The 57,671-nt window shown below is 60.3% G+C and carries 25 protein-coding genes (2 of these 25 running past the window's edge); 18 read left to right on the plus strand and 7 right to left on the minus strand.

The annotated features are described in order from the left end of the window. Positions 1 to 437 carry the 5' portion of a DUF6159 family protein gene (locus FYK55_RS16405; RefSeq protein ID WP_150077519.1) on the minus strand. The gene continues 421 nt to the left of window position 1, outside the view, so 437 of the gene's 858 nt are visible here — the first part of the coding sequence; the start codon lies at positions 435 to 437; its stop codon lies off the left edge, out of view. A gap of 499 nt (positions 438 to 936) precedes the next feature. Here FYK55_RS16405 and FYK55_RS16410 point away from each other — a divergent pair, with 499 nt between their 5' ends. The 4 genes from FYK55_RS16410 to FYK55_RS16425 all read left to right on the plus strand — a co-directional run bounded on the left by FYK55_RS16410 (position 937) and on the right by FYK55_RS16425 (position 8,794). Beyond that, entirely contained in the window at positions 937 to 2,334 is a 1,398-nt protein-coding gene (locus FYK55_RS16410; protein ID WP_150077520.1) for a sulfatase family protein, read from the plus strand. Positions 2,335 to 3,578: 1,244 nt separating this feature from the next. Next, positions 3,579 to 5,834, plus strand: a complete 2,256-nt coding sequence (locus tag FYK55_RS16415; RefSeq protein ID WP_235908744.1) for a DUF1549 and DUF1553 domain-containing protein — start codon at positions 3,579 to 3,581, stop codon at positions 5,832 to 5,834. Between the two features lie 12 nt (positions 5,835 to 5,846). After that, positions 5,847 to 7,178 carry a DUF1501 domain-containing protein gene (locus FYK55_RS16420; RefSeq protein WP_150077521.1) on the plus strand — a complete coding sequence of 444 codons (1,332 nt, stop codon included), beginning with the start codon at positions 5,847 to 5,849 and terminating at the stop codon, positions 7,176 to 7,178. Between the two features lie 5 nt (positions 7,179 to 7,183). Further along, a complete protein-coding gene (locus FYK55_RS16425; protein WP_150077522.1) occupies positions 7,184 to 8,794 on the plus strand; it encodes a PPC domain-containing protein in 1,611 nt (536 codons plus the stop codon). Between the two features lie 30 nt (positions 8,795 to 8,824). Here FYK55_RS16425 and FYK55_RS16430 read toward each other — a convergent pair whose 3' ends face one another. The 3 genes from FYK55_RS16430 to FYK55_RS16440 form a co-directional block, all read right to left on the minus strand. Continuing rightward, positions 8,825 to 9,475, minus strand: coding sequence for a hypothetical protein (locus FYK55_RS16430; RefSeq protein WP_150077523.1), 651 nt, complete (start codon positions 9,473 to 9,475; stop codon positions 8,825 to 8,827). Positions 9,476 to 9,809: 334 nt separating this feature from the next. After that, positions 9,810 to 10,517, minus strand: a complete 708-nt coding sequence (locus FYK55_RS16435) for a phosphatase PAP2 family protein (protein WP_150077524.1) — start codon at positions 10,515 to 10,517, stop codon at positions 9,810 to 9,812. Between the two features lie 323 nt (positions 10,518 to 10,840). Further along, positions 10,841 to 32,995 (minus strand): dockerin type I domain-containing protein, encoded by a 22,155-nt coding sequence (locus FYK55_RS16440; protein WP_150077525.1) that lies wholly within the window; start codon positions 32,993 to 32,995, stop codon positions 10,841 to 10,843. 222 nt (positions 32,996 to 33,217) lie between these two features. Here FYK55_RS16440 and FYK55_RS16445 point away from each other — a divergent pair, with 222 nt between their 5' ends. The 4 genes from FYK55_RS16445 to FYK55_RS16460 all read left to right on the plus strand — a co-directional run bounded on the left by FYK55_RS16445 (position 33,218) and on the right by FYK55_RS16460 (position 40,613). Then, positions 33,218 to 33,865, plus strand: coding sequence for an RNA polymerase sigma factor (locus tag FYK55_RS16445; protein ID WP_150077526.1), 648 nt, complete (start codon positions 33,218 to 33,220; stop codon positions 33,863 to 33,865). After that, the gene (locus FYK55_RS16450; RefSeq protein ID WP_161604559.1) at positions 33,862 to 37,503 is read left to right on the plus strand and encodes a WD40 repeat domain-containing serine/threonine protein kinase; all 3,642 of its coding nucleotides are present in this window, start codon (positions 33,862 to 33,864) and stop codon (positions 37,501 to 37,503) included. The genes FYK55_RS16445 and FYK55_RS16450 overlap by 4 nt, the downstream gene beginning before the upstream one ends. A 295-nt stretch (positions 37,504 to 37,798) precedes the next feature. Continuing rightward, positions 37,799 to 39,262, plus strand: a complete 1,464-nt coding sequence (locus FYK55_RS16455; RefSeq protein ID WP_161604560.1) for a two-component system sensor histidine kinase NtrB — start codon at positions 37,799 to 37,801, stop codon at positions 39,260 to 39,262. After that, complete coding sequence (locus FYK55_RS16460; RefSeq protein ID WP_150077529.1) at positions 39,255 to 40,613, plus strand: sigma-54-dependent transcriptional regulator; 1,359 nt, start codon at positions 39,255 to 39,257, stop codon at positions 40,611 to 40,613. Before FYK55_RS16455 ends, FYK55_RS16460 begins: the two co-directional genes overlap by 8 nt. Positions 40,614 to 40,677: 64 nt before the next feature. Here FYK55_RS16460 and FYK55_RS16465 read toward each other — a convergent pair whose 3' ends face one another. Both FYK55_RS16465 and FYK55_RS16470 read right to left on the minus strand, forming a co-directional pair. Further along, positions 40,678 to 41,166, minus strand: coding sequence for a PTS sugar transporter subunit IIA (locus FYK55_RS16465; RefSeq protein ID WP_150077530.1), 489 nt, complete (start codon positions 41,164 to 41,166; stop codon positions 40,678 to 40,680). Between the two features lie 286 nt (positions 41,167 to 41,452). After that, positions 41,453 to 45,175, minus strand: a complete 3,723-nt coding sequence (locus tag FYK55_RS16470) for a PDZ domain-containing protein (protein WP_150077531.1) — start codon at positions 45,173 to 45,175, stop codon at positions 41,453 to 41,455. A gap of 174 nt (positions 45,176 to 45,349) precedes the next feature. Between FYK55_RS16470 and FYK55_RS16475 the strand changes: the two genes are divergently transcribed. Beyond that, positions 45,350 to 45,958, plus strand: a complete 609-nt coding sequence (locus FYK55_RS16475) for a sigma-70 family RNA polymerase sigma factor (protein WP_161604561.1) — start codon at positions 45,350 to 45,352, stop codon at positions 45,956 to 45,958. Positions 45,959 to 46,184: 226 nt separating this feature from the next. Here FYK55_RS16475 and FYK55_RS16480 read toward each other — a convergent pair whose 3' ends face one another. Continuing rightward, entirely contained in the window at positions 46,185 to 46,964 is a 780-nt protein-coding gene (locus tag FYK55_RS16480; protein WP_150077533.1) for an SDR family NAD(P)-dependent oxidoreductase, read from the minus strand. Between the two features lie 503 nt (positions 46,965 to 47,467). Here FYK55_RS16480 and FYK55_RS16485 point away from each other — a divergent pair. From FYK55_RS16485 to ctaD, 9 genes are all read left to right on the plus strand, one after another. Further along, on the plus strand, positions 47,468 to 48,136 hold the full coding sequence (locus tag FYK55_RS16485) for a cytochrome c3 family protein (RefSeq protein WP_150077534.1): 669 nt from the start codon (positions 47,468 to 47,470) through the stop codon (positions 48,134 to 48,136). A gap of 63 nt (positions 48,137 to 48,199) precedes the next feature. Further along, a complete protein-coding gene (locus tag FYK55_RS16490) occupies positions 48,200 to 51,259 on the plus strand; it encodes a TAT-variant-translocated molybdopterin oxidoreductase (protein WP_150077535.1) in 3,060 nt (1,019 codons plus the stop codon). Continuing rightward, the gene (gene nrfD / locus FYK55_RS16495; protein ID WP_150077536.1) at positions 51,252 to 52,610 is read left to right on the plus strand and encodes an NrfD/PsrC family molybdoenzyme membrane anchor subunit; all 1,359 of its coding nucleotides are present in this window, start codon (positions 51,252 to 51,254) and stop codon (positions 52,608 to 52,610) included. The genes FYK55_RS16490 and nrfD overlap by 8 nt, the downstream gene beginning before the upstream one ends. Continuing rightward, entirely contained in the window at positions 52,607 to 53,155 is a 549-nt protein-coding gene (locus FYK55_RS16500; RefSeq protein WP_150077537.1) for a DUF3341 domain-containing protein, read from the plus strand. Before nrfD ends, FYK55_RS16500 begins: the two co-directional genes overlap by 4 nt. Beyond that, complete coding sequence (locus FYK55_RS16505) at positions 53,148 to 53,783, plus strand: c-type cytochrome (protein WP_161604562.1); 636 nt, start codon at positions 53,148 to 53,150, stop codon at positions 53,781 to 53,783. The genes FYK55_RS16500 and FYK55_RS16505 overlap by 8 nt, the downstream gene beginning before the upstream one ends. After that, complete coding sequence (locus tag FYK55_RS16510; protein ID WP_150077539.1) at positions 53,776 to 54,924, plus strand: hypothetical protein; 1,149 nt, start codon at positions 53,776 to 53,778, stop codon at positions 54,922 to 54,924. Before FYK55_RS16505 ends, FYK55_RS16510 begins: the two co-directional genes overlap by 8 nt. Then, positions 54,921 to 55,325, plus strand: a complete 405-nt coding sequence (locus FYK55_RS16515; protein WP_150077540.1) for a hypothetical protein — start codon at positions 54,921 to 54,923, stop codon at positions 55,323 to 55,325. Before FYK55_RS16510 ends, FYK55_RS16515 begins: the two co-directional genes overlap by 4 nt. Next, entirely contained in the window at positions 55,318 to 56,451 is a 1,134-nt protein-coding gene (gene coxB, locus FYK55_RS16520) for a cytochrome c oxidase subunit II (protein WP_150077541.1), read from the plus strand. The genes FYK55_RS16515 and coxB overlap by 8 nt, the downstream gene beginning before the upstream one ends. After that, positions 56,448 to 57,671, plus strand: partial view of a cytochrome c oxidase subunit I gene (gene ctaD / locus FYK55_RS16525; RefSeq protein WP_150077542.1) — the 5' portion only. It continues 393 nt past the right edge of the window; only the first 1,224 of its 1,617 coding nucleotides appear in the window; it begins with the start codon at positions 56,448 to 56,450; its stop codon lies beyond the right edge, outside the window. Before coxB ends, ctaD begins: the two co-directional genes overlap by 4 nt.

The raw sequence follows: 57,671 nt of genomic DNA on the forward strand, positions 1-57,671 counted from the left end.
TTTTCGCTCTGATTCTCAATCACCCGCAGCACCAAACCGACCGTCGCACTGACCAGCGCCCATCCGGCAATTTGTGGCAACCGTGCCATCGATGCCGAGATGCCTTCTCCGATCGTCGGTCGCTCCCCGTAAAAGCTCTTCACCGCGCACGCGATCAAGGCACTGTTAAAGAACACGATGACAAAGTAGTTGACGAAGTAGAACGTGAACAGCACCGCCAGATAGAGAGGGTTCTCCATCGGATCCTGGGCCCGTTCCAGATCGTCCATCCCGAGATCCGCTCCGCCGGCCAGAAACAGGGGAATGGCAAACGACGCCATCACCAGCAAACAGCAGATGCCGCTCAACAGCGGGAACACCAATAAGTGTTTGTCGGCCTTGAGCACATGCCAACTCTGACGTGCGAGCTCAAAGCCGTTGCTGAATCTTTCAAACATTCCAGACGCTCCCGATCGGAGAAGAGAAGTGGTCCGGGCACACGTGGGCCCCCGCCGGGTGACGATTGTAGACCGCCCCGACGCCCGATGCGAGGATTCGAGGCCCCCCTGACGAACCGCCGATTCAAAACCGCTGCCGCAACCTGGCAGGGATCGTCCGCATGGAAAAATGAGCTGGCGAACGAGTCCAACCGTTCGATCCACACGATTTGCCTGCTCGCGGGTTAGAATGCTGGTCCGACTGGATTGCACCGCCGGGCCGGATCGCTCGAGTCTTGGAGGATGTTGCCCGTCCACCGTTGGTCCCGCGAGCGGCGTCTGATTGGTCGCGTTAGCGACGCCTGACTCCGCGATCGTCGGTTGCTCTCTGCGGCCAACGTGGCGTTGCCCGCTGGCCTTGTCCGGTGGCCATGTCTAGCGACTGGCCTTGTCTAGCGGGCTTTGTCTAGCGACTGGCGCTGTCCAGCTACTCCGTCCCTTCCCTGAAACGTGTTGACCGATGAAACGCCTGCTCCCCATCGTGCTTGGTCTGGCCGCAATGGCGGCGTCCCACGCGTGCGCCGCTGATGCGGCAAAACCAAATTTCTTGTTCATCATTGCCGACGACTGCACCTTCCGCGACATCGGTTGCTACGGCGGCCAGGCGCACACCCCCAACATCGACAAACTGGCCGGGGAAGGCATGCGGATGACGCATTGCTTCCAGGCGGCTCCGATGTGCTCGCCAACACGTCACAACATTTATACCGGTCAGTATCCGGTCAAAACCGGGGCCTACCCGAACCACACCGAAACCTACCCAGACGTCAAGAACATCACCCACTACCTGAAACCGTTGGGCTATCGCGTTGCCCTCTCGGGCAAAACGCACATCGGTCCACGTGAGGTGTTTGATTTCGAGTACAGCGGCAACCGAAACCCGGACATGCAGGCGGTGGACCAATTGATGTCGCAGTGCGCATCGGAGAACACACCAATGTGCTTGTTCGCTTGCAGCAACGAACCCCACACACCGTGGAATCAGGGCGATCCCTCGCGCTACCCTCCCGAATCGATCAAGCTGCCTCCGTACATCCCTGACACTCCGGTCGTTCGCGACGGCTACAGTCGGTACCTGGCCGAAATCACCTACTTTGATGACCAGGTGGGTCAGCTGCTGCAGATGCTGGACAAACACCAGTTGTCTGACAACACGCTGGTGATGGTCGTCTCCGAGCAAGGCAATTCGATGCCGTTTGCCAAGTGGACCTGTTACGACAACGGCCTGCAGTCGGCGATGGTCGTCCGCTGGCCGGGAAAGGTGAAACCGGGCTCGGTCACCGACGCCATGGTGGAGTACGTGGACGTCACGCCGACGTTCGTGGATGCCGCCGGTGGAACACCCGCTCCAGCCTTGGACGGAAAGAGCATGATGGGCGTTTTGACCGGGGCGACTGATGAGCACAAGCAGTACGTGTACGGAATCATGACGACCAAGGGCATCATCAACGGCAACGATTCGTACCCGATCCGATCCGTTCGATCACGAACGCACAAACTGATTCTGAATCTGCAGCCGGACCAGACATTTACCAACGCTTGCACGAAGTCGCCCGAGTTTCTCTCGATGGTCGAAGCAGCCAAGGACGGCGACGAGCCGTCGGAGCGAGCGGTGTTGCGCTACCAACATCGACCCGCGGTCGAATTCTACGACGTGATCAACGACCCCCTGGAAATGCACAACTTGGCCGATCATCCGGAGTTCGCCGATGAGATCGCTGTGTTGCGAAAGGAACTGGAAAGCTGGATGAAATCCCAGGGCGATCAGGGGGTTGAAACCGAACGCGTCGCGAACGCGCACAAGAAGAAGCGGACCCAGGCAAAGAACGCCGGCAAAAGAAAGAAACGCCGGCAATGATTTCGCCCCGGTCGGTCAGCCGGTCGGCCGGTCGGGAGTGAAAGCAAGACCCGCCCGATCGCAAGCCCGAGTTAAACCGCGATAGCAAAGCAAGCAGACAGATTTGCCACCGAGGTCACAGAGACCACGGAGAACGAATTCGTCGGCTCGGAGTATTCCTTTCGGGGGACTATTCCTTTCGTATTCCTTTCGGGGGACAGAGCACCAACAGAGACAACGGGTGCTGTGTCCCCGCACGGTCCACTGTTGGGGGACAGAGCACCAACGGGACAAAAGGAACTTTCGGGGGACAGAGCACGAGGTGCTGCGTCCCCGCACGGAGCCCAACGCGCCCAATCACAGGCCAGTTGATGCCGCGATAGCAAAGCAAGCAGACAGATTTGCCACCGAGGTCGCCGAGACCACGGAGTCCTTTCGGAGTCCTTTCGGGGGACAGAGCACCAACGGGACAAATGGTGCTGTGTCCCCGTACGGAATCGGATGCTGCGATAGCAAAGCAATCAGACAGACTTGCCACCGAGGTCACCGAGACCACGGAGGACGAATATGTCGGCTCGGTGCTCTGGGCGTGCTGTGTGGCTATTCCTTTCGGGGGACAGACACTTTCGGGGGGAAAGCACTTTCGTATCTCTTTCGAGTATTCCTATCAGGGGACAGAGCACCAACAGAGACAACGTCCTATCAGGGGACAGAGCACCAACAGAGACAACGGGTGCTGTGTCCCCGCACGGACCACTGGTATTCTTTTCGGGGGACAGAGCACCAACGGGACAAATGGTGCTGTGTCCCCGTACGGAATCGGATGCTGCGATAGCAAAGCAATCAGACGGGCTCCTTTCGGGGGACAGAGCACCAACGGGACAAATGGTGCTGTGTCCCCATACGGAATCGGATGCTGCGCTAGCAAAGCAAAGCAGACAGATATGCCACCGAGGTCGCCGAGACCACGGAGGACGAATATGTCGGCTCGGTGCTCTCGGCGTGCTCTGTGGCTATTCCTTTCGGGGGACAGAGCACCAACGGAGACAACTGGTGCTGTGTCCCCCTGCGGAATGCAGTGCCCCCGTGCGGCATGGTGGGTGCTGTGCCCCCCTGCGGAATGCAGTGTCCCCGCGCGGAATGCACGTGCGGCATGGTGTCCCCGTGCGGCATGCAAAATCTGTTCACCGGGGCTATTTTGTGCGGCGGGTGTCCCGATTCACTACAATGGGGATCCCTCCTTCCGCCCACCCCTCCCACCTGCCATGCGTTCCCGCAACGTTCCCCGTTGGTCCATTCGGCCATCCATGGTTGCCGCCGGCGCGCTGCCGATGTTGTTGCTGCTGTGGCCGCAATTCAGCGGCGTCGCTGCCGCCGATGCGCCACTGGGATCTCCTCCGAACCAATCCGACCCGGTCAGCTTCGAGCTGGACGTCCAGCCAATCCTCGCTGCGGCGGGCTGCAACGCCGGGGCCTGCCACGGCAAGCAGGGTGGGCAAAACGGATTCCAACTCTCCCTGCTGGGATTCGACTCCGAGTTTGATTTCGATTCGGTGGTCCGTCAGGCCCGCGGACGCCGATTGTCGATTTCGGCCCCCGCATCCAGCCTGCTGATCCGCAAAGCCACGGCCGAGATCCCTCACGGAGGCGGCGAACGGATCCAACCAGGCAGTGACCGCTACCAAACGTTGCTCACTTGGATCCGCCAGGGTGCCAACCGACGCACCGTCGATGAGCCGGTGCTGGAATCCGTCGAACTCGTCCGGGACGATTTCCTGCTGCAACCCGATGAGCACGCGGGACTGCAGGTCCTTGCCCATTACAGCGATGGGACCCAACGAGATGTCACCGCCGAAACGACTTACTTGTCCAATGATGCAGCCATCGTCTCGGTCGCTGCCGACGGCCAGATGAAGGCCGGACCGATTCCGGGCGAGACGGCCGTGATGGCGCGCTACATGAATCGCATTCGTGTCGCCAACGTCAACATTCCCCAGGCCAATCCGCTGCCGCCGGATTTCTACCCGCAGGCGCAACGAAACAACTTTATCGATGAACTGGTTTACGAAAAGTTGAAGCGGACTGGGGTGAAGATTTCGGACCCGGCCAGCGATTCCACCTTCCTGCGTCGTGTCTACACGGACGTCATCGGACGCTTGCCGACTCCGGAGCAGGCCCGATCCTTCCTGGACTCCAAATCGCCCGACAAACGCCTTCACTTGGTCGATGAACTGCTGCAGCGTCGCGAGTATGTCGATCACTGGGCCAACCAGTGGGCCGACCTGCTGCGTCCCAATCCGTACCGTGTCGGCATCAAAGCCGTCTTGAACTACGACAATTGGATTCGCGAGCAGTTCAGGGACGACGTCCCCTACGACCAGTTTGTGCGTCGGTTGGTGACCGCCAAGGGAAGCACGTGGCACAACGGCGCCGCAACGCTGTACCGTGACCGCCGCAGCCCCGAAGAGGTGGCAACGTTAATCAGCCAGCTCTTTTTGGGCGTGCGACTGGAGTGCGCCAAGTGCCACCATCACCCGTTCGAGAAATGGAGCCAGCGCGACTTCTATTCCTTCGCAGCGTTCTTCGGAAAGGTCGGTCGCAAGGGCACGGGCTTGTCACCTCCGATCTCCGGCGGCGAAGAGGTGATTTACGCATCGGACAAGGGAGAGGTCCGGCATCCAGTCACCGGCAACGTTTTGCCGCCCGAACCGTTGTTCGGTACCGCCGGCGGCGAGGCGCAGGAGGATCCCCGTGAAGCACTCGCTGATTGGATGACGTCCACAAACAACGACTACTTTGCCCAGGTCCATGCCAACCGGATTTGGGCGCACTTCATGGGGCGCGGCATCGTGGAACCGGTCGACGACCTGCGCAGCACCAACCCGCCCAGCAACCCTGCCCTCTTGGACGCACTCGCGCGCGAGTTCAGGGAGTCGGGCTACGACCAAAAGCACTTGATCAAATCCATCGTTCTGTCGCATGCCTACTCACTCAGTTCCATCCCGAATGAAACGAATCGCGGCGATCGTTTGAATCACTCCCGTCACTACCGTCATCGTCTGCGTGGCGAAGTGATCGCCGACGCGATTTCCGATGTCACGGAAACCGCCACGGATTATTCCGCTCTGGCTCCCCAATCGCGTGCCAACCAGGTCTGGACGCATCGCATCGATTCGATGTTGCTGGACACCTTCGGTCGCCCCAACGAAAACCAGGATCCTCCGTGCGAGCGGGTGTCCGATTCGTCGGTCACACAAACGCTGCACCTGATGAACTCTGTGGAGTTGGACCGCCGGGTACGATCTGACACCGGCCGAGCGGCACGGCTTGCCGACAGTGATCTTTCCAACGCGGCGGTTGTCGAGGAATTGTACTTGGCTTGTTTTTCTCGCCGCCCCACCCCGGAGGAACGGTCTTACGCCGAACCACTGCTGGGGATGACGAAAGGCGAACGTCGTCCGATCATTGAAGACCTGTTATGGGCGATGATCAATTCCCCCGAATTCATCATTCAAAACTGAAGGACAGCGCAGATGATTCAATCCTGGCGGAACCGCGATGGAACCACGCGGCGTGACTGTTTGCGTCTCGGGTTGGGCGGATTGATCGGCGGTGGTCTTTCCGGGGCATTGCGGGCGGCGGCTCGGGGCGCCGAACCGAGTGCGAACCCGCAACGACAGGCCGATGCCTGCATCCTGGTGTGGCAAGACGGCGGCCCCAGCCATTACGAGACCTTTGACCCCAAGCCGGATGCGCCGCTGGAGATTCGCGGTTCCTACGCACCGATCGCCACGCGGACGCCCGGAATCTTCTTCGCCGAACCGATGAAGAAGTTGGCGGCCCTCTCGGACTCCTTGGCGATCGTCCGTTCGATCCGGCACGATCAGGGCAATCACGGTGCCGGAAACCACTACATGATGACCGGCGCGCCGCCTCGGATTCCGGTCGGATGCGGCGCTTTCGTTAGCTTCCACCCCAGCTTGGGCAGCGTCGTCAGCAAGGAAGTCGGTGCCCCGCACGGCATTCCGGCGTACTTTTCGATTCCCAACATTTCCCGCTCCGGCGGCCCCAACTTCCTGGGCAGCAAGTACGCGCCCTTCGTGGTGCCGGACGATCCGAATCGCAGTTCCTTCCGCGTCCGTGACGTGACCATTCCGTCCGGTCTGACCGACCAGCGATTTCAATCGCGTCAACAGATTCGCAAACACGTCGACAATTTGCTGCGGCTGAACGATCCCGCGACCGGTGACCCCACATTGGCGGTCGATGAGTTCTATCAGCAGAGCATGCAGATCATCAGCAGTCCGGAAGCGCAGGCGGCATTTGACATTCACCGGGAACCTGATTCCGTCCGCGATGCGTATGGACGCGACCCGTTCGGCCAGCGTGCGTTGTTGGCTCGACGTTTGGTCAGCGCCGGTGTTCCCTTCGTCACGCTCTACCACGGCGGCTGGGATCATCACACCGACATCTTTCAATCCTTGGACAAGAAACTTCCGCCGTTCGAGTCAACGGTGGCTGCACTCATCGAGGACTTGAAACAGCAAGGCATGCTGCAGCGCACCCTGGTTGTCGTGTTGGGCGAATTTGGTCGAACGCCCAAGATCAATGAGCGTGGCGGCCGAGACCATTGGTCAAACGCCATGAGCGTTCTGTTTGCCGGCGGTGGGACAGCCGGAGGACAAGTCGTCGGCGCGACCGATCGCCAAGGATACGCTGCTGTCGAACGAATTTTGGCGCCGGAGAACTTTGTCAGCACGATCTACCGCAAACTCGGAATCGATCCGGGTCAGATCCTGTACACGCCCGAGGGTCGTCCGGTGCATTTGGTCAGCGACGCGACCCCCATCACCGAGTTGATGTGATCGTGATGCCGCAGTCTCGAATGCTCTGGCTGGCGACAATGGTGTTCGCCTGCCCGTGGCCGGCTTCGGTGCAAGCCCAAGTCAAACTGGACCGGATCTTTCCGCCGGTGGTGGCCGTGGGCGCCGCAGGCGACTTGACCGCCGAAGGAGAATTCCCGAGCTGGCCGGCAGAGATCATCTGCGACCGCACCGACTTGGAGTGGAGCGTCGGCGACAAACCTGGCCAACTGCACGTCCGCGTCCCGGCGGAGTCCGCGCCGGGCGTTGCCTGGATTCGCTTGCACGATGCAACTGCGGCGACCTCGCTCGTCCCGCTCTTGGTTTCCACTGCTCCGGTGACTGTGGAGCACGAGCCGAACGATCGCCGCAGCGAAGCGAACGCGCTGACGCTGCCCTGCACCGTCGCCGGACGTCTCGCCAAGCGAGGCGATAGCGACGCGTTTCGAGTTCCGCTGAAACAAGGAGACCGGTTGGTCGTTTCGGCGACGGCCCATCAAGTCCTGCGGTCGCCGATGGATGCGGTGTTGCAGCTAACTGACCCGCAAGGCAATGTGCTGGCGCAATCGGACGACGTCCGCGGCTTGGATCCCCAACTTGTCTACGAAGCGCCGGAGACGGGTGACGTCCTGATTCGGATCTTTGCGTTCCCCGAGACCCCAAACAGCACGATCGACTTTTCCGGATCCCCGTCGTTCGTTTATGTCCTGGACGTTACCACGGGCGCGTTTCTGGACCACGCCGTCCCTGGACAAGACGCCGTCCTCGGCTTTGGCTACGGGCTGCCATCGCCGGCGAAGGTGGTTGTCCAACCGGCGACGGATGTTTCTCCGCCGGTTGGTTTTGTTCATGACGCACTGGGCTGGTGCTGGTTGCCTGTTACCGACGAGCAAACGTCCACAATTGTCAGCCAAGATGCCAAGTTCACGACGCTTCCGGCGATTGGACTGGGACACCTGAGCGGCCCCGACGACCTGGCTCGCTTCCGTTTTGAGGTGCGCAAAGGACAAACCTATCGGGCTGCCGTCGATTCGAGAGCGATGGGTTATCCGATCGATTCCAACCTCAGTCTCTACGAAACTTCTCCGCGACGCCTGATCGTCAGCAATGATGACGCATCGCGCAGCAACTTCGACGCCGAACTCAAGTTCACTGCTGAGAAGGATTCGGAGGTCGAAGTTGTTTTGTCGGATCGAGTGGCGGGGTTCGGCCCCCGGCATCTGTATCGGTTGCACATCGCCGAGTTCGAACCGGATTTTCGACTCTCCGTCGCCGAAGACCATTTCAACCTTTCCGCGGACGGCCCCGCTGCTGTCACCGTTTCGGTCGACCGCGACCGGGGGTTTGATGCCATGATCCGTGTGTCGGCAATGGGGCTGCCCGACGGGGTGACCTGCGAATCGGTGATTTCGGAAGCGAAAGGTGACACGGCAAAGAAGGTGACGTTGAAGCTGATGTCGACCGGCAAAAAACCTCGCCGCGGATCGTTCCAGATCGTCGGTGCCGCGCTCAATGGTGAAAAGCAGCCTGGGGGATTGGAGCGAAAGGCTGCGCTTGCGTTGCGTCCTGCCGTGCCCGTCAAAACGTTCTCATTGACGGGCCCGGCGGTACCTGAGTGATCTCCGTCGAGCGGTGTCCGGGCGCCGCGTCTACCGGAGAATCTCGTTCCAGAAAGGCACGGGATTGACCAGCTCGGGATCGGCGGGGTAGATGTTGATTTCGTAGTCTCCGGCTGGATCGTCGCTGCGCGACTCGTCGTCATCTTCGGACTCATCTTCTTCGTCAGGTGTTCCCTGCAGGATCTGATCTTCGATGGGTCCACCGTTGGGATCGAAACCAGCGATGCTGTCATACCCGTCGTAGTCGGTTCCGAGGGTTGAGTCCCACGGATCGACGATCGGAATCGGACCGTCACCTTGTTGGATCAGCATCTTGCCGACGGGCGAATCCCACAGATTGGGAATCATTGCCTCGCCGCCCATGTCGGCAAATTCGCGGGCCAGTTGTTCGGCAATGTCTTTGGGCTTGGCCGTTTCTCCGTTGGCAGAATCGTCCGGGTTTGGATCACCCGCATCGGGGATTGGCCACTCCATGTAGACGCTGCCGAATTCGGTCTCCCATTTGACCCAGTAAGACCACTCCGAATGTCCGTCTCCGTACACGTGTTCAACAACCGCGTGCGTCGTCCCCGTGGATCCGTCGTGCATCTGCCACCAGACGATCGGTGTGGGATCCGCCCAGGCGGCACCGGCGGACAGAAACAGTGAGAACAACATCGCGGCAATGGATTGGCGAAACATGTCGGGTCTCCTGAGAAAAGCATCTTTGGAAAAGAGTGGAATGGGAGGCGATGGATCGGCTTTGGCCTCGCCTGACCGCCGATCGGATGCCCACCCACGTCGCCAAGCGGTCAGACGTCACCCGAGTTACAAACTTTTCCAGGATTCTTTTCGACCCGATAGGTTGTCGCTGCAGCCAACATCCCCTGCGTCCCCGTTGCGAATCGATCCTCAACGAGGCGATTGGAAGTCCACTCCACGCTGACGCCCGCCCTCCTTCAGCGTTGGAGGGACTTTAGCGTTAAAAGGACTTGAGCGTTGGGGTGAAGTCGGTGCCCCAAGGCAGCCTGACGCGTCAGCTGTCCACTTCTGGATTCTGATGAAAACGCTGGCCCAGCCATCGAAAGACCAGCCAGGACGCGGCCGCCCAGGTCACGCCAAACATCCACCCCCCCAAAACGTCGGTCGGCCAGTGCACGCCCAAGTACACCCGGCTGCAGCCGACCAGAATGGCCAAGAAAACAGCCACCGCCAGAAAGTAAACCTTCAGTTTTCGACGTGGCTGCACGCGTGCGACCAGGGCCCCCAGCGTCAGGTACACGAGGGCCGACATGGCGGAGTGACCGCTGGGAAAACTTTTGGTGTAGACCTCCGTCTCGTGCTGGACCAGATCGGGCCGCGCCCGATTGAATGCGGACTTCATTCCCGTGCTGACAAGCGTCCCGCCCACGATCGCGACAATCACAAACAGCGACACCCAGTTCTGCTTGGCCAGAAAGAGGTAGCCCACGACGATGGTGGTCACGAACATCAACACGACCACGCTTCCCAGGGCCGTGACGTCTCGAGCCATCTCTTCAAACCAGCTTGGTCCCAGCGGGTCGCTGGCGTCATTGGGCTGCCGGAGCGAAAGCAAAATCTGGCGATCCAACGTCATGCTGTCACCCTCGGTGACTTCATCAGCCAGTTCGACAAAGCCCCAGATGCCGGCCCCCACAATTCCCACCAACACCGCTGTCGCCAATTCATGTCCGCGGATCCAGCGTAGAAAACGACCCAGCATGCGTTAATCCTCTCGAAAATAGGGTGCAATCCGCGGTCGAGAATGGCTTGCGTCCGGCAGGACCTCTCGCCACTTTCCGGTCGCGCAGCTCGTCAGAGCATTCCAAAAAGCGGTCGATTCAGCGCCAGTCGATCCACCGCCAGTCAACGACAGCGTCCTTGACGAGCGATAGTCGGGCTCTCCGCTTCAAAGTGGCGCTGTCCAACGAAACGGACCCGCGCGAAGCTCGATGTCACTCAAGCGGTCCGCCGGAGCCGGGACACCATCCCGGCTCCGGCGGTACCACGGAACATCTTCGGGGAAATCAGAGCCGCTGTCGATCCTCAACCCCAACGAACCTGATCATCAGCCAGCAATGTGATCAAATCGTCGTCCTGCTTGTCCAGCTCAGCGGCTTGCAGGGCCATCGACAGAGGAGTTTGCGGCGACGCATCGGGGACGGCGGAGTCATCCGTTGCCTGAACTCCCAATCGATTGATGATCATCAGGGCATCCGACGCAGAAATGAACTGGTCCCGATTGACGTCAAATCTGCCCGACGCGAAACGGGTGGATTCGCCTTCCAACGACGGATCGATGGTTGCCAATTGGTTGATCACGAGCAATGCATCGATCGGCGAAACCTCTCCGTCGGCGTTCACATCCAACGGATCCGTCGAGATCGATGCATCCCACTGCAACAGCCTGGAATCGTCGGTTCGAATCCTGAAATCATCAAACGTGGTTTGTCCCGACTGCGAGAAAACTCCCAGAGAGCCGTCTGTCAGAGCACTGTTGTAAACGTGGCTGGTGACCAGCTGGTCGTTGACAAGCACACTGACCGTGGTGCCTTTGATGACCAGTTTGATGTCCGACGGCTGGCCCGGTGCCAGGGAGACCGGGACGACTTGATCGGCAACGATTCCACGCCGTGGGGTGACGTGTCCCAGGAACAGTTGTTGCGTCGAAGGATCCAGGGAGGCGTACTTGAAATCGTCCTCGGCGTACTGGTCGAACAACAGTCCACCAACAGCTTCCGTCGCAACGCTTGCCGACACCTCGACGTACGCATCGCTTTGTATTCCCTGCTGCAGTCCGAAGTCGACGGTCCGGATCGCGGTCGCATCGTTGTCGGCGGTGCCGGTGAGCGCCCCGCCGATCAGCAACCAGTTTCCAGTCGACGGTCCGACCAACAGCCGAGCTGATCCGTCATCAAAACCGTCGGCCTGATCCCAGACAATGGATGGCGGAAGCACTTGGACGGCAAGGTTGTCGAAGGTGCCTTGCGACTGATCGGAACCGACGCCGATGAGCCCCCAGTTCAATCCGAACGAATAACCGTCTTGAACGGAGGGCTCGAACGCATGCGTGAACAGCGTTTGATTGTCCAGCAGCAAGGAGGCAGTGAGGCCGTTGACGGCCAACAACAGGTTGTAGGTTTTTCCGTGTTTGATTCCGCCTTGGACCGATGCCTGGCGGTCGACGTGCCACCCCTGCGAATCACGGTGCCCCATCACCAGTTTGTTGTTGGAAACATCGATGCCCGCGAATTTGAACTGATCGGCGCTTTGGTAGTCAAAAATGATGTACCCGTTCGCCTTCCATCCGGCCGTCGGTTTTTCCGCGGTCACCGAAGCCAGGACTTCAAAATAGGTGGGTAACGCATCCGATAAAGCAAGCACACTGACCGCGTCGGACTGGTTGGATTGAGCGCTGACCTGCAATCTCCCGTCGACCACTTCCCACGTGCCACTGTCGGCCGCCATCCCATGCATCTGCCCGTCATTGAACCCGGCACTTCGCAGGACGTCGCGTTTGCCTCCGGGGATGTTTCCGGCCTGGGGATCGGTCGGCGCGCCAGTCTGGTCTTGCCAGGCAGGATCCTGTTGGCGAATGAGCCCGAGCTCGCCTTCTGGTTCGCCGTTGCGTTCCGGATTCCCCACATCGGTCGCGCGTGTCGAATCGGCACCGTCGCCGAAGGACAACGCGTACAGGAACTCGGCCAATTGGGGCTGCATGGTCCGGCTGACGCTGGCCATTCCAAAGGGGGCGTAGGGAACCAGGTACGAGTTGAATTCACCCACCCAATCGATCAGCCGGTCTCCGCCCGTGTTACCGATCAGGACGTCCCGTCCGGCACCCCCGAAGGCACGGTCTTCGTAGCTGGGCTGCGTATCCGGCGATTCATTGTCAAAGGATCCGGGAACGTCCGGCGTGTCGGTGTTGTGATCATCATCGGCGTTCAACAAGTCATTTCCGAAACCGCCGTACAGGTTGTCTCGCCCGGTACCTCCGACCAACCAGTCATTTCCCAGATCACCGAACAACGCGTCCTGTCCGTCATCCCACGCCTCGGAATAACTCGGGCTGGACTGCCCCGTCGCTTTCTCGATCGTACCCGCCGGACGATGAACACCCTCGCTGGGGTCAAAGTTCAGGAACCAATTGGCGGCGGTGTCTTCCGCGGATGCGGTGCCATCGACGTCCAATAGGATCTTCCGACGCGGGTCATACTCGTCGTACAAGGCGAACTCACCCGCCCGCCGGGTCGAATCGTAATGCCAGCCGTCGGCATCCTCCGGATTGAACCTCAACGTATCACCCAGATTGATCGGATGCCCGAAGTCCGACCGCGTGATTCCGACCAACACGCCGGTGGCGTCGTACAGCTGGGTGTACGATTCCGTCGGCGCTTCGGCTCCGGACATTGCGTCGTCGCCGGATCCACCATGAAGCACATCGTTTCCGAGGCCGCCGTACAAAATGTCATCGGAATAGTGTCCCTCGTCAGTGAATTCAAGCGGATCATTCTGTTTGGATCCTGAGTAAACGAACTCGTCGAATTGGCCGTTAAACGCTGGGTCGACGCTGAACGGCACCAGGTTCGCTGATTTCTTCAGCTCGCCGGAAACGTTGATCGTCGCTTCCTGAATCGCTCCTGGCGTCTTGATGTATTCGTCCAACACGTTGCCGTTGGCGTTCTTGGGATCGGGATCACGATCCAGCAAACCGGCAACTCCATTGAGCGGCTCCCCGGTGGTGCTATTGCGACTGGTCATGATCCGACCGTCATCCCCCAGCACGCCGTCATCTCCCGTTCCGCCCGAGATCCAGTCGTGTCCGTAGCCCCCGATCAAATCATCGTTTTGACCATCACCAAACAACACGTCATTGCCGCGTTGGCCGTACACGGTGTCGTCACCGGATTCCCCGTGGATCTCATCGTCGCCTCCCCGATCGTTCGCCGCCCGCGAATCATGGAGGACTCCGCCGGGCGTGTAGTCCAGGAACTGAACAGATCGAGCCACGACGCGATCGTAGGTATCAGGATTGGAATCGACCGGCCCACTGTCGTGGAAGAAGTTCAGGAAGCCGCCCGACGCAGGTAGTCCTGACGCCGCCGTGGTCGCCGCCGCATCGACCTGAGTCCCGTTGACACCGACCAGCCGCGTGATCACCCCGTTGTCCCCCAGAATGACATCCGCGTCCAACGCGTGACCACTGGGAAGCACCGAAATGGCTCCGTCGGTCCCAACCACCGCATCTCCGGCATCGTTTCGCGCGACGTCGATCCCCGCTCCGCCAAAGATCAAGTCGTCGCCGTCGGGCCGGTCGTTCGCATTTTCCAATCCGAACAGATTGGAACTGCCACCGATCAAGTCATCCTGCCCCAGATTTCCGAACAGGACGTCCTGCCCGCCATTCCCCTCGATGTAGTCGTCTCCGTCGGAGGCAAGTTCCAGCGAGGGCGAGATGATTAGACTGCTTTCGTCATCGACCGTTCCGTCGCGGAACGCTCCGAAGGTGGTCGGTGCGCCGTCGAACGCGATGACACTGAGATCGGTTCGAGGATCGGTACCGATCTTCCCATCACCTTGAATCACATCGTGGCCCAGTTGCCCAAACAACTCGTCGTCGCCACCGCCGCCGGCGATGTAATCATTGCCGAACCATTCCGGTCGGCTCGCTTCGACGGTGTCGGAGTGATCAATTAAACGAATGTGGTATTGGGTGCCGCCGCGGGGATCGATGAACTGAGGAACTCCGTCGACAAGTTCATTGACCAAAGACAGGCCATCGTTTCCTGCAGTGGTGCCGTAGATTTGTGTGCCTTGTAGAACTCGCATCCGGGGATCCAGCAAGTCCGGCCGGTAGCAGATCTCGGCATTGTCGCCCGCGACCACGTCGTTACCCATGCCACCGTCCAGACGATCATCGCCGTCCAGGGCGCCTGAGACGTTGCTGCCCCCGATCAGGATGTCGTCCCCCAAGCCTCCGTCCAACACGTCATTCCCCTGCTGTCCCATCAGCACATCGCGACCTTCCTGGCCGTAGACGAGGTCATCACCGGATCCGGTCGACTGGTCCACGTTCAGCGCCGTGAACCGGACGAAACCATCGCCGGGGAATAGATCCCAGCAGATCGGTGGCAGACTGGTGGCGGGATCGTAAGGATGGTCGTTGGTCGCTTCGATCAAGCCATGGTCTCCGAAGACGAGATCATCGCCGCCGCCGGCATAGATGATGTCGTCGCCGCCGCCGCCAAAGAACACATCGTTCGAGGCGTTGCCGGTCAGAACATCGTTCCCGCTATCGGCGTCACCGAAACCGACGGACTCGATTCTCCCTACCGTGAATTCATGCACGGAAAACACCAGCGGCGGATCGCCCGCGACATGATCGCGATGGAAAGCGGCGAGCGCGACGTTGTCACCGAAGGTCAGGTTCTGCCCCTCGCCGACCGACAGGACGTCATCGCCGGCACCTCCCAGAACGATATCGTTCCCCGCTCCGGTCGTGATCGAATCGTGACCGCCCAGCGCCGTCGCAGCCGCGATCGACGCGATGCGGTCGATGTCATCGGTCCGCGGTGTTTGTGTCGCGTCGGCCAGCTCTTCGGCCAGGTAGTCCACCAATCCGAAATCGCCGAATACGATGTTGTTGCCATCGTCCTGGATCTGCCCGCCATCGCTGGCGTAGCTGTTGATGGTGTCGTCGCCTTGCCCGCCAAAGATGATGTCGCGCCCGACGCCGGTTGTGATCACGTCATTGCCCCCCGAGGTATCGACCTCGAAAGCAATCGACTGCAACAGGCCCAGCGTCTGCATGGCGTAGGCGTCATCGACTTTCGACGGATCGGGGTCGCCGACCGGTTGATTCGCTCCGGAATCGACGCCGAGCAGTTCTCCATGGTCACCGAACACGATGTTCTGTCCGGAACCGGCGTCGATCCTGTCGTCGCCCTGGCCGCCAAGAATGATGTCGTCGGAGGAATCGTCGAAGATGATGTCGTCAGCTCCGAAAGCGGATTCCGTGTCAATACTCTTGATCAGATCCATGGTGCCAAGATCGCTGTCATCGGTTCCGAAATAGTCCGGTCCGACGTAGCTGATCTGCCCCTGGTCGCCAAAGATCACATCGGCGTCACCACCACCGTTGATCGTGTCTGTTCCGTTTCCTCCAAAAATTCGATCGATCCCCAAGCCTCCACGAATATGGTCGTCTCCGCCATCACCGGGTTCAACGGTTCGCAGCTCCTGAATGCGAAGCAGGCTGAGCAGTTTCTCGGTCGCCTGGGCATCGGTTGTCAGGACCGACGAGCCGACGGACGGATCGACCACATTGATGACCGCCCGACGTATCCCGGTCAGGTGATCCGAATAGAAGGTTCCCGGCGAGAGATCCTGCTGGACCACTCCATGATCGCCAAACACCACGTCCGATCCCTCACCGCCATGGATCGTGTCGTTGCCAGCGAGCACGGTATCGCGGGGCGGGAAGGCGACGGGGTCGGCTGAGGGATCGCTGGTGATAACCAGCAACGATCGCGTGATCGGATCCACATTGAATCCTGAATCGCCATAAATGTGATCCGGCCCCGAGCCGCCACGAATGACGTCATCACCCGATCCTCCCGCCAGATGGTCGCCCGCTTCGGAACCGTCGATCGTATCGTTTCCGCCTCCGCCGTAGATAGTCACTCCGACGGTCACTTGTCCGTTGAGGGAAACCATGTCGCTGATGTCCAGACCACTCGCGTCGATGACGTCGTTGCCGTTGTAGTCAAAGTCCACAGCCCGCCCGTATCGAAACGCATCATCGGCGTCGCCAACCTGGTCGTGCAATTTCAGGCCGAAGTAGGCGTTGTCGCTCCGATCGGTGATTGACGCATCACCGGAGTACCAAACGCCGTCTTGCGACGTGTCGCCGAAGACGACCAACGGCGAACCGGGCCCACCGCCGCCGGTGATCGTGATGGTGTCTCCCCCGACGACGCCACCGACCAGGGAGTTCCCGCCACCATGAACCATGGTCAGCGTTCCATGTTTCGCCGGCCCGGAAGAACCCTCGTCGGCGGCGAGCAACGTCCCAGTGATCGACAACTGGTCATTCCCCTCGCCCAGCATCACATTCAAAACCTCGACCGAACTGCGGGCACCGTCGGCTTGGATATTTCCGTCGGCGTCGACACTCACTTGGCCGAAATTGATTCCGCCCGGGAAGACGGACGGTTCACCGAAAGCGGTCCCGTCGGGAAAGACCAGGTCGGGTGGCAGATTCAGACCGGTCAAACGACTGCTGGACAACTCGCCCTGTTTGTCTTCGCCACTGGAATCATCGTAGATGTTTACGACATCAATCTGCTCGGTTTCCAGCGGTTGGTCGCCGATTTCCAGCAGGCCCTGGTTCCCTTCCTTTGGCAACACAATCGCCGACACCAGGGCTCTCGGTCCGACGCTGCCACCTTCAATGTGCAAGGGCCCGCGGAGATTGCTCAACAGGTGCTTTTGTGCTGAAAACTCGCGATCATACTCGGTCCCTTCGACCGGCACGAAGCTCGGTTCACCGTACACGGTGACGGTTTGCGGAATCCACCAGTTGGCATCGGTGAACGTCAATTGCGTCGGAGAGGTGATTGTCTGGCCATCGGTTTCGATGTCGATCATCACGTCCGCCGTTGGTTCGGCGGTCAATCGGATCGTGTAGGTATCGACCACACTGGTGCCGTCCTTGGAAACCAACGTGGAACCGTCCGACTCCTGCACCAAGAAATCGGGCAGATCATCGTCCAAGACTTCGACATCCAACTGAGACAGAAGATCGTCGAATTCCGGGTCGCGTCCGACAACGGTGGCGTCGATCGAATGGGTGATGACAGAAACTTTTCGATCTTCGGCGACCCCCGTGTCCGATGGCGTGCCGTCGTCAAAAGCGGTCACGTCGATCGTCACTGGCGTGGACCAGTTGCTGGCGTCAAACGTTAGTGAGGCGATCCCGCCGGACGTACTAAATCGCGAACCCACCTTGCTGGAAAGCAAAACCTGGTCGTCATCAAATGCAAACTGAACCGTCACCGAACCGGACGGCGCCTTGGTCAATTGAATGTCGTAGCTGTCCGCAATCCCCTTGGAGTAACCCTGCTGCAGGTTCAAACTGCCTTCGACCACCTGGGTTTCTCCGTCGGTGGGCGTGATGATCAAACCGGGGGCGTCCTGATCGATCACGGTGACTTCCACATTGCGGACCGCCACTCCGTCATAGACGTCGCGCAAATCGTCCGTCGCATTGTCACTGACCAGCACACTGTGGCTGATCGTGGTCACCCGATCGCCTTCGGCAAAACCGTCCGCAATGCTTTGCACAAAGACGGTTTGCTCCAGATCCCAGTTGGTGCTGTCGAACCGCAACACCACGGACCGATTTCTGACGTAGGTCGTCACACCGTCAACGACAATCTTTCGCGTGTACGCGTCGGCTTGCCCCGTGCCCGTGAACAGATCCGCGGGCGGATCGATGGTTCCATCACCGTCGCGATCGACTGCTAGCGTGATCGTGTCCCCGCCCTGATCTTCTTCGTCCTTGACGGATCGTGCCGCCGACACCGTGACGAAGACGACGGTGTTTTGGTCAGTGATCGGCTCGGCCAGCTTCACCGTGTAGGTGTCGGTGTTGTCTACCGCCCCCTCCCGCACCACCGTTCCGTTCTGTTCCTGGATAATCACGACCCCTTGGTCTTCGGAAGCAACATTCAGATCGATGCCGGGCGTCAATTCGCCGTCGTAGCGATCGTCGCCCGAGGTGGTCGTGTGATTGATGGTTCCACTGCTGCCTTCCAGCTGGCGACTGACGATCCGATCGGCGACGTCACCGCCCACACTGACATGATCGCTGCCCAATCCGCCGATGATTCGGGTCGCGACACCCGAAGGGGTGCTGACGACGAAGAAGTCGTCGTCGCCTTCCAGCCCGTCCACTTCCACCACTTCCACGTTTTCGTAGCGAATGGTGATTCCGGCTCCGTAGATGCCGTCGTCGCGGATGACGAAGTTGTCGGGGAATTCGGTCCCCAGGACCAGCACCTTGTCGAATCCGCTTCCGCCGTCAATCGAGACCGGCGCGTTGACGTTGTATTCGACCGAGTCGTTGCCGGCTCCCGGCAGAATATTTGTTTGCTCGCCGGTCGAAAAATTGGTCGTATCGACCTGGGCCGACCCGTCCGGGTTGGTCAGGATCTCGCCGGTAACCGGATCGGTCAGTGCAATGGCAAAGGCTCGCACCACAAACAGGTCATTGCCCGCATCCCCTTCCAGCCGCAGTTCGGCTTGGTTGCTGTAGACGGAGAACGAATCGTCCCCCTGGCCACCCTGGGCGACCAGCGGGGCACTGATCCCCGGGCTGATGTAACCGCGGGTCGTGGCCACCGTGGGGAAAGCGTCTGCCTGGCTGACGTCGCTGGGCTGCCTGAGCGAACCGTAAATCTGGCCGATCTGGAAGTTGTCGTTGCCCAGCCCCCCATCCAATGTCGAAATCACGCTGTTGTCATCGACCGCGAACCAGTCGTTGCCGCCCTGCCCGTAGACGCTCATCCGCCCGTTGATGCTGGCGTCGTAATTGATCCGTTGCACTTCTTGCGGTCGTTCGCTCGGTTCGTCTCCGTCGGCACCGGCCAGCCGTGCCTGGTCAATCGTCCCGTGAAGCAGCGCGACGAAGGCCGGCGATTCGCTGACTTCGTTGCCGAACTTGCCGGGGATGTAGCTTGTCCGCCGTAGCAAAAAGATGTCGTCGCTAGGCTCGGCGGCAAACTCGTCCAGGCCGTTGACGCTGCTGTCATAACCCAGCACGTCCAGCGTGTCAGAACCGTCGTCCTTGGCCCCCGAATCCAACACATTGATGATGTAATTCCGAATCTGGTTGCGACTGCCGGTGGTCAGGACCTGATAAGTATCCGTGTCCGCCTGCCCATCCAACGTCAGCGTGTGCAGCGACGCGACATCCATCGTGCGAAGCATCGAGACCAGGAATTGATCTTCACCGTCGTCGACAGTGCTGTCGGATGGCACCGCCGCGGAGGCACTTCCGAAGGCTCGCGTCACACCTCCGAGCAAGGTTTGCAGAAAGCTGTAACTGTCGACGTCCACGTTGCCGAACAACTCGGTTTTCGCCTGATCCCCCGGAGTGATCTCGCCCTGCAAGACCATCGACGTGCCGTAGCCCGAATCGGAATCGTTGTGGTCGCCACGGACGATGATGCCCGCGGTCGAATCGACCAAACCCGCCAAGACTTCCGCCGCGGTGGGAAGGACGAATCCGTCGCCGATCCGCAGTTCGACCGATTCGGCGGCCGCGATCCGCCCCCGGCTGAGGGTCACCGAGGCATCTTCTTCGATCCAGGCAACCCCGCCGGTTAGCAAGTTCAAATCTTCATCAAGATCCGAACTCTCGCGGACCGTCAACCGAACCAGACCGGCAAACGACTCGACCTGCAACACATCCAGGGCTCCATCGACCTCCTCCAGATAGATGTCGTCGCTGGCGTCGGCGTAGAGATGCCCCTGCTGTTGCTGACGCGTATCAATCTCCAGATCATTGGTGGACTCGCCGATGCCCCCGCCGTTGGCATCCAAGTCGACGCTGGTCGCCCGAATGTTCCAAGCGGTGTCCCCGGAACCGCCGCCGCGGCCATCGAGGATTGCTCCAGCCACTGAAACGATCGATGCGTCGCCCGCGCTGACGTCCACCGTATCGATATTCAAATCACCGGCGGTTTCCTGAACAAAGGTTCCGTCAGCCGACGTTGCGACCAGCACACCAAAGGCGGAATACGAGGAATTGATTTCCAGGAAATTGCTGGTGGAACCGATCGAATCGGTAGCATCCAGCGTGATGTTTTTCCCAGACACATCGGCGGTGGCATCACCGGCCGGCGGGGCACCGTCCCCCGACGCGGCGTCCACGATCGACTTCGGCGAACTCAAGATCACGTCATCGTAGCGCGAAATGATGTTCCCCACCCGCATGTTTCCGGAACCTTCGGTGGCATCGACCAAGCCATTGGTATCGATGTCCAGATGTCCGCTCCCTTTCACGTTGGTCACCGCTTCCACGTTGACCACGTTATTCCGCGAAGTAGTCGGTGATGACGGGTTGGCCGCCGCGATGATGATGTCGCCCGTGTCGACCACCCCGCCTGATCGGATGATTTCAAAGTCGTAATCGATTTCGATGTCCGCCGCGGTCCCCCCATAGGCTCCGGCATCACGCCGACCGCGTGTGCCGTCATTGGAGTACCGCGTGTAGAAGGTCTTGTCGGGCGCGTCCGAACTATCGTTCGGTGAATCCACATAGACGCCGTCGATATCGGCACTCGAAGTCTCCAGGACTCCGGATCGCAACAGAACATCCGCAGTGTCACCCGCTTCAATGAACTTGATGTCCAAATCCAGAACCGTGGGCGCGGTGTCCGTATCCGAGACACGTTGAATGCCGGTCAAGTCCAACCAAATGCTCTGGTCGGCGACCACCTTCAGCAGTTCGCTACGAGCGTTGCTCTCAACCAACTGGACGACGATTCGCCCCGTCGCCCCCGCCCCGACGCTGCCCGCAGCGGAGTCGATGTCCAATTCATTGCTCAACACGCTGCCCGTGCCGGCGGTCTTTCCGGTGTACAGGGAGATCAGTTGTGCGAAGCTTGTGACGTCAGCTCCGTTGACGATGTCTCCACCGGAGTTGTAGAGGAAGGTTTCGCCGATCGGATTGTTGATCGCGCCGTTCAGCCCGAGATCGCCGGCTCCCAGATTCTGCACATCGACCAATGACGGATCGATGTCTCGCTGCAGATCAAAGTCGATGTTCACGTCATCCGACACGAGCACGATCCGTGGACGTGGTGGACTGCTCGAGTTGGTCGCGGCGGTGTTGACCACGTCGATCCGGTTCAGGATCAAGTCCTTGTCGGACCCATTGATGATGCTGACGAATTCATAGCCGTCCAACATGCTGAATTCACCCTGATCGCCGTTGATCACCCCGTCCTTGGCTTCAAACAGGACTTCGCCGGCATCATCGTTGACGATGTCATTGACGACAATGTCATCGCTGGCGATGGTTCCGCTGGTACGACTTGCCCCCGCGGCGCCATCGTCCACGGACACGTTGACTGCCCTTTGGATCGTGCCGTTCGCGTCAATGACCAATTCCGGGCTGGGCCCGCTGTTGATCACAACGTCGGCGTCCCAGCGGATGTCAAAGGTTCGATTCCCACCGCCGCCACCATCGACCTGACCTTCGTTGGCCTGGACGTACAGGGCCAGGTGCGAGAAGCCTCCATCGTCTTTCAGGTCGGTATCACCGGCGAACGCCGACACCCGCGGCCCCGCGTAAATGGTTGCCCCGGCATCGGCGTCCACAATACTCTTCAGATCCGAATCGCCTTTTTCCTTGGCTTCCTGAGGCGGGATCAAGCCGACGGCGGTGGCCGTCGGTTTTCGATCGACATCGACCTCGGAGTGTCGCGACTGGATGTCGACGCCCTGCAATCCCCGGATGACGGCGTCGGAGGCAATGGTGGCGTTGGAATTCGAATCGATATTGATTTCGGCGTCGGCGTACGCGGTCGTGACACCGCCATAGGCCTGGGCGTCCGCAACGGCTTTGGCTTTCAGCTTGCTGACCTTGGCGTCCAGGTCGACGGTGCCGCCTTCCACCAGCGCTCGCTTGCCGATCACGACGTCGGTGGTCACCGCGACGTTGTCGACACCGATCTGAATCCCCCCTCCGAACTCGGTGTCGTTCTTGCCGTTGTCATCCAGCCCGTCGGCGTCGGCACCGGCTCCGAGCGCGATCACGAATGCAGATGAATCCGTGAAAGCGTCGACGGTGGAATCCGAGTGGATCTTGACGGCGCCGCCGGCCACGATCGAGGCGTCCTCGCCGACCGTGGCCGTGGTGTCAAATTGGACGCGTGATGCTGTGTCGGATACCGCCGCACCGATGGCTCCCCCGCCGCCGGCATAGGCGACCAGGTCATTTTCAATGTCCGTCAGCGCGGTCAACGACACGTCACCCTCAGCGGTGATGGACGCCGAATCGTCAAGGTAGGCGTCCGTATCGGTGGTTTGGTCGATCCTGGTTCGCACGATCCCGACCTTGATGACGCCGCCGGCCTGATTGTCAACGTTCGTCGAGGCGTTGTGCTGGGAGGTCGCCGAAAGCTGGACATCCCCACCGGCGGTGATCACCGAATTAGCGCCCAGGAAGGACTGCACTGACGAATCGTCTTCCAATGTCGCGCGGACGTCGCCAACATCGATGGCCCCGCCGCCGCCGCCTTTGACGGTCGACGAACTCTTGCCATCGCCGGTCGGTGGTGAAATCAGATCCAACGAAATTCCACCGGGACCCGCCAACGAATGTCCATCGTTTTTGTCGACCGTCGACGATCCCAGATCAAACACTAACTGATGGAGAAGTGCGTGGGTGTCGGTGGACGCAACCAGGTCGATGCCCTCGACGCCGATTGAGTGCTGGCCGTCGCGATGGGCTGTGTTCAGCGTCAACGGATTGGCGCCGGGGCTCTCGGCGAGTTGGAATTCACCGGTGGAAGCATTCGAGTTCACCACGTAGTAGGTGACGCCGTCTTCCAGTCCGTCAATACTCAGTTCCAACGAATGAATGACGGTTTCCGCACCAGCGTCGCTGGAGACCTCGATTTCGATCGGGACAGGCGGTTGGGGATTGCTGACGCTGTCGTCGCCGATCGCATTCTCGTAGGTTGCGGCCAGTTGGATTTCGTTCTCGCCAAGTTTGATCACATAGTACGTTTCGCCATCCTGCAGCTCGCCGATCTCCGGGCCGGATCCTTGCCGTCGGTACACAACCGCGTCGCCATCGGAGAACCCGTGGTTTGGCAGGTACAGATTGTCGGCGTCTGTATTCGGGACAACTTCGCCATTTGCCGTCAACAGCACGCCGCTGAGCACACTGACATCGACGTTGGACGCTGAAAACTCGCTCACGGCGGCAGCTCGGTAAGTCACCGCCTGATCCTCCGCGAAGACGACGCCCGGGACGGTGATCGTACTGCCCGACACATCCGCTGCGTCGAACGACGGCAAGTCCGCTTCCGCCTCGGTTTTGGTGCGAGCCAACTTGATGGTGGTGACGCCCAACGGGTTGCCGCTGCTGTCCGTCTGCTGGTCCATCGCTCGAACATAGAAGACCTGCGAGGGATCCACGTACGCCGGGTCGCTGGAGGGAAGATTCAGCTGCCAGGGCTCGATGACCGAGGTCGAACCGCCGTCGTCCAGGCGAACCGCATCACCGGTTCTCAGTTTCCGGGCGGCGGAAAATGTGATCGTGTCGCGCGCCGAATCGACACCGCCAACCGCATCGAACTGGGCGCCAAAACTGATCTTGTCGTCTCCGGCGTCAATGACTTCGTACTCGCGACCGTCTTCCAGACCCGCGATGGCGGATTGCCCGCTCGGAACGACGTAGGTGACCACCTCGCCGGTGCTGAGGTCGAACTCAAAATCAAGGGTATCGCTGGCGGCATCAACGCCCTGAATCAAGTCACTTGGCGTGGTGGTGCCCGCCGGTGGCTGGTCGCTTAGCGTTGCCGTGACTTCAACGTCGCCGGACGCATTGAGCACGGAATTGTCACCGAGTGACGCCTGGATCTCCGGCGTGAGTTTGACAACCGACTTTGGCGAGTGGGCCTCGACCAAAATCGATCCGGCATAGGTTTCCACCTTGGCATCGGCTTCGCCACGACCGATCGCGGAAATCGTGGCGTTGCCTCCGCTGGAACCCGTCGCGTTCATTTGCACGTCGACGTCGTCGGCCAGGTAGGCGTACACCGATCGGTCGATCGTGATCTCTCCGGTGTCGCCACCGGTGACCGCGACGGTCAGGCTTCCGCCTCCGACCAGCACATCGACGTCGATCAACGCAGCCAGCATCTCGGCCTTTACCGTCAGGTCGCCCGGCATCTGACCGCCGTCCAGCCCCGAGACGTGCGTGCCGTCACCGATGAAGGCATGGGTGGCCCCGGCGATGTCGCCGTCGGCGTACAAATGCCCTTTGGCAGCGGCACCGCCCCCGGCACCGCCTTCGGCGAGCACCGTCACGTCATCGGTGCTTTTTGCGTCCACGTTGACGTAACCGCCGGATTCGATGGTCGCCTGCGTCACACCGGATCCCAGCGTACCGGCCGGACCGACGAACGCATTCACGTCGGAATCGATCGACGCAGTCGCGAATCCGGTGTTTCCCGCAACAGCCAATCCAATTCCGACCGTCAGGATTAAGCTGTCGACGGTATGGGTTCCCTCGGCCGTGACATCCACCGACCCGGCTTCGATCACCGTGTCCTCGGCGATGTGCGCATCGGTGTCCATGTCGATGGTCGCATTCGCGCTCATGCTGCTCACACCGACGCCGATCGCCCCGGCGCCACCTTCGCTGTGAGTCGTCGCGGCGGCGGTGGTCGATGCCCCGACGGACACGTTTCCACTTCGCGCCGTGATGGTCGATCCGCTGCCGACATACGCTTGCGTCTGGCCGGAAATGCCGGCTTCACCATCCGCAAGCCCCAGCGCCGCACCGATCTGCACCGATACCGACACAGTCAGCAGCGTTGCGGTTGCGGTTGCCGTCGTGGTGGCGTCGATGGCCACACCACCGAGCGTGGAGGTCACATCAGAGCCGTCCACATACGCTTTGATTTGGTTGTCGATGTCGTTGGTCGTCTCGGTGATCCCGACCGATGCTCCGACCACACTCAGGCTGCCCGCGATCCCGGACACATCGGCGATGATGACCGAAGTGTCCGTTGCGCTGATCGACACGTCGCCGACGCCGGTGACGGTGCTGCCGCCGGACGCGTAGGCCGAAGTCGTGCTGGTGATCTCATTCTTCGCAATTCCACCGGCACCGGCCAACGCGACGCTGAAACCTTGCTTCGGGTTGACCAGGGCGACGGCGGCCGCCACCGCGAGCGCGTAAGCATCGATCGTCTGGTTGCTGGTCGCGCTGATTGTCACAGATCCATCGGAATCGATCTCCGACGCCCCATCGACGTACGCCGAAACCGTGTTGCCGATGTCGTTGTAAGACAGACCGGCCGAGATCGCCAACGCCGCCGAGAACCCGCTGGGACTGACCGAAAGAGCGACGGTGCCACCGGCGGCATCGGCGGTCAACGTCGAGGTGTCACTCGCGGTGACGGAGACCATGGAACCGGCGTCGCTGAACACCTTGCCGCCACCGGTGACGTACGCCTGCGTGGTGTTGGCGATCGTGTTGGTCGACTGCGCCCCCTCGCCCGCGGCCGAGATTGCGATCGCATCGTCTCCGGTGGAAATGGTCACGCTGGCAGCCACCGCAACGGTCAAGGCGGAGATCGTTGCGTCGGAAATCGCCGACAACACGGCTTCACCACCCGAGTCGATGACCGCGTCATCAACGAACGCTTTGGTGGTGTTCTCAATCGTGTTCTCCGCGATGGTGACACCGATCGCGACCGACGCGCCCGTTCCAAGCGTGAACGACAGTGCGCCGGCGACGGCATCCGCCTTGATCGTGGACGTGTCGGACGCCTCCACGAACACCCGATCGCCGGTTCCGGATTCCAGATCACTTCCGTTCTTGACGTACGCTTTGGTCTTGTTCTTGATCGAGTTCCCGGACCCCGTCCCGGCTCCCGCGATTGCGAGCCCCAGAAAACTCGACCCGGTCGAGATCGCGACAGCCCCCGCTCCGGCAATCGTCAGTGCCTCGATGATCGATTCAGTCGTGGCCGTGATGTCGATCTTGCCCGACGCGTCGATCGTAGCATCTTCCACAGATGCCTCGACCACATTTTCCACCTCGTTGACGGCGGCAGAAGCTCCGAAGGAACCGGCCAAAGCAATTCCCGGCGTGCTCGCGAAAACCAATCCGAGCCCGACCGCACCGGCGTCAACGGCAACCGTCGAAATATCACTCGCCTCGACATAGACGTCTCCACCAACATCGATTCCCGGATCTGATCCGCCGCCTTTGATGTATGCCTTGGTGGTGTTGGTGATCGAATTGCCGGCCCCGGCGCCGGTGAATGCTCCGCTGCCGAGGGCACCCCCGATCGTCAGCACCTCGATGGTCGACTCATTCGTCGCCAGCACCTCCAGGTCGTCGGCGACGTCCAGGGTCGACCCATCGATGTAGGCTTTCACCGTGTTGCTGATCTCGTGGATTCCGACGGACACGGCGAACGTCAGGTTGATCAGATTTCCGGTGGTGCTGAAAGCCAGTGAAACCCCGATGGCTCCCGCGTCGGAATGAATCTTGGATTGATCGTCCGCGACGACATAAACCTTGCCCCCGTTGGTCGTCACAATCGCCGGTTCCAAACCGTTCTCGCTGCCTTTGATGTACGCTTCGGCGGTGGTGTCGATGTAGTTCCCCGAACCGGCACCGGCACCGGTCAATGAGAAATTGGTGCCAATGCCTCCCGCGGAAACGGCAAGCGATCCGGCCATGCTGAGTGAGTCGATGGTGGGTGCCATCGTGGCCGTCACCCCGATGTCACCCGCGGCGTTGATGGTGGAATCTTTCACGTAGGCCCGAGACGCGGATCCGATATCGTTGACCGCAACTCCCAAGCCGAGTGCCACGCTGACCCCGCTGGATAGGGCAATCGTAAATCCCCCGCCATCGGCGGTGATCGTCATGGTATCCGAGGCGTCGACCAAGACCGAATCGACGATCAGGTCGACACCGTCCAGATAGGCCCGCGTCTCGTTGGTGGGATCGCCGTTTTCGTCCTTGCTGTTGGTCATCAGGTTGATAGAAAGTGACCCGGAAAAGGTCCCGGCACTCTTACCGGCCGCCAACGCTAGTCCGGCGGCGATCGCGTGCAAATCGCCTGAGCGGATCGCTTCGACGACCACGTCGTCCGCCTCGATCTTCGTGTCCACCACAAATGCGTCGGTGATGGCTCGGATATCGTTCAGACTGAACTCGCCGGTCAGGGCACCGGCGGCTTTGCTTCCGGAAAATGCAAGTGCCGCGCTTCCCGTCAGGGAAAACTGAAACTGCGTCTCCGACGCTGACACCGTGACATCGCCTGCTTTCAGCAATCCGGCATCCACAATTGAGGCCTGCGTGACACTCTTGACGATGTTCACCGCCCCGGACGCGGCCCCGGCGATCGCAGGCGTGACCGAACTGCTGACATCGCTGTTGACCTGGCCCTGTTGAGGCGTATCGTCGGGAATCGATTTCCCGGAGGTGGTGAACGCGGCGGCGCCGGCGATGGAAAATGCCCACAGGTTTCCGTCGGAAATCGCATTGACGACCACCGCTTCTGAAACGTCGATCCCCGAGGTCGTTCGGGGCGAACTGATCTGACTGTCGGTGATCGTCTCGTCGCCGATCACGGCGTAGGTTTCCCGATCGACCTCGTTGACCGCGACGCTGATTCCCGCCCCCACCGCATCAGCGAGCGCGAGCGCGCCGACCCAATTCGCTTGCGTCACGAGATCGCCCGCGTAGACCCGGACGTTTCGCCCCGTCACGATGGCCGATTCGCCCAACTTGGCCAGGGTGTCGCTGGTCTGTTTCGTGTAGGCGACCGATCCGCCCAGAGCAAAGGTGTCCGCCTTGGCCCCCGACTGCGTCAGGTTGACGACGAACATCGCCTCCTCGGCTTTGATGTTGAATCCTCCATCGCCACCGCTGTCGATTTTGGCACCATTCTTGACAATCGCGTTGGTGGTATTGGTCAACACGTTCACATACACCGCTCCCCCGATGCCGACCTTGCCATCGGTTCCCAGTGGATTGAGTGAGATGCGGTCGGTGAACTTGTCGTAGCTTCGCGTGGGATCCTTACTGAAGTTGGGAAGTGAGAAGATCCCGGTCATGTTCACGGTTTGCATGTAGTTGGTCGCTTCGACCGACACCGTCTGTTCCCCCAAACCGTCGTCCTGCTGGTCCGCCTGATTGGGATGCGGATTGCTGGAGTCATCATGCCAGCTGGCGTTTTGGTTGATCTCGGCATTGGATTCGACGATCGCGTTGGAGGCGTTCGTAAACACCAACACATTGATCGCTCCGGCGATCCCGGCTTTGGTGCCGCTGGAGGAACTGGTTGCCCAACTGTTGAACAGCGAATCCTTCAGTCCCAACGTTCCGTCAAGGTACTTGGTAAAGAACTCGTACCCTTCTTCTCGAACGCTGTCGACGAACTCGCCGGGGGACAGCGGGATGAATTCATCGAATCGCGTCAAGAACGGATAGCTGACATCGGAAATCACTCGCGTCGCGCGGAGGGCATCCAGCTTGGCGCCATCGGCGACCGTGGCCGTCGCCGAGTTGTTGTAGATGCCGACATCAATCGAGGCACCGATCGCAACCGGCGCACTGCTTTCGGCATTCGTGCCGGAATTGGTCCCCTTTTGGGTTTGCGTTTGCTGCGGTTCCGAATCCGTATGCGCGGTGATCACGTAGGATTCGTTGATGGTCGCCACCACCTCCAAGTCCTCGTTGGACTGGAGCGTCGCATTCGCGCCGATGTCCGTAGTCACCACGTGGTCGGTATAAGAAAAGGCCAACGCACCGGAGACACTCAGTTTGCTATTCGCACCTTTGGGCGCCTTGTCGCTGTAGCTCTTGGTAAAACTCGAAAAGATCGTGTCGAACGCATTTGCCGTTGCGACCCCTTCCACCGATTCCAGGAACGACGTTTTCGAGTTCTCACTGGACAGACCGGAACCGGCAACGGAGGAATCCGATGCATCCAGCGTGGACTGCACGCCGACACCGGTGACAAAACCGGAATCGAGGACGTGCTTGGAACTGATGCGAAGATTTACTCCGGAGCCCAGGCTGCTCAGATCGACCGAGCCAAGGCTGATGCGGACGCCGGCACGGGCTTCGTTCTCCGACTCCGCCAACCCGATCACCTGCGCGTCGGCGAATCGTGTGTCGCCCTGCAGGTTGTTTTCCGCGGTGTCGGCGACCACGTAGTAGGTTCCGCCAAGCTGCAATCCGCCGACGATGATCGGATCGCCGTTGTCATCGAAGCTGTCAATCGGATCCCCATTGCTGTCGACGGCCTCCAGCACGACTGCCTGGCCCAATTCGACGGCATTGAAAACCGCCGCGCCATTCCGATTGAGCTCAATTGAATCGTTGCTCGGATCGACGTCCGAAGCTTCGAACACATGTTCGTTGTTGGCGGTTGCCACACCGGCATAGTCCTTGATCAGATCGACGTATTTTCCGATCGCAGCCAGGGTCTCATTCTCGGCCAATCGGATGCGTTCGGGATCGTTCAGATCAGGCACCACGACATAGGACCGACCGTCAACCAGAAATCCAATGCTGTTGCCGCGGCGATTGGTGTAGGTGATCGAATCACCGGAGACCAAGGCGTGGGGCCCGACGTAGATCGTGTCGTCCGTGTAGTTGACGTACCCGATTTGATCCGATTTGGTGACGGTCGGATCGATCTCAATCTTGACCGTGTAACCGGGTTCGGCGCGGGCTTCGATCGTGCCGTCGACATTCGTGGTGATTTCGGCGTTGGAGAATTGCAAGCTGAACGCCAGGGCGGCCGTCGCGTCGGCGAACGTTCCGGAATCGGCACCGGCGGACGAATCAAGCTGACCGTCGGCCCAGACGTTGGCGGTCTTGCCCGCGAGAATTCGGGCGCCTTTCTTCACGTCCACGTTGGAATCGACCGTCGCATTGCTGATCGCCAGCGAACCGGCGACCTGCTTCCCGCCGGGCGTCGGATACGCGCTCGTATCCTGCGACGTGCTGGCCGACAGGTCGGCGGTCGCGCTGCCGTTGGCCGTGATCACGACCGAATCGACCGCGCTGATCAGCACATTTTTATTGATCTGGATGTCGGCGATCGCATCGGCCTGAACGTAGCCAATCGTGACCAGACTGCTGCTGATCACACCGCTGGATTCTGCCACGGCGTTGGCATAAATCCCCACGGTTCCTTTAGCAATGATCTGTGCGTCCTGCTTGACCGTCACCTTGGCGTCCGACGTCTTCAGCAGAACCTTGGCCGGCAGCGCAAGCTGGTCGGTCAACTGTCCGAGCAGCGGACCGATCACGAAATTGTTTAAGTCCTGGCTGGCGCCCAGGGTATCCGACAGCGTGCGGTCTTCCGATTGCGAATAGAGGTAGATTCCATTGCCTTTGATGACCGACCGCTGACCGACGTCAATCGAGACGGCGCGGTTGGTGTAAAGTAATGGCGACAAGTTCTCCAGTTCCGCGACGCCCAGCAGCCGGGCCCGCAGGAACACGTCGTTGGTGCCGGTATCGATCGTCACATCATCCTTGACGTCGATCTTTTCGGCATAGACTTCCAGGTAGCCGTTTCCGGTTTTGACATCGCCCGAAAAGATGACGGTATCGACGAACGGATCATCGACCACCGGTTGCAAACCCAAGGCCTCATTGGCGGCGGAGTACTGGCTACCAAACAGGTACAGATCGGCGCTGAACAGCGGATCCAAGGACTGCACCTCGATGGTGTCGGTTCCGTCCAATCCCTCGATGGTCAGAGACCCGGAGGGATTCGTCACCGAAAGCTTGTTGTTGCTGGTCCCATCGATCGCGTCATAGATCATCAATTCGCTGAATTCGATCTCGATCTTTCCAGCGGTATTGGGGTCTGCCCGGACGTAAATCTCGTCATCGAAGATCGTGCCTTGGATAACGCGGTCTTGATCGTCGCCGAGCGTGATGGATTGACGGTCCATGCCCGCAAAGCGGACCGTTACCGCGTTGACGATGACCGTTCCTGAGACATCGTTCCCGGTGGGGTTGTAGGCGATGTCAATCGACCCCGCGCTGCCATCTCCCTCGACCATGAACCCGTCCAGGCCTCCGCTGCCGCCATCGATCGTTCCCGAAAGGCTTGATCCGCTTTCGAACACAAACAGGTCGCGAATGTCCGCTTGGCCGACCAGTTCCTCGAACCCTTGAAACGCTAAATCGTCGACCGTGCCCTGATCGTCACCGGTCAGGGTCCACAGGACCGATTGTGGTGTCGCATCAAACTGGGAGTTCTGGGGATCCAAGTAGAGTTTTCGCCCCAGGATTTGGTCGGTCGCTTGCCCACCGACCACGGAGTTGATCTCGGCGACCGTCCCGATGCCGGTCACCGAAGGCGCATCCAAATCCACCACGATCGCGGTGGTGTAAGCCGAAAAATCCAGTTGATCGACTGCGACTGTCAGGTTCTTCAGTGTTTCCGCGGCGGTGGTATCGATCTTTTGTTCCGCACCGGTGGCGTCGAGCGCGCCCCCGCGAACCTGTCCGCTGATGGTCGCCCCGTCGGCAAAGATAAACTGGTCATCGCGATTTCCGCCGACCAGATTCTCGATCGAGACGAATTCGCTTCCTCCCAGATCGCCCTCGTCGGCGGAAGAAATGTTCCAAGTGTTGTCCTGGTCTCCACCGACGACGTAGTCGTTTCCGCCGCGACCATCAATCGTGCCTGACAGGCTGCCTCCGGCCTCGAATCGGAAGACGTCGTCGCCGTCGCTTGCGTCGGCCCCGTCCAGGTTCTCCACATTGGAAAATTCCCCTGCTTGCAGCGTTCCCTCGTTGACCCCGGTGACCGACCAGAGGGTCTCCAGATCGCCGGATTGATAGGCGGCTTCGAGCGTGTCGGCTCCGCCACTTCCGTCAAACGAAAAGCCATCGGTCCAGCCATTCAGCAGCAACCGATTGGCCGACGAACCACCCGTCAACCGGACCATTTCAAACCCGTCCAGGGAGTACGTTTCGGATCCCACGTCCAGCACGCCGTCACGCAGCTCAAAATCGGCATCCTCCGAGACCGTCAGCGCGTCGAACCCGTCGCCGATGAAGGTGATCGTCAATCCGGAGGCCAGAATGCTGGCATCCAGCGTCAATTCATCGTCACCGTCGGTCCCGGTGATGTCGATCGAGGAGCTCTGGGCGACGGGCGTGACCACGCTGTCGCCCATCCCGTCGCGAAGGTAGAAACTGCCGGATTCCAGGCTGAGCGTCAAATCGGTCGCGTCCATTGGAAACGCCAGCTGCGCGGCCAGAACACGCCGTGCCTCCAACGCCTCATAGGCGATCCGCCGCCGCCAACGGTTCCAACGCTTCTTGCGTCGCCGCGGTGCAGGTTGCGGGTTCGGATCGGGGCGGTGCGAGCGGAGATCGGAAGACGGACCCATGACACTTCGCTGGGTTGGGGAAGGCGTCACCGACCTTCAGCCGTTTTTGGCGAGGGGCGGTCATTGGAACTAAACTGACGCAGCCGCGGCAAACGATCCGTTAGGGAGGGAGCGCGGCGGCTTCCTGGATTCACGGGAGCGGCGGTGCATCGTTCACCTAAAATGTTCCGTTAAACTTCCAATCTGTTTTCTTGCGGCCCGATGGCCCTGGGCAAAGCCTTCATGTCAGCAGTGTTTTCCCCTTCCGACGACGATTTGCTTGCTGCGGCCCTTCGGGGCGACCGCACCGCCCTGGCGACGCTGATGAATCGATCCCGGGAACGGCTGGAACGGATTGTCGAGTTGCGGATGGACCAGGCGTTGCAGGGGCGGGTCGACCCGGCGGACATTGTTCAGGAAACGTTCGTCGCGGCCTTGGATCGGTTTGCCGCCTACCGCGATAAGGATTCTCCCTACCCGTTCTTCCTGTGGTTAAGATTGGAGACGTTGCAAAAGCTGGTCGACGTGCACCGGTTCCACCTGGGCACCAAGATGCGTTCGGCCTACGGCGAAGTCTCTCTTCACGGCGGGGCTCCCCCGGTCGATTCCGCGTCGATGGCGGGACAACTGATCGGTCGGGCATCCACGGCCAGCGGCGTGGTGATGCGGGCTGAATTGAGCCTGATGGTCGAGAAAGCGCTCAATGACATGAGCGTGGAAGACCGTGAGATGTTGGCGCTGCGTCATTTCGAGGAACTGACCAATTCCGAGACGGCGGCGGTTTTGGGCATTTCACCGACCGCAGCATGCAACCGTCATGTCCGCGCGCTGAAAAGATTACGATCCGTTTTTCAGTCGCTGCCGGATGGCCTGGACGGATTGTGGCCATGAAAGACGGAAACCAGGAAACCGAAGTCGCCGATCCGTTGGGAAGAATCGTCGACACGTTCACCGATGAATGTCGACAAGGGAAACATCCCTCCATCGAAGACTACGCTGAACGGTATCCCGAGCACGCCTCCGAGATCCGCGACTTGTTTCCCGCGTTGGCGGTGATGCAGAAGGTCAAGCCCGGTCGCTCGACCAGTTCGGAGATGCGATCAGATTCGATCGGTCACACGGACGTCGAAGGGGAATACAGTTCAGACCGTGACCTGGATGATTACCGGATCATTCGCGAAGTCGGCCGGGGCGGAATGGGAATCGTCTATGAAGCCCAGCAGCGGTCGCTGCATCGCCGTGTTGCACTCAAGATCCTTTCGCATGCGCCCGGCCATCGCTCCAAACAATTGCGCCGATTTGAACGCGAAGCCCGATCCGCGGCGCGGCTGCACCACACCCACATCGTTCCGGTGTTTGGCATCGGCAGGCACGAGGATCGCGTTTTCTACGTCATGCAGTTCATCCGTGGTGCCGGGCTGGACCGGATCTTGGACGAACTGCGGCGTCTGGAAGGGATTGCACCGGATGCGAGCAACCCGTCCGGCCATGAATGCCGCGCGGACGCCTCAACCTCACTGGCGATTCGCACCCTGCTGGAAGACTCACAAGCGGGAAAGCACCCACCGCCCGAAGGCGATGAAGCGTCATCGCGGGCGAACGACCGACAATCTGGTCCGGAGCTCAGCGCCGACGGCGATGCCCCATCCGAGGCTTGTAGCGACACCCATGCGGACCCTGAAACGAGTGCGGGCCCTGAACTCGAACGGGGACTGAATCCGATCGGGCACCACGCGGATGCCTACTGGCGGCATGTCGCACGCATCGGCGCCGACGCAGCCGACGCCCTGCATCACGCGCACGTTAACGGCATCATTCACCGAGACGTCAAACCCAGCAACTTGATTTTGGACACCCAGGGCAACGTCTGGGTCACGGATTTCGGTTTGGCAAAATCAACGGACCAGCCAGATTTGACTCGGTCCGGTGACATCATTGGCACGCTGCGATACCTGCCGGTTGAAGCGTTCGAGGGGAAATCGGACGCACGATCGGATTTGTACTCGTTGGGTTTGACGCTCTACGAGATGCTGACGTTGCAACCGGCGTTCTGTGAATCCGACTCTCGTGTGCTGCTGCAGGCGATCAACAAGCACACCCCGCCTCGCGTCGACTCGCTCCGCCAAGACATCCCTCGCGATCTGGCGACGATCGTCCAGCGTGCCATCTGCAGGGATCCCGTCGACCGCTACCCGACGGCGGCGGCCCTGGCGGAAGACCTGCGACGATTCCTGCGAGATCAGCCGATCCTGGCCCAGCGTGAATCCCTCATCCAACAAACACGACGATGGGCACGACACAATCGCGGACTCGCACACGCGATGTTGGGGATCGCAACACTGTTGGTCCTGTTGGTCTGCGGCGCCACCGGGGCCGCGTTGTATTTTCAGGATCAAGAACAAGAGCAACGCAAGCTCCGCGCATCCGCGATCGCTTTGGCATCTAAGAATCAGCGTCTGGCGGAACGAAACCGGCTGGAGATGCTCAAGGCCCTCCGCGCTATCCAGACGCGGGACGCCGCGTGGGCTGAAGCGGAACAGCAACGCGATGCCAGTCGGCGGAACCTGTACCACGCGCAGATGACGTTGGCGCAACAGACATTGCCGGGACACCGCGGGATGCTTCGCAGCCGATTGCTGCTGGACGGCTGGCGACCAAACGCAGACGACGTCGATCTCCGCGGTTGGGAATGGTACTACCTTCAATCGCTTTGTCGTCGCGAAACGGCGCGTTTGGAGGGCCATACGATGCCGGTCATCTGCGTTGCCTACGACACCGACGGATCCCGATTGGCGTCGGGCTCTCGGGACGGCACCGCACGCCTGTGGGATAGCAAGTCTCGGGAATGCCTGCAGACGATCGAACCGCAAATGGGCGAAGTTTTTAGCGTGGCATGGAACCCGCCGAGTGAATTGGTAGCGATTGCGGCGGACGAAGGCGTCCTGGTCTGGGACGTCGCGAACCAATCGCCGGTCCACACGTTGAGAACGAGTAACTCGGTGTTTTGTTGTACGTTCTCGCCGGACGGGGGACTCCTGGCGATCGGCATTCGGGGCGGGCCGCTGGAACTGTGGGAGACGTCGACCTGGCAGCGGCAGCGTTCGATCGACGGCCACGTCGCCGATATCTACACCGAAGTGATCAGCTTCGACCCCACCGGAAAGCGACTGGCGGCGCCATCCGGAAAACGCGTCACCATCTGGAACGTCGAAAGCCGCGAGGTTGAAATGAACCTGGAAGACGTGGATTACGTTCAAGCGGCCGTGTTCAGTCCCGACGGAACCCAGATCGCTGCGGCCAGCCGCGACTCGATCGTCAAGATCTGGGACGTCTCATCCGGACAGCTGGCATCTCAGTTGTTCGGGCACACCCACGGTGTCGCGTCGGTCGCCTGGCACCCAACCGATGCCAAGCTGGCGTCTGCCGGCTGGGACGGAACCTGCCGGATCTGGGACCTGGAATCCCGTTTGCAATTGGGACAACCGCGGGGACACGATCGCCATGTGTTTTCCACCTGTTGGCATCCGTCCGGGTCCACATTGGCCAGCGGTGGCGACGATGACCTGGTCAAGCTTTGGCCGAACTCGCCGATCGAAGAGTTCCAAACGCTGGCGACCGAAGAGGACACCATCACGGCCATGCGAATCAGCAACGACGGGACGCTGATCGCCACAGCCTTGTCAACGGGACAAATCGTGCTTCGAGACGCCGCCACCGGCACCCCTCAGCAAATGTTTTCAGGCGATCCAGTGATTCTTGATTTGGCGCTCCGGCCAGACAACCAACGGCTCGCCACGATCAGCTCGAATGGCGGAATCACCATTTGGGACTTGACCGACGGCCGGTGCGACATCGATTTTCCGAAACAGACCGGCCGTGCTCACGCGATCGCTTGGAACGACGACGGCACCCGGTTGGTCTCCACGTACGCAAGCGGTGGCCTCACACTCTGGGACGCGGGCACGGGGGAACCGCTGCTCGTCGTTTCCGACGGCCAACCGAATTCCGACGGCCAACCGAATTCAGAGCAACGACGCGTCTCCCTGGGTGGAAGGTTCCGTTCGGCGGATGAGCTCACCGAAGCCCTTTCACGCCTTCCCACCGCCGGCGACGGTTTCCCCGAGCATATCTGGGTGAGTCCATCGGAGTTGATTGCCACCAGCGATTCGGCCCAATCGATTCGGATTCACGACCGAGCCACCGGGCAGGAGCGTTTTGTCTTGTCGGGGCACGGAGAACACATTGCGGACGTCCACGTCAGTCCGGATCAATCGCGGATTTTATCCGCCGACGCGCGCGGGACCCTGAAACTCTGGGACGCGGATTCGGGACGCGAAGTGTTCAGCTTGCAAAGTCCGGTCGGTGCCCTGCGTTCGGCTTTTTGGAGTCCCGACGGGACGCGGATCTTTGCGAATTGCGGCCCACGAATCCTGATCTGGGATGCGGCCCCGGGGTTCGCGTTTGAAAGCGACGCAGCGGACGACCGCCACAGCCCGCGTCGGCCCAAGCTCCCAACCCCGAGCAGGTAGCGACCGCCAGCGACAAAGTGCTGCACCGCATTGCAGCGAACGTGCAGCTTTTTGCAGCTCGGTCACCGTGGCGTGAGGGAGATCGCGTCGAAATTTCCGGCTCCCCCTTTCTCTCGGCTGTGCGATTCCTTGGCACCCGGTTTCACTGCCCTCGGTTTCACTGCCCCGCCTTATCATGGGCTGGTCTTGTGCGAGAATGGCGTCCTGGAGAGCCATTTCCGTGACGTCGGCAGGGTATCTCCCACTCCAGCGCCCTCCTTCGGGCGTTTCCCATTCTCGACCGGCCCGCTTATCGATGTTTCGCATCCAGTCGAACGATCCACCCAAGTCCTACCGCAGCGCGATCATTGGCCTGCTGTCGCTGAGCGTCGCGGCCTTGGCAATCACGGTCTGGGTGATGGTGGACTTTCTGGATGAGCAACGGATTGTGCAACAACTGATCCGAGACCTGCCGCCGGAATCTCAAGCGGCGGCCCAGACGCTGGCGGGGGAATTGCGTTGGCAATTTCGCCTGAGCATCCTGGTCCTGATCAATCTGGTTGCCACGGGGATTGCGGTGCTGCTGCTGTGGCGAGCGTATCAGACCACCCAGTATTCGCTGCGAGACTTCAAGGCGCAAGCCGGCGACATTCTCAGCAGCATGGACCAGGCGGTGATCACCACCGACTTGAACGGACAAATCACCAGTTTCAACGTCCGCGCGGTCGAGTTGCTGGGGTTGCAGGGAGACATGCTGGACAAGCCCCTTGCCGAACTGACGGATCAGATCGATTTGCGTGCCTTCCGACGGCGTGCCAACCAGCAGGGCGACACACCGTCCATCGAAGATTTCCATTTAACGGTGTTTGGCAGCCAACGTTGCTTGCGGACCTATTGCCAGCCACTCCGCGACATCGACAACGTGACGATCGGCAACGTGATTCAGCTCCGTGACGTGACCGAACAAATCCACGTCGAAAATCAAATGCGGCGAATGGAACGATTCATGGGATTGGGATCGCTGGCTGCCGGATTGCACCACGAGATCAAGAACCCGCTGGCGGCGTTGTCGTTGCACGTCCAATTGCTGGAAGAACAGTTGGAAGACCCGACCAATCGTGATGAAATCCAGTCAATGCTGCACGTGATCAAGACCGAGGTGTCTCGGGTGGGCAGCGTTCTGGAAGGGTTTCGCGACTTTGCGTCGGTCGGACGGTTGCACCACGACGCGGTCGACCTGAAATCGCTGGTCCAGCAACAAGTCGCGTTGATTCGACCGCGTGCGGAACAGCTGGGCGTCGAATTGAAGGTTCAGTACGGCCCAGGATCGCAAACGCAAGTCGTGCTGGACCGCGTGCGGATCGAACAAGTGTTGCTGAATTTGATGATCAACGCGTTGCAAGCGATGCCCAGCGGCGGCACGCTAACGATCCAGACCCAAGCCCTCGAATCGTCAGACGAACTTCGGTTGACGGTCAGCGACACCGGGGGCGGGATCCCGGAAAGTGCCCGTTCCCATATTTTTGATCCCTATTTCACCACCAAGAGCGACGGCACCGGAATGGGGCTGGCGTTATCGGACAAAATTGTTCGACAACATGGTGGAACCCTGGATTTCGAGACTTCCAGTTCGGGGACCACGTTTGAAATCACCTTGCCACGCGATGCCCGCAGTTCCGACAACGTCTTGGCGGCAGCCCAGCGCGTCGCCTCCGCGATGGACGAATCCGACTCCGAGTCCGACCAATTACTGACAGAGATTCATTACCCCGATGAGTGACGCCACGAGCCTGTTGATCGTTGATGACGAACCCCACATCCGTAGCGGCCTTGAAAAAGGTTTGGCCAAATCCGTCGAAGTGATTGATTCCGTCGGCGACGTCAATCACGCGCTGGATCTCTTCGAAAAGACCCACTACGACGTGGTCATCGCCGATGTCCGGCTGCCCGGAGACCGCGACGGACTGGACCTGGTTTCCCTGATCCATGACCGCAGCCCCCAAACGCTGGTGCTGGTCATCACCGCCCACGGCACCGTGGAAACCGCGGTGGATGCCATGCGGCGCGGCGCCTTCGACTTCATCACCAAACCGGTCGATCTGAATTTGATCCGGCAGCAGGTCCGCAAGGCACTCGATCACCAACGGTTGCAGAACGAGAACACATCGCTGAAGAGCCGGTTGGCCGATGCGGGCGTGATTTCCGAAATCATCGGCAATTGCACGATCATGCAGGAGCTGTTCCAACAGTTGCGGCAGGTGGCGGATACCGATGCGACCGTCATGATCCGTGGCGAAAGTGGAACCGGGAAAGAACTGATCGCCCGCGCCCTGCACGACCTGAGCAATCGGGGACGTGGACCGTTCATTGCCGTCAACCTGGGCGCGTTGCCGGAGTCCCTGCTGGAAAGCGAGCTATTCGGGCACGAAAAAGGTTCCTTCACCGGTGCCGCCCGTCAGAAACCGGGATGTTTCGAACAGGCCCGTGGCGGCACCCTTTTTCTGGACGAAATCACGGAAATCCCAGCCAAGAGCCAAGTGGACCTGCTGCGGGTTTTGGAAACCGGGCAGTTCAACCGGATCGGCGGTGAAGCCCTGCTCAGCTCCGACGCGCGGCTGGTCTCGGCCACCAATAAGGACCCGCTGGCGCTCATCGAAAACGGTTCGTTTCGGGAAGACCTGTACTATCGCCTGAACATCGTGCCGCTGCAGATCCCGCCCCTGCGGCAACGCCGTGATGACATCCCGCTGCTGGTCGAACATTTTGTCAATCATTTCTGCAACCGCCACCGACGCAACGTCAAACGATTTAGCGATGATGCGATGAAGCAGTTGATTGCGGCCAATTGGCCCGGCAATGTCCGACAACTTCGCAACGTCATCGAACGTCTGGTTGTCACCCATGTCGATGACTTCATCGATGTCGATAGCCTGCCGGCGGAACTCAGTCAGGGTCGCGGTGAAAATGGGTCGCCGATTCCGACGTTGGCCGAGACAACCGAGCACGCCGAGAAAGAAGCGATCCAGACCGCCCTGGCGGCGTGTGATTTTCATCGCGAACAAACCGCCAAAGCCCTCGGCATCAGTGTCCGGACGCTGCACTACAAGATGAGCCGCTACAACCTGCACTGACCGCGCCGGCGTCCGGACTGAAACGCCGGGCTAGAGAATCACATCCGATGGCCCGCCGCGGAGCTCAACCGTTGGCGTCCAAGTCTCGGAGGTGTTTCTCAATCATTCTGACACCGCCGGGCCGTTCGATGACCAGGGCCAAGGTGCAATCACGCATCAGCGAAAACAGTTTCTCCAGTAGCCGCCCGTGTTCCCGTCGCCGTGAAATCGGGGACAGCATCAAGAAAACGCATCGCGTCGGTTGGCCATCCAGCGCTCCCCAATCGCAACCCTTCAGAACACCGACCGCCCCCATCAACCTGGGCACCCGATGAGAACGGAGATGGGGAAAGGCGAAACCTTTGCCAATCGCCGAAGGCCCCAACTGCTCCCGCGCGCAGAGAATTTCAACAAAGTCGCGCGCATCGGATGTGCTGATGTGACCCTGGCGCGCCAGTCCCGCCAACAACGCCGTGAAAACCGCGCGCGGTTCCGCCAGATCCCCCAGTTCAAAGAAACAGGAAGGCGGAAAGACGTCGGTTAAACGAATGTCCGATGATTGCACCGTTTCCATCTAACGCTCCACTGCGTCAGAATCTTTTCGAATGATAGATAAGCCTGCCCTCGGTCGCGCCTCTTGGGCTTCTCTGGAGAGTGCAACTCCCGTACCCAAGCCAGCTCGCCCCCCTGCGAAACAACGCGTTTCTGTCACCGGCGGTCCGATGCGTAATCTTGCGGAGCGTTCGATTCGCGGAGCGCTGCACCAGACTGCACCGTCCGTGCAGCCCGCTGCAGCGTCGCGGACTCATGCCGCCGGGTGTGCCCGACAACTGGGACGCCAAAGGACGGCCGCAAGCCCGTCAGGGTTTCGCTGGCGCTAAGCGGATGTGGCGCACCAACTTCGATCCGTTGCGTTCAAGTTCCAGGATGACCAACCCTCCCGAATCTTCCGATCGCCTCACAATCTGTTCGACCTGCTGGACCGATGCGGCAGATTCCCAATTCACCCGGCGAAGTCGGTCACCAACGCGAATCCCAGCCCGCCATGCCGGACTGTCCGGATAGACGTACTTGATCACCCGGTTCGGATCATTCGCTGCCAGGCGGATCCCCAGAATCCACGAGGATGCATCCGGCACCACGGCTTGCGACGTCACAGGATCCGCCGCTCGGGCGGACGTGACCGACAAGAACCGCTGCCTGTTTGACTCTGCGTCAGGGCGGGATTCGGCAAAGACTGCCCCGTTGTTTGCCTCATCGCCTGTGGAAGCTGCGGCACGCACCAGCCCCCACTGGCCAGATTGCCCCTGCGGCTTGATGGTCAGATTGATCTGTGCCCGCAAAGTGCTTGAACCGAGGTCGAAGGCGACGTGCAGTTCGCGTAGCCAATCCAAAAAGGCGAATCTCCAGTGATCTGGGATCGACGTCACCTGGTAGACGCTGGGAACTTCCCAGGCCGTGCTGGCCCACAGCGGTTGGGCGCCCGACTTTCGCAAGACAAACTCCCCTCCGAGCGCACACTGCACATCCGCCCCCAGTATCTGTTGCAGCTCGTTCCGACCGACCCGTGGATCCAGATTGAACCAGCGCGAATAGTCGTTCAGGAAACTGGCATTCTGGGCGGACTTGTGGCGAGACGCCACGTAGGTGTAGGCCTGGATGTAGGGCTCGACCTGCGAACCTTCCAGCGATCGCATCCGCAATCTCACCTGGGTCGGGTTGGTGATCCGCTGTCGATTGATGCGTTGCAAAACCTGATCACGAATCTTGGAGTCGGTCGCGAACACCATCCAGCCGTCCGCGCTGTTCAAGTATCCGGATTGTTTGAGGATCTCGATCAGATCGGACCCCAGAGTCAAATTCCCCAACGCCCATCCCATCGAATAGAACACCTGTCCCGGCGTGGACGGAGGCGGAAAGAAGCGTCGCGGGGCAACGCGTTGCGGATCCGGCTGAGAAAAATCTCGTCCGAGCAACACAGACGCGAGCAGTCGAAACATTTCCGTACTGGCCGGTGACATCGCCGCATAAGTGTGGCCCTTGGCGTAGCTTTCATCCTTGTTCGCGTTGAGCAAGTCAATCTCGCCGTCGACAAGCTGGAACGGGGCCTGACCATCCCGCAGCCCGATACGCAACAAGTGGGCCGGAGAGCCGGGAGACTGTTGGATTGCTGTATCGACGCTCAGCAGATCACCGGACAACGGTGCAACGCGCATCGAACTGGCCGGAGCGAGGTGACGCTGCAACTTGGCATAGCGCTGCTGCGCGTACGGCGCCACGATGATCTCCAAATCGAATCGCTGGCGACCGGCGAACGCGGAGTCACGGCGAGAAAAGATCACGGTCACCGGATCGATCCGCTTCCATTGCCGATTGTAGCTCCGCAAGAAGGTTTGGTACGCCTGGACCTCGCTGGCGGTGACCCGGTCGACGGGCACGTCGCAGATCGGCAAGAAATTCCCCGAGACGCCTCGGAGTGAATCGACGTATCGTCCTTGTCGGAACATTGGGCGGCTTCCATCGGGCCGATCGGCAAACCCTTCCGGGAGGATGCCCTCGCGATAAATTGCCTGGTCGGGATCGCCATCCAACTTTTCATGCTCGGCAATCAACCGTGCCAGCTGATACGACTTCAACTCTTCGGCGGCATGCCGACGACGGGTCAGTTCGATGCGGAACTTGGGGCTCACCATTCGTTGAAAAAAGGGATCCGACAGGTACAGGAACCCGAAGGGATCGCGGTGCCCAACGGCTTTCTCACGTGCGAACTGAAACTCCTTCAGGTTTCCCAACGATCGCTCACCAAGCCCCGCTTCATAGAATCGGTTCAGCAGGTAGCTGGAGTTGGTCAGCAAATGGTACTCCCCATCCAACGCGTAGAATGATCGCAATCGATTGTCGCCGGTGGACAGGAAAGAACACAGCTGATTGGCGACCTGCACGCGTTTCTCGGTCGCATCGGGGTATTGTGTCTTCGCCTTGACCCGCTGTTGACCGATCGCATCCAGCAGAGCTTGGCGATGACGGGTGTGGAATAAGACTCCGACGGCCGCGCCCTCTTGAAACAATGGATCGCACCCGATCAATGCCATGTCGGAAATCAAGTCGTCAAAAGTTTCCGTGTCGATGTCCTGAAGAAACAAACCCAGCTGCGACTCGATCTTCGCGCGGGTGTCTCGTTTCAGCGAACTGGTGCTGACGATGTCCTCCAACGTCCCACCCCAACCAACCAGAAACTCGCGAACATCCAGGTAGTTGGCGAGGTTCCCGGTGCGAAGATAGAAGCACTCTTCAGGCACATGATTGGCGACGGGTTCAATTTGGACCGTTTGGCGGAAATGGGGAATCACCAGACTCTGCAGTCTCGGTTCATTTGGCAGGGGCCGGTCGGCCGGTTCGCGCCGCGTCGCCTGGTTCAGGTTGACGCGATCCTGCATCGCCAGCTTGACCGACTCGATTCCGAACAACATCCCGACCGCTCGTTCGAACTGGTTTTCCAGTTCCGATTGGTTCTCCGAGGAATCGGACGTGGCCGCCGGCCAGGGACCGGGCAGCGACAATCGTCGCGCAAGCATGTCCAACAAGACGCGATTCAACATCTTTTGCTCGTCGTCCAAGTGCCTGGGGACGCGGGAAAAGAGTTGCCACCAGTGCCGCAACAATTCGCTGCGTTGGCTGCGGTCATCGACCGGGTCGATCGTTTTGAAATCTGACGGCAGTCCATCAATCCCGCCGATCCAAATCTCCTTCGGCGGCCGATTCCGGAACAGTCCATAAGCGCGAACTTGATCGGCACGCCAGGACAAGGGTCTTTCGGACGATTCGTAACGGACGTCGAACGCACTGTAAAACAGTGGGTCACCGTTGCACTGCAGAAGCAAGGGTTGATCGGGATAGATGATGGGGCCCTGCCCCGGTTTGAATTGCAGTTCGAGCATGGCGATGCCGAACGGCGAACCGGAGTAGGCCTGAACGGCCGCGGAATCGAGCGTCACTTCCACGGGTTGATCGACGGCTGGCGTCGCCGCCAGGGACTCGTCTTCGATGGCGTTCCGGGGACCACGGCCGTCCGCGTCGAGCGGCTCCTGGCTGGGCAAGTCCTCGTCGACTTCCCCAACCGGCTGCGAAACGGATGCCGGTGGCGGAGTCTGCCGCTTTGCTTCGGGACCGTCCTCCCCGCGATTCGGCGCCTGCCCTCGAAGCCGGCGGGCAAACTCGTTCATCAATGCCGAGCGGACTTCGTCGCGTGACCGGCCGAATCGCTGCGCGAAGGACGCTTCCGATTCCACCCAGTGCGAAAGTTGGTCGTTGCTCAAATCCCGCAGCGCGTCCTCCATCGTCTGACTTTCGGCCGGGGGTTGCTCCCGATCCTGTTCCGGGCCGGCCGGCCCCGATGGAGTTGTTTCGGAACCGCCGTCGGGGTCACCCGGTAAAGCGGCGGGCCCGCCCGGTGGAGCGGCGTCGCCAGGCCGGAGACAGGTCGCGGCCAGAACCGCGAAAACCAGCGTCGCCCTGATGAGTGGCACACCCCAACGTGGTGTGCCGAGAATTGAGTCCAAACGACGGTCAGAAAGATGGAACATCGCCAACGCTCCGCGGGGTTCCGGTCAGGAGAAAAGCAGGCCTCTGAGCGTATCAGACAAGTTTTGCGTTCCGATCGACCGCCGAATCCAGAAAAACCTGTATCTTGATGGATCGGGCGGACCTCTTCGGACGCTGTCGCACTCGTCATGATACCGGGTGGACCCGGCGTCACCATGAACTTTTCGGGCGATTCCATGCAGCGCGGCGACGGCTCCTTTGTCGGCCAGGGCAACGACGACTTGGAGCGGTATCGAGGATACCTGCGCGTGCTGACGGAAATGAAACTGAACCCGCTGCTGCGCAAAAAAGTCGACATCTCCGACGTCGTTCAGATCACGCTGACCCGAGCCCATCGCAGCTTGAACACCTTCCACGGGCAATCGGAAACAGAACTCCGGGCTTGGCTGAGAGCCATCCTGAATCACCAAGTCATCAATCTGGCGAAGATGTACACCGCCGCCAAACGCGACATCCGGCGAGAAATTTCCATCGACGAAGTGCTGCACCGTTCCACCACCCTCCTCCTGCCCGAATTGGCGGCGGAACAGAGCACGCCTAGCGGCCGCATGATTCGGCAGGAGCTGGCCGACCAACTTGCCGACGCGATGGCCACCCTGTTACCCGACGAACGTGCCGCAATCACCTTCAAATACATCGACGGCTGGAAGGTGAACGAGATCGCCGAAGAACTGGGCCGGTCCAGCGACGCGATCGCCGGCCTGCTGCGACGAGGCATCAAGAAGTTGCGGCGACAAATCGCGATGATTTTGGAAGACTCGTGACTTGTCGAAATCGCCGAATCAATCGTGTCGGGTGCCGCGCTGCCTGGCTACCTGGACGGCGCCACGTTTCAATTGAAAACACCGTGATTTGCAGTGCAATGAGCGGCATGGTGCTCGCCGCCAATCGAGGCGAGAAAACCCGCGGCTAGCGCCACGCGGCTCACCCGAAGTGCTGTCCGAAAGCTCACACAACCCGGTAGCTGCCGTCGCATGCGCGGCCGAAAGCCTATCGGGCGGTCCATCCGCCATCGACCGTGAGCATGCTGCCGGTCACGTAGCTGGAAGCCGGGCTAGCGAGAAAGATCGCAGCTCCCTGAATCTCTTCCAGTTGCCCCCAACGTCCCAGCGCCGTGGCTCCCACGATGAACTTCTTTGCTTCCTCGGTCTCGGCGATCGGCTGATTCATGGGCGTCAGGAATGGTCCCGGGCAAATCGCGTTGACGGTGATTTGATCGGGCGCCAATTCCAATCCCAACGCTCGGGTCATCTGCACCACCGCCCCCTTGCTCGATGCGTACGGGGTCCGATTGGCCAGCCCGACCAGGCCCAATGTGCTGGCGAGATTGATGATCCGTCCGTAGCCGCCTCGTTTCATCTCGGGGACCACCCGCTTGCAGCACAGCCACAGGCCGTCCACGTTGACCTGCTGCACCTGGCGAAACTGCTCTAAAGTCAATGACTCGATCGATCCGCGAAGATTGATCCCGGCGTTGTTGACCAGGATGTCGACCTTCCCAAATAAGTCCATCGCCTGAGAAACCATCCGGTCGACCTGATCCGGATCGGTCACATCGGCCTGGATAGACTCCGCCCGAACCGGATATTCCCGACCGATGGCTTCGGCGGCTGCCCGCGCCTCTTCACCGTGACGGCTGACCAGCACCAGATCGGATCCTGCTGAAGCCAGTCCCGCCGCAATCGATTCGCCCAATCCCTTGGAGCCACCGGTGACGATCGCCACGCGATCGCTGAGTTGGAATTGGGTAATGCCGGGCCAGCGAGTCATGTTGCATCCGTTGGGGATCGAGAGAGCGGGAATTACCTGACGACCGGGCTCGGTCGCGTCCTCGGAGACCGACATTATGCCCGCTGGATATTCCACCGTGGGTCCCAGCGCGCCCTACCCAACCGGCGGACGCACCGAACCAGAATATCACTCCCGGATTCCGTGACGGATTGAAACCGGTCCCGGCCATCGATCGGCTGCGGAATTGATTCGCATCCTTGATCGACGGACAACTTGCCTTAGCATGCCAATCAGAACGTCACCTGTTTTGTGCTTCAACAACTTTGCACGCCACCAACCCCTGCAAATACCTGCAGATCAAGTTTGTGGCTTTCGCTTGATCGAAGCATCCTTGGCACAATGGGTGCAGCGGTTCGGCGCCGGCGAGAAGGACCGGCGAGAAGGATCCGGGCCTTCGGTGGGCGGTCTCACCGGACATCCTCCGCCGCGATTTTTGCCGAAGGGTTACCAATCAATCTGCTCGACGAATCACCGCAGCCGTCATGCCCCAACTCTTTTCGCGAGCCGCCGACACTTGGTTCCGAATGATTTTGGCTGTGCTGGTGATCGGAACGGGCGTCAGTGTCGGAATCGCGTTGGCGGTTGCACGGTCGCCCTACCTGACCGGCCAAAACCGAGTGCCCGCGCAACCGGTTCCCTTCAGCCACCAACACCACGTTTCGGATATCGGCATCGATTGTCGGTACTGTCACCGAGCGGTTGAAACGTCCGCCTCGGCCGGTCTTCCAACGACACAGATCTGCATGAATTGTCACCGCCAGGTGTTTGCCGATAGCGAGATGCTGGCACCGGTTCGTGCAAGCTATCGCCGACGGATTCCGATCGTCTGGAATCGCGTGCACGACCTGCCCGACTACGTCTACTTCAATCACGCCATCCACGTTCACAAAGGGATCGGGTGCTACAGCTGCCACGGGGCCGTTGGCGAGATGCCCCTGATCCGCCAGGACGCTCCGCTCACGATGAAGTGGTGCCTGGATTGCCATCGAGACCCGCAGCGGCATGTTCGCCCGAAAAAGTTCGTCTACAGCCCTCAACCACTCGAATCTTTGATCGACACGGATCAAACATCCCTGACGCATCTACGGTCCGCCCTGGTCTCCGAATATCAGATCCAAAGCAAAGTCGATTGTTACACCTGCCATCGTTAGCTGGGCGGTGCGCCCTTGAAACGGTTCGTCGACCGGGGCTGACCCCACCCTCCATTCGATCCCATGACAGACTCCCACCAACTGCCAATCGTGGACTCCGCATCGTCATGGTGGCGATCCCTCGACGAACTCGCCGCGCAACCGGAAATGCGATCGATGCTGCAGCGCGAGTTCCCACCGGAAGCGTCAAGTTTTCCCGAAGGTTCCCGTCGCTCTTTTCTGAAACTGATGTCCGCCTCGCTGGCGTTGGCAGGAGCGACCGGATGTGACATCCGCCAACCGCAAGAGAAGATTTTCGCCTCCTGGCGCCGGGGGGCTGATGAACTGGCTGGGGTGCCCAACGAGTACACGACCGCAATGGACTTCGCTGGCTCCGCGATCGGGTTGGTCGTCCAGACTCGCGACGGAAGACCGATCAAGATCGAAGGCAACTCGCTGCACCCGACGAGCCGAGGTGCGACCGGCGTGTTCGCCCAGGCCGCGACACTGGACCTGTACGACCCGGATCGACCACGAACCCCGACCCGTCGAGGGCAATTGGTTTCGCTTGGCCGGGTCCGAGAGTCGATGGCATCGTTACGCACGCAATGCGATGCCGACCGGGGTGCCGGACTGCGGATCCTGGTTGAACGCTCGACCAGCCCCACCGTTCAACGTCTACTCGATCGCGTGACCAGCCGGTGGCCCCGGGCCCGCTGGATGGTCCATGAACCATTCGGTCAGGACGGTTTGAATCAGGCAGGAATGTTGCGCTTCCGTTCCGGCGATCGTCCGCTGACACCGGTCTATGACTTCTCCCAGGCCAGCGTTGTGGTTTCGATCGACATGGATTTTCTGGCGGCTCGCGGCCACCCTGCTTGTTACATCCGCCAATTCTCCGATGCCCGCCGCGTGGTCGGCAACCAAGATCGCGACGCTTCCGGCATGGTCCGGCTGTACCATCTGGGGCCAACCCCCACGTTGACGTCGTCCAAGGCCGATCATTCGCTTGCCGTCACGCGCGCCACCACCACGTTGGTGTTGCGTGAACTGGCACGCCGGCTGGGAGCCGGACCGAAGTTACCCCAGGCCACCCTGCCCGCCGAGCACCAGGACTGGTTACAGCGAGTGACCCAGGACTTGCAGCAGGCCGGACGCGACGGCCTGGTTTGTGTGGGGACCGATCAGCCGGCCGAAACGCATGCTCTGGCGCACGCTATCAACGACCGTTTGACGTCTACCGGACGCGGTGTGCGCTGGATCTCCAGTGTTCAAATTCACCCGCAGCAAGCCGGATCGGATACGGACGCCTTGGCGCGACTTGCCGCCGATCTGTCCGCCGGCGATGCCCAATCCTTGTTGTTGCTGGGCGGTGATCCGATCGGAAACGCCGATCCCGAACTGCGGCTTTCCGAAGCGATCCGCAAGGCGGAGTTCTCGCTAGCGTTGGCCGATCACGAAAACGAGACCACGTCGGTGAGTCAGTGGACGGTTCCGCGATCCCATTTCTTGGAAAAGTGGAGTGACGCCCGGGGGCATGATGGAACGGCGTCGATCGTGCAACCGATGATCCGGCCGTTGTATCAGAGCCTTGGTGAAATCGATCTGCTGGCAACACTCGTTGAAGATGCGGAAACCGCCTACGCTGCAGTACGCAAAACCTGGCGAGAGCGGCTGGGGGATGGAGAGAATGACGAACGTTGGCGCCGGGCGTTGGCCGACGGAGTGATCGCAAATACTGAGTTCGCAGCGGTCGAATCGGATGCCACGACGAATGGGAGCGTTGAAGACGCCGTGGCGTCAGCCTCTTCCCAAGACGTGGACTCGGACACAACGCTGGAAGTCGTCGTGCGTCCCGATCCGACCATCTGGGATGGCCGCTTCATCAACAACGCCTGGCTACAAGAACTTCCCAAACCGCTTTCTCACGTGGTCTGGGACAACGCCGCCTGGATCGCGCCGGCCGACGCGCGGCGAATCGGATTGAAGTCGGGCGACATGGCAGCCATGCAGGCGGGCGCACACACGGTTGAGATTCCGGTTTGGATCGCTCCCGGTCACGCCGAAGGCTCGGTCACCGTGTTCGCCGGTTATGGGAAACCGACGGCCGGTCGAGTCGGCCGCGACACGGGATTCGATGTTCGTCCCCTGACCTGGCTGAAACCCGCCGCCCGAGCCGCAATCCGGATTCAGCCAACCGGAAACACTCACTCGCTGGTTTCGACTCAACATCACTTCGCGATGGAAGGACGTCATCTTGCCCGGTCGGGAACGCTGCGATCGCTGCGCGAGAATCCGCAAGATCCCGAGTTTGCGCACCCTCCATCGCCGCTGCCCGAAGCATCGTTGTACCCGCCGTGGCCCAACGAGGGCCATCGCTGGGGAATGAGCATTGACCTGACGGCCTGTGTCGGATGCTCGGCTTGCGTGATCGCTTGCCAGGCGGAGAACAACATTCCCGTGGTCGGCAAACAGCAATGCGACATGAACCGCGAGATGCACTGGATTCGCGTCGACACCTATTTCCAGGGATCGCCGGAACACCCCGAGAAGACGTTGCACCAACCGGTCCCGTGCATGCACTGCGAACACGCCCCGTGCGAAGTCGTGTGCCCGGTTGCCGCGACCAACCACAGCGATGAGGGGTTGAACCAGATGATTTACAACCGTTGCGTGGGGACCCGGTATTGCAGCAACAACTGCCCCTACAAAGTTCGGCGGTTCAACTTCCTGGACTTCGCTCAGGATTTCATTGACCAGCCCGTGATGGAACTGCTCTCCAATCCGGAGGTGACGATCCGCAGCCGAGGCGTGATGGAGAAATGCACCTTCTGCGTCCAGCGGATCGAACAGGCCAAGATCGCAGCCCAACTTCACGACCGAACGCTTGTCGATGGTGACATCCGAACGGCTTGCCAGTCCGCCTGCCCCGCCCAGGCGATTCGTTTCGGTGACCTGAACGATCCGCAAAGCAAGGTCACCGCGGCCCACGAGCACCCGCTTTGCTATGGCCTGCTTGAAGAGTTGAACACCAAGCCCCGCACCAAGTACTTGGCGGAAGTCACCAATCCGTCGACGACCAGGGAGGCTTTTGGCGATCCGCCGGCGTCCAACGACCGCCAGCCGGGAGAACCCGATGACTGACGGAAACGCGACGACACCCTGGGTGCCCTCGGAGGCGGATGATCGGTCGGTGACGTCCCAAATCACCGGACTGGTACTGGATCGACCCACGTCGCGAACCTGGATGGTCGGCCTGTTTGTCGGCTTGGTTGGGTTGAACGTGCTGTTGGTCTCGATCGGCTGGCTGTTCGCGTTCGGGGTCGGCGTTTGGGGCATCAACATTCCGGTCGGCTGGGGACTGGCAATCGTCAACTTCGTCTGGTGGATCGGGATCGGTCACGCCGGCACGCTCATCTCGGCCATCCTGTTGCTGTTGAAACAAGACTGGCGCAACAGCATCAATCGATTCGCCGAAGCGATGACCTTGTTCGCGGTGGCCTGCGCGGGGCTGTACCCATTGCTGCACCTGGGTCGCCCCCAGTTTTTCTACTGGTTGATCCCGTACCCGGCGACCACCACCGTGTGGCCACAATTTCGAAGCCCATTGATGTGGGATTTCTTTGCGGTCGGAACTTACGGAACGGTCTCGTTGATCTTTTGGTACCTGGGGATGATCCCGGACCTGTCAACGATGCGCGACCGCGCGTCAAACCGCCTGGTCGCTCGCTGCTACGGCGTGCTCTGCTTGGGATGGCGAAACTCTGTCCAGCACTGGATGCACTATCGAACGGCGTATCTGATCCTGGCGGGACTGGCCACGCCGCTGGTCATCTCGGTGCACACCACCGTCAGTTGGGACTTTTCTGTCAGCATCGTGGGTGCCTGGCATTCAACCGTTTTCCCCCCTTACTTTGTCGGTGGAGCCATCTTTTGCGGGTTTGCCATGGTGCTGGTGATCTCGATTCCGATGCGCCGCTTCTATCACCTGGAAAACCTGATCACGGTCCGACACCTGGATAACATGGCCAAGATCATGCTGGCGGCCGGTTTGACGGTTTCGTACGGCTACCTGATGGACGCCTGGGTTGCCTGGTACAAGAACGAACCGTTTGACAGTTACATCTACTCCAACCGCTTCGGCGGCCCCTACGCCGCTTGTTACTGGGGCTTGGTGTTCTGCAACTGCCTGCTGCCCCAGTTGCTGTGGTCACCGTGGATCCGACGCAATGCGATCGCGTTGTTCGTGATCTCGCTGGTCATCAACGTCGGGATGTGGCTGGAACGATTCATCATCATTTCGCTCAGCCTGCACCGAGACTACCTGCCGTCGGACTGGGCGATGTACATCCCGACCGTTTGGGATTGGCTGTTGTACGCGGGAACGTTCGGTTTGTTCTTGACATTGATGCTGTTGTTCGTGCGATTGCTTCCGCCGATTTCGATTTCCGAGGTCCGCGAGTTGATCCACCAGTCGAAGGAGCCGAGCGAATGAGTGCCTCGCACGACGACGCGTCCCCTACCCTGCTCGCACGATTCGCGTCCGCCGATGACCTGCGCTCCGCTGCGCAGGCCCTGCGGGACAACGCCGACATCTCACTGGAAGCGTATTGCCCCTTCCCGATTGAAGGGCTGGCCGAAACCCTCGGGCACGGATCGTCACCGATGCCAAAGATCATCGCGATCGGAGGCGTGTTGGGCGGGGTCTCGATGTATGGGCTGGAGTACTGGATCAACGTGTATGCCTACCCGCTGAATATCGGCGGCCGGCCGCTTCACAGCTGGCCGTCGTTCGTTCCACCGACATTTGAGTTGACGGTTCTGATCGCATCGATCTTCGCTCTGCTGGGCGTGCTCTACCTTTGCGGCTTGCCGCAACTTCACCACCGACTCTTTGAGATCGACGAATTTCGCCGCGCCAGCTGTGACGGATTCTTTCTGACGTTGGAATTGTCCGGGGCCGACCGGGAATTGCGGCCCTGGCGGGACCGATTGAATGAACTGGGTGCGATCTCGGTGTGGGAGGTGCCCGATGTCTAGGATCGGCTTCCTCGTGCTGTCATTGCCGGTACTGCTGGCCGGATGCACGCAACAGATGGCCAACCAGCGGCGGCTCGATGCGCTGGAACCTCGTGAGGGGATCGTCGACCAAAGCGATGTCGATCCAACTCCGCCACATGTCGTCCAAGCCAGTGACGCGGCGCGGGGACGGCCCACCCATTCCGCTTCCGGAATCGCCTGGGAATCCGGCATCAACCTGAATGAACCGCTGGACCTGTCTCGCGACCTCCGACGTGCGCTGTTGCGACGCGGACGGGAACGCTTCCTGATCCATTGTGTCCCGTGTCATGATCGTTCCGGGAGCGGAAACGGGATGGCGGCAAGGCGGGGAATGACGTTTCCACCCAGCTACCACACGCCTCGCTTGCGAAACAAACCGCTGCCCTACTTTTACAAGGTTATCAGCGAAGGGAAAAACAAGATGCCGGCCTACGGCGATCAGATCCGGGAATCGGATCGCTGGGCCATCGCGGCCTACGTGCGGGCGCTGCAACTAAGCCAATATGTCCCGGCGTCACGGCTGAGCGAAGAAGATCGACAACAGCTTGCCGGCGCCACCGGACCCGGCGAAAAGCGTCAAGATTCGTCGGAGGTGGCCGATGAGTAATCGAAAGTCCCGACACGCCATCTGGATCGCGGTGGCTGCCGGCGCAGTCGTGTCAGTTTTGCTTGGATGGCTGACATCCTGGGAGAACTTCTTTCTCGCTTACCTGGCCGCGGTCCTACTGCCCTGGAGTTTGTCTGTCGGCAGTCTGGCCTGGTTGTTGACCATCAGCTTGACCGGTGGTCGGTGGGGAATCGCGATCTGGCCTGCGCTGGTGACGCATGCGCGGCTGATGCCCTTGGTGGCCCTGTTGTTTGTGCCCTGGGCGATCGGAATTGACCAGGTCTATCCGTGGTCCGCGGATGACTACTTCACCCGTTTCGAGAACACGTCGCACCGGCAATGGTTTTACCAGACGCCCTTCTTCTTGTTGCGAACCGTTGGCTACTTTGCCCTTTGGAGCGTGTTGGCGTGGGCGGTCCGCCGCGGCGGTAGCGGCGGTGGCGAATCGGGCAACCAGGATGACGGTTTCGCGACCGTCCGTGGCGGATCGCTGGTCGCGGGCATCGGCCTGGTGGCAACGGTCTTGAGCGTGACGTGGGCATGCATCGATTGGATCATGTCGATCGATCCCTTTTTTGCTTCGACCTTGTTTGGGATCTGGATCGGCTCTGGCGCGATGTTGGCAGCCCTGGCGGCATCGATTGCCACCAGGTGCTTCGCCGTGAAAGTGGAAAAGCCGGAAACCGTCCTGGGCGATCTGTCCGGCATGCTGCTCGCGATGTTGATGCTGTGGGCCTACTTTTCCTGGTCGCAATTCTTGATCATGTGGAGCGGCGACCTGCCGATCGAGGCCCAGTACTACCTGGTACGCAGCCGCGGATTGTGGGCGATCATCACTCCGGCCGTGGCACTGCTGGGGTTTGCGGTGCCCTTTCTTTGTCTGCTGTCCTATCGATTCAAACGCACCGCTAAATGGGTCGGCGTTCTCGCGATCAGTCTGATCGTCGTCCGTGGTGTCGAACTTTGCTGGATCGTCTTGCCCGCTGCCGACGGTCAGTCGTCTCTGTTGCGATTGGGAATGACCGTCCCGCTCGCGGCAACGCTGCTGGCGATTTACGGGTTGCTCTTTTCCGCTGCCTTCAAACGGTCGCCAAACCGCCGACGCGACGACGTTTCCCCGGAACAGGAGATCGGGTCATGACGCCACCCCAACCGAACCACGATCCATCGTCGATGCCCGAACCGAACTCCTTCGCTGCCTGGTGGGTTGCGGCGGTCGGTCTTGGGCTGCTTGGGCTGATCGCCGTCGTGCTGCTGGGTTTGGCGACCGGGCTGCAGCTGTTGCTTCCGGACACCGGCTTGGTGGACGCCGAAACCGAATGGAGCCGTGCCGAGAGCTCACCGGGCGTGATGCCGAATCAGGCGTATGCGCGACGGGCTTACCAATCGCGTTGGAACGAACGGTTGGAGAGTTACGGGTGGCAGGACGACCAGCACTCCATCGCTCACGTCCCGGTCGATCGGGCGATGGAAATGATGGTCGATCAAGAGTTCCAAGTGAGCTGGGGCGAACCCAAGAGGGAGGACACCGAACGTGAATGAATCGTTTTCGTTCTTTCCGGAATCGGCGTCCGAAGGCGCCTTGCAGTTCGACCGCCTCTCGTTGGCGCTATTCGGCGTTTGCGTCTTGTTTTCGCTGGGCATTTCGCTGGCGATCCTGGTTTTCATCGCCCGCTATTGGCACAGCCGCGAGGTGGACCGTCAGTTCCAACCCTCGCGTGGGATGCACTGGTTGGTTGAAATCACCTGGATGTTGGGCCCCCTGGCGATTCTGTTGGGTCTATTCGCTTGGGGAGCCGTCGTGTACATCCGCGCTCACCGGCCTCCAACGGACCCGGTGGAAGTGAACGTCGTCGCCAAGCAATGGATGTGGAAGATTGCCCATCCTTCCGGCCGCCGAGAAATCAACACGCTGCATCTTCCGATCGGTCGACCGGTGCGATTGACGATGATTTCGGAAGACGTGATTCACAGCTTTTTTGTTCCCGCGTTTCGCGTCAAGCAGGACGTTCTTCCGGGGCGCTACAGCACGCTGTGGTTCCGGGCCACCAAGCCGGGTCGGTACCATTTGTTCTGCGCGGAGTACTGCGGCACCGAACATTCCCAAATGATTGGTCAGGTGGTGGTGCAGCAACGGGAGGAGTATGCGGAGTGGATCGCGCAAGGCACCGAGGAATCGCTCGCACAGGCGGGACGGCGAAACCTGGATTCCATGGGCTGCCTGCAGTGCCACGGTGGGATCCCCGGCGGTCAAGTCGGGCCACCGCTGACCGGCTTGTACGGCCATCGAGTGACCCTGTCCGATGGTGCCCGAGTGGTCGCCGACCCGGAGTACCTGCGGCGTTCCATCTTGGAACCGGCGGCCGAGGTCCGGGAAGGCTTTGAGCCCAAAATGCCCAGCTATGACGGCCAGATCGATCCGGAACAGCTCCTGGAGATCATCGCCTACCTGCGTTCGGTAGCCGACGCCACCGGTCCGCTGGCGGGTCCGGGGACGCTGGATACCGATTCGAGATCGCCCGGTGCATCGTCACCGGTTCAGCAGTCGCCCGATGAATCATCACCGCCCGGGCCGACCGGTGAAGATGACGTGGAACAACCGCTCGATTCACCGGAAGCGGCCGAATCACGCTCTCCTCCTTCGACGGACGCGGAGGAATCACGATGAACTACTTGAATGAATCGACGACACTGCGGTCCTGGTTCCTAACGACCGATCACAAGCGGATTGCGATTCTGTACCTGCTTTCGCTGACCTTCTTCTTTTTCGTCGGCGGAATGGCGGCCGTGCTGTTTCGCCTGGAATTGATCACGCCCGAAGGAGACTTGCTGTCGGCCGACAGCTACAACAAATTATTCTCGCTGCACGGGATCGTGATGGTGTGGTTTTTCCTGATCCCCTCCATCCCGACCGTGCTGGGCAACTTTCTGATCCCGCTGATGATCGGTGCCCGCGATTTGGCCTTTCCCCGGTTGAACCTGCTGTCGTGGTACATCTTCATGGCCGGCGGCCTGTTCACATTGACGATGATTGTCGCCGGAGGCGTCGACACCGGATGGACGTTCTACACGCCCTACAGCAGCACCTATGCGAATACCTTTGTGATCCTGGCTGCGACGGGCATCTTCATTTCCGGATTCTCCTCGATCGCCACCGGCTTGAATTTCATCGTCAGCATCCACGTGTTGCGGGCACCGGGCCTGACTTGGTTTCGACTGCCCATCTTCGTTTGGACGATTTACGCCACCAGCCTGATCATGGTGCTGGCGACGCCCGTTTTGGCGGTCACGCTGGCATTGGTTGCGGTGGAGCGGATTCTGGGCGTCGGGATCTTTGATCCGTCGATCGGTGGCGACCCGTTGCTGTTCCAACACCTGTTTTGGTTCTACTCGCACCCGGCCGTTTACATCATGATCCTGCCGGGCATGGGCGTGATCAGCGAAGTGGTCCCGTGTTTTTCCAGAAAGAGGCTGTACGGATACGGGTTCGTCGCGATGGCGACGCTGGCGATTGCCTCACTGGGTTTTCTCGTGTGGGGCCACCACATGTTTGTCAGCGGCCAGTCCATGTATGCCGGACTGCTGTTTTCCCTGTTGAGCATGCTCGTGGCAGTGCCTTCCGCGGTGAAAGTTTTCAACTGGACCGCGACGCTGTACAAGGGCACCATTTTCTTGAAAACGCCCATGCTGTACGCGTTGGGATTCATCGGACTGTTCACGTTCGGCGGCCTGACCGGGATCTGTTTGGCGACCTTGGCGTTCGATGTGCATGTCCATGACACGTATTTCATCATCGCGCACTTTCACTACATCATGGTTGGCGGAATGCTGATGGCCTATTTGGGCGGACTGCATTTCTGGTGGCCGAAGATCACCGGCCGGATTTAT

The organism is Roseiconus nitratireducens (assembly GCF_008629675.1).
Lineage (GTDB): Bacteria > Planctomycetota > Planctomycetia > Pirellulales > Pirellulaceae > Stieleria > Stieleria nitratireducens.

Coding starts and splice junctions, on each gene's coding strand:
- FYK55_RS16435 (WP_150077524.1), bottom strand. CDS start 10,517: ATGCTGGGTCGTTTTCTACGCTGGATCCGCGGACATGAATTGGCGACA.
- FYK55_RS16430 (WP_150077523.1), bottom strand. CDS start 9,475: ATGTTTCGCCAATCCATTGCCGCGATGTTGTTCTCACTGTTTCTGTCC.
- FYK55_RS16515 (WP_150077540.1), top strand. CDS start 54,921: ATGACGCCACCCCAACCGAACCACGATCCATCGTCGATGCCCGAACCG.
- FYK55_RS16450 (WP_161604559.1), top strand. CDS start 33,862: ATGAAAGACGGAAACCAGGAAACCGAAGTCGCCGATCCGTTGGGAAGA.
- FYK55_RS16485 (WP_150077534.1), top strand. CDS start 47,468: ATGCCCCAACTCTTTTCGCGAGCCGCCGACACTTGGTTCCGAATGATT.
- FYK55_RS16505 (WP_161604562.1), top strand. CDS start 53,148: ATGTCTAGGATCGGCTTCCTCGTGCTGTCATTGCCGGTACTGCTGGCC.
- nrfD (WP_150077536.1), top strand. CDS start 51,252: ATGACTGACGGAAACGCGACGACACCCTGGGTGCCCTCGGAGGCGGAT.
- FYK55_RS16475 (WP_161604561.1), top strand. CDS start 45,350: ATGAACTTTTCGGGCGATTCCATGCAGCGCGGCGACGGCTCCTTTGTC.
- FYK55_RS16455 (WP_161604560.1), top strand. CDS start 37,799: ATGTTTCGCATCCAGTCGAACGATCCACCCAAGTCCTACCGCAGCGCG.
- FYK55_RS16425 (WP_150077522.1), top strand. CDS start 7,184: ATGCCGCAGTCTCGAATGCTCTGGCTGGCGACAATGGTGTTCGCCTGC.
- FYK55_RS16415 (WP_235908744.1), top strand. CDS start 3,579: ATGCGTTCCCGCAACGTTCCCCGTTGGTCCATTCGGCCATCCATGGTT.
- FYK55_RS16420 (WP_150077521.1), top strand. CDS start 5,847: ATGATTCAATCCTGGCGGAACCGCGATGGAACCACGCGGCGTGACTGT.
- FYK55_RS16510 (WP_150077539.1), top strand. CDS start 53,776: ATGAGTAATCGAAAGTCCCGACACGCCATCTGGATCGCGGTGGCTGCC.
- FYK55_RS16470 (WP_150077531.1), bottom strand. CDS start 45,175: ATGTTCCATCTTTCTGACCGTCGTTTGGACTCAATTCTCGGCACACCA.
- FYK55_RS16465 (WP_150077530.1), bottom strand. CDS start 41,166: ATGGAAACGGTGCAATCATCGGACATTCGTTTAACCGACGTCTTTCCG.
- FYK55_RS16445 (WP_150077526.1), top strand. CDS start 33,218: ATGTCAGCAGTGTTTTCCCCTTCCGACGACGATTTGCTTGCTGCGGCC.
- FYK55_RS16490 (WP_150077535.1), top strand. CDS start 48,200: ATGACAGACTCCCACCAACTGCCAATCGTGGACTCCGCATCGTCATGG.
- FYK55_RS16410 (WP_150077520.1), top strand. CDS start 937: ATGAAACGCCTGCTCCCCATCGTGCTTGGTCTGGCCGCAATGGCGGCG.
- FYK55_RS16480 (WP_150077533.1), bottom strand. CDS start 46,964: ATGACTCGCTGGCCCGGCATTACCCAATTCCAACTCAGCGATCGCGTG.
- FYK55_RS16460 (WP_150077529.1), top strand. CDS start 39,255: ATGAGTGACGCCACGAGCCTGTTGATCGTTGATGACGAACCCCACATC.
- FYK55_RS16500 (WP_150077537.1), top strand. CDS start 52,607: ATGAGTGCCTCGCACGACGACGCGTCCCCTACCCTGCTCGCACGATTC.
- FYK55_RS16440 (WP_150077525.1), bottom strand. CDS start 32,995: ATGGGTCCGTCTTCCGATCTCCGCTCGCACCGCCCCGATCCGAACCCG.